Below are 57,671 nucleotides of genomic sequence, written 5' to 3'. Positions count from 1 at the left end.
TAGCCGCCGGAGCCGTTGGGCACCGGCCGGCCCGCGTCGTCGACGACCTCCGCGGAGATCCCGGGCAGCGGCCGCAGCGCGCTGCCGGGTTTGCAGGTGCTCACCCCCGGCAGCGGGCTGATCATCTGCGCGCCGGTCTCGGTCTGCCACCAGGTGTCGACCACCGGGCAGCGGTCACCGCCGATCGCCTGCCGGTACCACACCCACGCCTCGGGGTTGATCGGCTCGCCGACCGACCCGAGCAGCCGCAGCGAGGACAGGTCGAAGCGGGCCGGGATCTCCTCGCCCCACTTCATGAAGGTGCGGATCGCGGTGGGCGCGCAGTACAGGATCGTCACGCCGTACTTCTGCACGATCTCCCACCAGCGGCCCTGGTGCGGGGTGTCCGGGGTCCCCTCGTACAGCACCGAGGTCACGCCGTTGGCGAGCGGGCCGTAGACGATGTACGAGTGGCCGGTGACCCAGCCGATGTCCGCGGCGGTCCAGTAGACGTCCCGCTCGGGCTTGACGTCGAAGACCGCCCAGTGCGTCCAGGCGGCCTGGGTGAGGTAGCCGCCGGTCGTGTGCAGGATGCCCTTGGGGCGGGCCGTGGTGCCGGAGGTGTACATGATGTAGAGCGGGTGCTCGGCGTCGAACGCCTCCGGGGTGTGCTCCGCGGGCTGCGCGTCGACCAGGTCGTGCCACCACACGTCACGGTCCTCGGTCCAGGCCACGTCCTGCCCGGTCCTGCGCACCACCAGCACGTTGCGCACGTCCGGGCACTGCGCCACGGCCTCGTCCACCGCGGGCTTCAGCGCCGACGGCGCGCCCTTGCGGTAGCCGCCGTCGGCGGTGATCACCACGTGGGCGTCGCAGTCGAGGATGCGGCCGCGCAGCGCGTCGGCGGAGAAGCCGCCGAAGACCACGGTGTGCGGGGCGCCGATCCGGGCGCAGGCGAGCATCGCCACGACCGTCTCGGGGATCATCGGCATGTAGATCGCGATCCGGTCGCCGGACTGGACGCCCAGCGCCTCAAGCGCGTTGGCGGCCCGGCAGACCTCATCCTTCAGGTCGGCGTAGGTGAGGGTGCGGGTGTCGCCCGGCTCACCTTCCCAATGGAACGCCACCCGGCCGCCGTTGCCGGCCTCGACGTGCCGATCGACGCAGTTGTGGGCCGCGTTGAGCCGGCCGCCGACGAACCAGCGGGCGAACGGCGGGTCGCTCCAGTCGCGCACCTGCCGCCAGGGCGCGGCCCAGTCCAGCCGGCCGGCCGCCTCGGCCCAGAACGCCTCGCCGTCGGCGGCGGCCCGGTCGTACGCCTCGGCGGTGACGTTGGCCTCAGCGGCGAGGGCCGCCGGCGGGGGGAACCGGCGGTCCTCGGACATGAGGTTGGAGAGGGTCTCGCCACTCATGCGTGCGGCTCCTCGACCGGTCCGCCCCGGCGGCCGAGCGCGGCTCCGGTGAGCGGGCCGAGCGGGATCACCGGGCGCTTCCACGTCGAGTTGGTGACGACGGCGAACGACGCGTACCAGGCGAACACCGCGGTGACCAGGCCGATCCAGCCGCCGACCTTGGTGACGGTGACGCTCGTCGCGAACTCCCCGACGGCCAGCACGATGAAGGTCGCGGACAGCGCCACGAACACCGCGAGCAGCGCCGCGTTGGTGCGCAGCGCGGCGGCCGTCATGTAGACCGTGAACACGGCCCAGACCAGCAGGTACAGGCCGGTGGCCTGGTGCGCGGTGTCCGGCGGCAGCGTGCCGACCACGAACTTCACGTAGGCCGCGTACGACAGCCAGAACGCGCCGTACGACGCGAACGCGGTCGCCCCGAAGGTGTTGCCCTTACGGAACTCCCACATGCCGGCGAGGAGTTGTATCAGGCCGCCGTAGAACAGCGCGAGCGGCAGCACCACGGTGAGCAGGTTCTGGTCGATCAGGTGCGCGTTGAAGGAGCTGAGCACGAACGTGGTGGACGCGAAACCGGCCAGCCCGAGCGGTCCGGGGTCGGCGATCGTGTCCGCGGCGGCGGACGCGGGTGCGGGTGCCGGCGTGGCTTCTGCTGAGGTCGGGGCGGGGATGCTCATCTGCGGGGTTCCTCCTCGTCGAGGAAGGCAGCGGTAGGCGAGGGCGCGCGGCCCTGCGGCCGGGTGCCCAGGGGCCGTTCCCGGCCCCCGCTTCACGCTAGGACGAATCTCGGCCACGTGACCTGCCTCACACCCAGCCGTTCGCCCAGCGGTCCCCTCCACTCGGTGGACGGTCCCCCTCACGCGCCGAACGGTCACGGCGGGCTCTTTCCCGTCACCTCGCAATGAGGCGTTCCTCCGCGGTGTGCTCCTCCAGCGCGGCCCGGAGGAAGGTCATGGATTGGGTGGGCGTGAGGGCGTTGTCGCACGCTGCCGGCCATACGGAATGCCTCTCCACGGTGACGGTCGTGCTGGTGCCATGCCCCCGGGGACCACGGGAATTCCGCGCGGCCGAGGCGCCATGTCCCCTTGTCCGGACGCGAACCGGAGTCATCGGGCCTGCCCGCACACATGAACGGAGAGGGTGCGGTGCCGCCCGGGCCCTTCCTGACCGAGCCACAAGGGGGAGTTCATGACCTGGCCCGCGCACTGGATACGCCTCTTGCTGAACTGGAACGCGCCGCCGAGTACACGCGTGATCGGACAGGTGCGGCTTGGCCCGGACGCGGAATCGCACCGCCCGTGCGCGCTGTCCACCGGCGGACAATGGCCCTTACCGTTGACGGTGACGGTCTGGCGGGTGCGGCCATCGGCGGAGCGGAGGGCACTGAAGTGGACAGACGACGGTTCCTCGGAGTGGTCGCCACGGCTACGGCCGGGTCGGGCACGCTGGCGGAGATCGCCGAAGCGCGTCAGGGCATCGACTCCGCGCTCTCCGGCTCGGACGCCGGTGATCTCGCCTACCTGGAGGGCGCGTTCGAGCGGCACCGCGGCGGCTACCGTGGTCGCGCACCCGCGGTGGTGCTCGGCCAGATGCGCGGCGACCTCGACCTGTTGCGGGCGGTGCTGAATCGTCCGCACACGGCGGCCACCCGTACCCACCTGGCCCGTATCGCGGCCGGGATCGTCGGCCTGGTGGCGATCATCCAGCATGACCGTGGGGACCAACGCGAAGCTCATCGCTGGTTCACCACCGCCGAACGGGCGGCCCAGGAGTCCGGCGACCGCCACATGCTCGCCTGGGCGCTTGCGCGGCACGCGATGGTCCCGCTCAACTACGGTGCCCCTGAAGCCGCCGCCGACCTTGCGCGTCGGGCCGGAGCCGCGGCCGGCCGGGCTCCTTCCGCGTCGGCGGCGCTCGCCGCCGCGGTCACCGCGAGGGCGCTCGCCTCGAACGGCGACCGACAGGGCGCGTTGCGCGAGGTGGCCGCCACGCGCACCATCGCCGAGCAACTGGAGGGGGCGGAGACGGCCGACACCTGGTTCGGCTATCCGATGCAGAAGCACCACGTCCACCTCTCGCAGGCGTTCACCCTGTTGGGGAATACGCAAGAGGCTTACGACGAACAGGATGCCGCCCTCGGGCTGACCCGAGCGCCGTCCGTGATGACCCGCGCCCTGCTGGACATCGACAGGGCGACGTGCATGAGCACCGAGGGCGACCCCGCTCATGCGGCCGAGAAGGCGGCAGGGGTGTGGGAGGCGCTGCCGACGGCGTACCGCGGCGGGCTCGTGCGCGAACGCACCTCGACACTGTGCGACACGATCGCGGACACGGCGCCGACCGTGGCCCAGGAACTGCGCACCGCGCTCGTCTAGTGCGGTGACGTCCGATCCGATCGCTGGAGGCGCGGTGGCCGGGCCTGTCCGTGTACGCGGACCGACCCGACCAGGAGGGACCGAGGCCCACTTCGGTCCGCTGCGCAGTTCACCCCGGCCGGCTCCCACCACCGCAGCCACCCCGCGCGAACCCAGGCACCTCACCGCTACCTGCGCCGGCGCAACAGCAACGCCCGCCACCCCGACGTACTCGCCGCCCCACGCGAGGAACGTGCCCGCCCCCGCGGCGAAAAAGGCATCTGCTGGGGCGGACGCCCCACTCAACACCGCACCCTGACCAACCGCGAACCGCGGCCCCCGTGCACCGAAGGGGGCCGGTTCAGGAGCAGCACAGCGACAGAAGGACGGCTCAGGGGGCGGACGGCTCGATCTCCCCCGCGAAGACGATGACCTGGTCGATGAGACTCCGCCGCAGATGGACGACGTCCGTTCCCGCGAGGCGGGGGCCTCCGTCCGGCATGGTGAAGACCCACTGGTACCGGGCCCACTCGTCAGGCATGTCCACCGCTGAGCAGCGCACCATCGTGCCGGTCCCCGCCGGGTGGCGCCGGATGTCCAGCACGAACCGCTCGACCGCCGCGATTCCTTCGCTGCGGCCCAACGGCCCCCAGAAGACCACGTCTGAGGTCAGGGCCTGGGAGAGCAGGGCGGTCACATAGTTGTCGTCCGAGGCGTTGAACGCCGAGATGAACGTGTCGATCGCGGAGCGAGCGGTCTCTTCCTGCATGCCCCCAGTAATACCAGCCGTTTCGCGTGCGCTCGTCCCGCGAGCCGCCTTCCGATCACGGTGGACCATCCGGTCACGGCACTGGCCAGGGCCGCACGCCAGGTGCGGGTCGGCGCCGGGCCATTACGTCCGCGCCGGGCGGCCTCGGCCGGCCGGGCATCGTACGCGGCGCGGGCCGTGCGCAACGGTCCGCGTGGGCCGTGGACCAGCCGGGGATCGGGGCGGTGAGCACGCCTGCTTCGCGGCCGTGGCAGCCGCTCCCGCCGGCCACGCGGAGCGCACCTCCCTGCTGACGGGTCCGGGACCCGTCGCCCACGCCGACGTGGCGGCCGAGCTGACCCGCGCCCTGGGCCGGGCGATCGCGTACCGCGGGGTGACGCCCGACGGGCACGGCGAAGGAATGATCGAGGCGGGGCTCCCCGAGCAGGTCGCCGGCCTCCAACGCGCCCAGCTCTTCTGGCTGCTCGCCCGAGGGAGACGCCGCTTGGCACTCCGATGACATCGTCGCCCTCACGGGCAGCGGTCCCCCGCGATCTGCGCACCTACGTCACCGACCGCGTGACCGCTTTCCGGTGGACCTAAAGACCTGTAGACCTGCGGTCGGCGCTTCCCGGGAGGAAAGACGGTTCTCCGGCCTACGGTTCACCCGCGCCTGCGGGGCTGGGGCTACCCACCGGCGGCGGCTCAGGGCCGGTGACCTCCTCGGGCAGATGCATGCGCAGCATCACCCGGTCCACGGCGGCGGGCGAGAGGCGGCCGCGGGTGAGGAGCGAGCCCACCACCATCACCGCGAAGGCGACCGGCACCGTCCAGGCGGCCGGTTCCTCCAGGAGCGCGGCGCCCCAACCGTGCCCGGGGCCGCGGACGCTGGTGACCACGACCGCCACCGCGGCCAGCCCTCCCCCGGCGACGAGCCCGGCCAGCGCGCCGCGGTCGGTGAGCCCGCGCCACCAGATCCCGAGCACCAGCAGCGGGCAGAAGGAGGAGGCGGCGACCGCGAACGCGAGCCCGATCGCGTCGGCGACCGGCAGCCCGGACGTCATCGTCGCCATCACCAGCGGGGGCACGCCCGCCACCAGGGACGCCCAGCGGAAGCCGCGCGCCGACCCGCGCAGCAGGTCCTGCGAGACCACCGCGGCCACCGACACCGTCAGCCCCGACGCGGTGGAGACGAACGCGGCGAAGGCCCCCGCCGTGGCCAGCGCGGCCAGCAACCGCCCGGCCTCCCCGCCCTGCACGATCTGCGGCAGCACCAGAACGGCGGTGTCGGTCCGCCCGGTGAGCAGGAGTTGGGGCGCGAACACCCGGCCGAGTGCCCCGTACACCGGAGGCAGCAGGTAGAAGACGCTCAGCAGCACCAGGACCAGCAGCGTCGTACGGCGCGCGGCCTGCCCGTCCGGGTTCGTGTAGAAGCGCACGAGGACGTGCGGCAGGCCCATCGTGCCGAGGAAGGTGGCGAGCAGGATCGAGTACACCGCGTACAGCGGGTGCCCGCGGCCGCCCGCGCCGGACAGCGGCCGGGCCCACTGCGAGCCGGTCGCGGGCGCGAGGCCCACCTGGTGCGGCACGGGCACCCCGGCGGGGAAGGTGAGCCGCGCCCCGGCGGCGGCGGAGTGCTCGCCGACCGCGAGCCGTACGGTCCGGGTACGGCCGCCGGTCCCCAAGTCGCCGCCGCCCGAGGGGTTTCCGGCCTCCTCGGTGCCCGCTCCTGCGTCGCCGCCCGCAGCCACGTCAGCGCCCGAGCCCGCGTCAACGGCCGAACCCGCCTGCGCGCCCTCGGCCTTGTACGTCCTGCCGTCCAGGCCGCCGCTGACCGCGATCGTCACCGGTGCGCGCACGTCGAAGCGCACCGGGTCCTGGATACGCACCACCGTGGTGTGCGGGAAGCGCGGCACGTCGGGCCCGGTCAGCGCGGGCGACCCGGCGGTCCGCCAGGCCATCACCAGGAACAGCGCGGGCACCGCGATCGCGATCAGCTTCAGCCAGAAGTGCAGGCCCTGGACGAGGGTGACGCTGCGCATGCCGCCCGCCGCCGACACGACGACCACCGCGACCGCGACCACGACCGCGCCCGCCCACCGGGGCGCCCCGGTCACCGTCTGCAACGTGAGCCCCGCGCCCTGGAGTTGGGGCGCCAGGTAGAGCCAGGCGATCACCGCGACCAGCACGCTCGCCACCCGGCGCACCGCGGTGGAGCCGAGCCGCTCCTCGGCGAAGTCCGGCAGCGTGTACGCGCCCGAGCGCCGCAGCGGCGCCGCGACCAGCAGCAGGAGGACCAGATAGCCGGCCGCGTAGCCGACCGGGTACGCCAGCATGTCCACGCCGTACGCCATCACCAGGCCCGCGACGCCGAGGAAGGACGCCGCCGACAGGTACTCCCCGCTGATCGCGCTCGCGTTCCACAGCGGCGAGACCTCGCGGGAGGCCACGTAGAAGTCCGAGGTGGCGCGGGACAGCCGCAGCCCGTAGACGCCGACGGCGACGGTCGCCACGAGTACGGCGGCGAGCGCGGCGAGCCCGAGCGCGGGGTTCACCCGGCACCGGGTCGGGAAGCGGACGGGCCGGGCCCCTCGGGGGTGGGGGCGGCGGCCCCGGAAGCGGTGGAGCCTGGAGTGGCGGAGTCTGGAGCCGCAGCCCCGGAAGCGGCGGAGCCTGGAGCGGCCGAGCCCGGAGCCGCAGACCCGGAAGCGGCGGACCCGTGCTCCGTGAAGTGCGGCTCCACTCCGTCCGAACCAGCCTGCCCACCAAGGGAGTTCTGGGCTCCATCCGGCTCCTGCGAAGCCACCGTCGGGTCCGGCCCGCGCAGCAACTCCGTGAAGTCCCGCTCCACCCGTTCCGCGTGCCGGACGTGGAACCAGGCCATCCCGAGCAGCACCGGATACGCCACCACCCCGAGCAGCAGCCAGGCCAGCCGGAAGCCGAAGACCTCGGCGGTGCGCAGCCCGGGCAGCAGCGCGAACGCCGCGGGCACCCCGCCGAGCACGACCGCGAGCACCGTCAACACGCCGAGTGCGAGCCGTAGTTGGTCGCGGACGAGGGAGCGTACGTAGACCTGGCCGAGCCGGGGCTGCGCGTGCAGGTCGGCCGGTCTGGCGCGCGCCGACCAGCCGCCGGGGCGGTGCCGGCGCGGGCCCGACACCGCGGTGCGGCGGGGCGGCGGCGGTTGCGGCTGGTGGCCGCCGATCACGGCCGGCCGCCCGGCCCGGGCCGCGGCGCCCACCGGGTCAGCAGGTCCCGCAGCTCGCGCGAGTGCCGCCTGCTGACCGGGAGTTCGCCGCCGGCCACCCGTACCGTCCAGTGCCCGGCGTCCGAGCGCAGTTCCTCCACGTGTCCGAGCGCCACCAGGAACCGCCGGTGTATGCGCAGGAATCCGTGCGGGCCCCAGCGCTCCTCCAGCACGGCCAGCGGGATACGGAGCAGGGGCGCGCCGCCGCGCGTGTGCAGGCGTACGTAGTCGCCCTGGGCCTCGACGTAGGACACCTCGTCGCGGGAGACGAAGCGGGTGACGCCGCCCACCTCGACGGGTATGCGCTCGTCGGACCGGTCCGGTTGCCGGACGGATCGGTCCGGGGGCGGCGGCCAGCCCGACGGCATGAGCCGGTCCGGGGCCGAACGGTCTTGCCCGGAAAGGGCGTTGGGGTCGGGCGGAGACGCGGGTGCCGGGTCGGATACGGGTGAGCCGGGGGCGCCCGGGGCCGTGCCGCCGCTCTCGATCAGCGCGGCCACCCGCCGTACCGCCTCCGCCAGGCGCTGCGGGCCGACCGGCTTGAGCAGGTAGTCGCAGGCGTTGAGGGCGAACGCCGACACCGCGAAGTCCTCGTAGGCGGTGACGAACACCACCGCCGGCGGGTGTGCGAACCGGCCGAGCACGCGCATCAGGTCCAGGCCGTCCAGCCCGGGCATGCGGATGTCCAGGAAGACCGCGTCGGTGCTGCCGTCCTCCAGCAGCCGCAGCGCCTCCTCGCTGCCGCCCGCCGCCAGCACCCGGCCCACCCGCCGGTCGCCGCGCAGCAGATACGTCAACTCCTCCAGCGCGGGCGGCTCGTCGTCCACCGCGAGGACCTGCAGCGGTCTCACGAAGCGTGCACCCCGTTCCGGTACTTGGGCACCCTGACGTTGATCTTCGTCCCCGCACCCCGTGCGGTCTCCACCACCAACCCGTACTCGTCGCCGAACACCGCGCGCAGCCGTTCGTCCACATTGCCCAGGCCCAGCGAGTCCCCGCCGGCCTTCCCGGCGAGCTGTGCGCGCACCTGCTCAGGGTCCATGCCCACGCCGTCGTCCTCCACACTGATCCGGCACTCCGCACCGGCGTCCTCGGCCCGGATCGTGATCCGGCCCGAACTGGCCTTCGGGCCGAGGCCGTGCCGCACCGCGTTCTCCACCAGCGGCTGCAGGCAGAGGAACGGCACCGCCACCGGCAGCACTTCGGGGGCGATCAGCAGGTCCACCCGCAGCCGCGCGCCGAACCGGGCGCGCTCCAGGCGCAGATAGCGGTCCACCGAGTGCAACTCCTCGGCGAGGGTGCTGAACTCGCCGTGCCGGCGCAGGCTGTACCGGGTCAACTCGGCGAACTCCAGCAGCAGTTCGCGGGCCTGGTCCGGGTCGGTGCGGACGAAGGACGCGATCGCGGTGAGCGAGTTGTAGACGAAGTGCGGGGAGATCTGCGCGCGCAGCGCCTTCAACTCCGCCTCGATCACCCGGGTTCTGGACCGGTCCAGCTCGGCGAGTTCGAGCTGCGAGATCATCCAGTGCGCGACCTCGCCCGCGGCCCGGACCAGCCCCGCCGACACCTGCCGCGCGTACACCGACAGCGCCCCCACCACCAGGCCGTCCACCACCAGCGGCACCACCACGGCGCTGCGCACCGGGCAGTCCAGGTCCTCGCACGCGATCGCCTCCGCGGGCACCACCCACGGACGGCCGGCGTCCATCGCGTCCTTCGCGTGCGCGACCGCCTGAGCCGCGTGCCTGCGCCCCGGGCCCTCCCACGCGAGGAGGGTCTCCTCCCCCACCACTGCCAGCGCCGGCGTGCCCAGCAGTTCCCTCAGATGGCGCGCCGCCCGCTTCGCGGAGTCCGCGTTCAGGCCGTCCCGCAGGGGCGGCGCCGCCAGTGACGCCTGGTGCAACGTCGCGAACGCCGCCCGGTCCGCGGGCGTGCCGAACCCCCTTCGCCCCCGCACCAGCCAGAACAGCGCCGCCGCGGCGCCCGCGATCACCAATGCGACCGACACCACGGTGATCACCGAGCTCATATTTCGCATTATGACCACACCGGCTCACCCGTAACAGAGCCGTGCGCCATCTTCCCGTGCGTCCTCGCGGCAGTCCGTCGTCGGCGGTGCGCGGAAGGAGTCGCCGGGCCCAGGGGCCGCGAGGCGCCGCGCCGTCCTAACGGATCGTGCTCCGGGGGCCGACAGGACGGGAGGGGGTGGAGCCGTCGCTGGCGGCGACGATGCGCGAGGTGGGGGCGGCGGACCCGGGGGTTTCGGGGGCGGGCCCCTGGACCGCGAGTTCGCGCAGCAGCTGGCGCAGGCGGAGCAACGGCCGGGTCACCGCGGGAAGTACGGTCCCGGGTGCGGGCCGAGCCGCGAGCATGGCGGCGTCGGCGGCCCGAAGCGCCCGCTCCACCTCCGCGGCCGGCCGGCTCTGCGGACTCGGCGCGAGCGCGAGCGCGGTCGCGGCGTCGGCGAGCGCCCGCGCGGCGGCGGCGAGGTGCGGCGCCGGCGGCAACCCGGGGGCACGCCGCGGTCCGACCGCGAGCGCCCTGATCTGCCGGGTGACGGCGGCGTAGAGCGTGAGCCGGTGCCGCATCACCCGGGGGTCGTTCCCCCAGACCAGCGGCCTGGTCAACGGCCTTGCCACCAGCGCGAGTTGCTGAAGCCGGTGGTCGACCACCCGTACCTGCGCGTCCAGTCCGGGCGCCTCCGCGGCCGGCTCGCCCGCGAGTTGCGCCGCGCAGGCCCGCAACAGCTCGCCGAGCGCGGTGTAGTAGCCGACCCGTGCGCTGTAGACGGTGTCCCGGGTGCTGGTCGGCAGGACGACCAGCGCGACGCCGATCCCGATCGCCGCCCCTATCGCGGTCTCCTCCAGCCGCAGCATCAGCAACCCGGCGGTGAACTCGTGCAGTTCGCTGTAGAGCTGGGAGACCATGATCGTGACGAAGAAGATCATGGCCGCGTAGGAGATGCTCACCAGGTAGAACCCGCAGGACATGCTGAGGATGATGACCGTGATGATCCAGTAGGTGTGCCCCGCGGTGAGGTGGGCGAGGCCGATGCCCGCGCCGAGCCCGACCAGCGTGCCGACCACGCGGTTGCTCGCCTTGATGAACGTCTCGGAGCGGGTCGCGGTGCCGGTGAAGGCGATGAACGTCGCGATCACCGCCCAGTAGTAGCGGGCCTGCGACAGCTCGCGCCCGACGAGGATCGCGAGGGTGCCCGCGACCGCGACCTGGACCGCCTGCCGGGTGGTGAGCGAGAGCTTGCCGAGCGGGTTCCAGCGGCTGCGCGCGCTGACCGAGAAGGCCACGGCGGCGGACCCGGGCAGCGCCCCCATCGCGAGCGTGACCGCGGGTTCGAAGACCTCCTCGCCGTCGACGGCCGTGTCGGGCACCCCGGCCTGCCCGGTGAGCGTGGTGAACTCCCAGGCGGCGGTGGCCAGATGGTGGGCGAGGCAGTCGACGTCCCGCAGCGCGGACCGGTTCGCCGCCGAGGCCGAGTCCGGGGCCGACGCAGGGGCCGAGGCCGGGAACGGGGCCGGCGCGGGGGCCGGGGCCGGGTCGGTCCGGCCCGCCTCGTCGTACCGGTCGATAAGCCTGCGCGCGGCCCGCCCGGCCGCGTCATAGTCGCTGCCGGCCAGATGATCGGCGATCCTCGCCGCGTCCGCGATGTGCCGCGCGTCGGTCCCGGCCATCGCGTCAGCGGCGGTGGCCAGCGCGTCGATCGCGAGATGGGCGTCGAGCACCCGGCGCCGTACGGTCGCGGCCGAGAAGCCCTGCGGGATCGCGCCCGGCGTGCCCGACCAGCCCTCTATCACCAGCGCGGTCTCGGCCAGCCGGAGCTGCCGCGAGTGCAGCTTGCGGCGCAGCCGGGCCAGCCGGCGCGCGTCCCGCGGGTCGGCCTCCAGCAGGTCGGCGCAGACCCGGGCGACCGAGCGGGCCCGGGCGCCGAACGCCCGCCGGACCCGGGCCAGGGTGCGCTGCGCGTGCGTACGCAGCACCGTCGTCATCAGCAGCAGCACCCAGGCGGCGGCGATGGCGACCGCGATCAGCAGGGAGGGGAGTTGGGCGAAGGTGGCGCCGAGGAAGGACGCGAAGAAGTAGCCCATCCAGATCATGAAGCCGTAGAAGAAGAACGGCATGCCGAATCTGCGGATGAAGACGGCCACGAACATCACGGCGACGAAGACCGCGAGCTTGGTGTCGGTGTGCTTGGCCACGCAGACCCCGACGGTCATGCCGGCGCCGAGCGCGACCGGGAAGAACACGGCGGTGGCGATCTTCCGCCGGGCTCCGGCGGCGTCGCCCAGCGCCATCGAGCCCATCATCGCCATCATGGTGCCGAGCAGCATCACCACGAGGGTGCCCTGCGGTCCGCGGTCGGTGACCCGGCCGTACACGTACTCGATGCCGAGCGTCGTGCTCATCGCGACCGCGGCGGACAGCGCGGAGCGCAGCCGCTGAAGTCCCGGGTCGGAGCCGACCACACGGTCCCACGTCTCGGATATCCAGCCGGTAGCCGCCATACGTGTCCAGTGCCCCTCTCGCCGTGCCCTCGCTGCCGTCGGTGCCCGCACCCACCGCGGGCACCGCACGGGTGCCACGCGGGTTCCGCGGTTCGCGCGGTGCCCGCGGCCGTCGGTCCAGCCGTACTCGCCGGTGGCGCAGGTGATGCAGGTGGCGCAGGCGACGCCCCGGTTCCGGCGTCCGTCCTGCCCTACGCTGCCCTGGTCGGGCCCTGTCACGGCTCCCCGCCGTGCGCTCCCCGGGCCACCGAGAATCATCGGTATAATGCCGATATTAACATGCATCGTACCGGTATTGGAGCGAGACCCGTGAGCGTGGACGGCAGCCTTGAGGCGCTTGACGTGATCGAACGCCAGACCGCGGTGCTGGTGCGCAACTTCGAGATGTTCTACCGCCGCACCGACATCCACGACGATCTGGACCGGGCGGAGTACCTGCTGCTGCGCACGCTCTCCGAGGTCGGGCCGCAGGACATCAACACGCTGGCCGCCTCGCTCGGCCTCGATCCGTCCACCGCGGGACGGCAGGTCTCGGCGCTGTGCCGGCAGGGCCTGGTCGAGCGCGCGGCGGCCGCCACCGACCGCCGGCGCAGCATCATCACGCCGACCGCCGCCGGGCTGCGCCGCATGGACGCGGTCCGCACCGCCCGCGCGGAGAGCCTGGCCGACCTGCTCGGCGGCTGGACCGAGGAGGAACTGCACACGCTGGGCGCGATGTTCGCCAAGTACAACGGTGCGGTGGCTCGCAAGTTCCTCGCGGATGCCCATGCCGATGCCGGTGTCGGTGTCGGTGTCGATGCCAACGCCGACGCCAACGCCGAAAGCGCGCCCGCGCCCGTCAACGCCCGCTGACCGTAAGCCCGTTGGCGGTCGGGCCGCACCGCGCCGCCGTACGGCCGGTGCTCTCCGACCCGCTCTGCCCCTCTCCGCCGTGCGTCCGGGCGGCTCACAGCGCCGACTTCGAGACGTACGACGCGCTCCACGTCGCCTTGCCGCCCTCGTACGCGGTCAACTTCCCGGACACGAAGCGGTAGTCGACGCTGCCCGTCGCGCCGGTCCCGTCGACGGGCACGTCGAAGCCGCCGGTGATCCGCTTCGCCGCGCTGGCGCCCTCGATGGTGCCCGACGGGCCGGGCGGGCGGTCGTTGAAGTAGAAGTCGCCGCCGGAGGTGTGGCAGAAGGCGTACTCCTCCGCCCCGTCCGTGCGCCGGTACACCGCGAGCAGTTCGGTGCCCTCGCGGTACTTCGCCGGAAGCACTTCGAGCAGCACCTCCGGGCAGACGGTGCCGGCCCGGACGGTGGCGGTGGCGGTGGCCTTCGCGGGCTCCCCCGCGGACGTGCTCGCGGCCGTACTCGCGGCCGCGTCGGACGGCACCGGGGAGCCGTACCCCGACCCCGACCCGGACCCGGACCCGGACCCACCGAACATCGCGTCCCAGTGCGAGACCAGCAGCACGATCCCCGTGACCACCGCCGCCACGACCAGCAGCAGGCACCCGCAGCCGATCACCTCGTCCTTGGTGCTCGGCGCGGGCCGTTCCGCCCCCTCGGCGGCGGTGCGCGAGCCGGCGGTACGGGCCGGGGTGCGCGCAGTGGTGCGAGACGGGGTACGGGGTGGCTTGCGGCCCGATCCGGAGCGGGGCGCGCCGGGGCGCGGGCTCAGCGTGGCGGGGCGGCTCGGCTTGGGACGTTCGAGCGCGTCCGCGAGACCGGGGACGCCGGTCACCAGATCGGCCTTCGGGGTGCCGTCCGGGTGGAAGAGGTCGGGCAGCAGCCGGACCATGTCGGGCGTGGCCCGGAGCCCCGGCGGCCAGCCGACCCGGCGCAGCACCTCGTCGGACGGCTCCCCGAGGACGCCGCCCGGGTCGCGGGCGGTCCGCCCGGAACCGCCCGAGCCGCTCTTCTCGGCGGGCCGGGGCCCGGTCCCCTTGCGCTTCGCGGCGCCCTTGGACCCGCCCTTGGGCCCACCCTTCGAACCGGCGGCCGCGCCAGACCCCCGTCCAGTCGCGGCCGCCGGGGCCGCGGGGGCCGCTGGAGCGGCGGGCGCCTCCGTACGCTCGCTGCGTTCGGTGCCGCAGATGTCGCACACGGCCGCGGCGGCGCCGTTGTACGTGTCGCACGCCGCGCACCGCCAGGTCGGCCCGGTCACGCGCGCCTCCGTCCCCCGCGCCACCGGCAGCCCACCGGGAACGATCCGCCCGTACGGCAGCGCGGCCACGGCCCCGACGGCACCCGGCCGGGGGCGGGCCACCGCGGTCCCGGGCACACCGGCGGCCGGCCCGGGACCCGGCCGCACCTCCCGGGCCGGCCGGACCGCCCACCCGACGAACCCGGGATACCCGGCTCACCCGGCTCACCTGGCCCGTCCGGCGGCATCTCACACGTCCGCGTCGGTGAGGCGCCGGGTCACCCAGCACAGCAGCGCCTCGGTGGGCGGGGAGGCGGGGGCGGCCAGCCAGTCCGGGTCGTCCGGCGGTATCCGGGCGGGCCGTTCGGCCACCACCTTGCTGCCGTCGGTCCAGGCGGCGTCCTCGATTCCGTAGACACCCACCAGCGTCTGCACGAACCGCCAGGCGTCCTCGGCGTGTTCGGGTCCGATCACGGCGGAGACCGTGACGTGCCCGTCGTTGGGCCCCGCGTCACCGGGCCGGAAGCGGAACACCAGCCGCAGTCCGCCCTCGCGGCCGAACGGGTGCCCGTAGACCGCGACGCATGCCTCGGGCGCCATCGACAGCTGGTTGCCGCCGGCCCACCGGAACTCCAGCCGCTGCCCCGCGGTGAGCAGCGCGTCCACGCCCTGCAACCTCACAGGCTGTTCGCGATCGTCTCGATGATCTCGTCCATCTCGAACTCCTCCAGCCCCTCGCCCGCTTTCGACGGGAAGTGCAGCGTGAGGTCCCACTCCTCGCCGATGGCCTCCTTCCAGGGCTCCTCCTCCGGCGCGAAGAGCACCAGCCGCTTCGCCGACTGCTCCATCACCGCCATCTGGCTGCGCGCGTAACCCCACTGCTCGAACAGCTCGTCCAGGCTCGCCGGGATGTCGCGCGGATACGTCTGCGTGCCGGCGCCGACGGTGCCCAACGGGTGCGCGGGCGCGTCGGTGAAGACCACGATCACGTGCCGGCGCCGGTCAAGCCCCTTCTCCCAGGGCGAGTTGACCGCGAGCGCGAGGGCTTCGAGGCCGGACTCGGGGTAGTCGCCGCCGCCGGTGGCGCGCAGCCCGCGGACGAACCGCTCGAACTCGGCCGCCTGTTCGGGCAGCCGCAGGAAGCCGGTCTGCTCGATCGCGTCGTCCGGGTTGTCGCCGAAGTCGCGGAACGCCACCACCCGCAGGCGCAGTTGGCTGATCTCCTTGCCCTTGCTCGCCATCATCCCGTGCAGCCGCTGGTGGAAGCGGAGCGAGCTCTCCTTCACGGCGTCCAGCACCGGGTTCATGCTGCCGGTGATGTCGATGCACATCACGATGTCGACGGCGTACTGCAGGTTCCCGCGGTACTTCTCGATCTCCGCGCTCATGGGTCCTTCCTCGGCTCAGGGGTGGTGGGGCGGCGGCCGGCGCGGCCACCGAGGTTGATCCGGACCCGGGACCGGGTGGGTGCGGGGGCGGGGGCGGGCGGCACGGACGGCGGCCCGGTACGGTCGGCGGCAGGCGCGCCCGGTCCCGGGTCCGGGTCCGGGTCCGGGTCCGAAGAAGCGTCGCGAGGAAGACCGGCGGGCGAACCGGCAGACGTATCAGGCGAGTTGCCGGCAGACCTGCCAGCGGGCCCTTCTGCGGGCCGGTCGGATGACCTGTCCGGCAGGTTGACCCGCAGCCGGCTCTCCCGGTGCGGCTCGCCCAGCGCGCACACCCCGGGGTCCCGCAGCGCCGCGAGGAACTCCTCCGCGCTGGGCCGGTCCCCCGGCTCCCGCGCGGCCATCGCCTTGACCAGGCGCCGCATCGGGGTGCTCAGCCGGGGGTCGTACGCCAGCGGCTCACCGGAGTTCACCGCGTCGGCCGGCGAGCCGAACCGCTCGCCGTAGCCGGGGAGTTCGCCGGTCAGCCAGAGGTGGGTGATCAGACCGAGCGCGAACACGTCGACCGCCGTGGTGAGGTCGGCGCCGTCGACCGACGCGGCGCCCTGGACGTAGCGCCGCCACTCCGGGGCACCGTAGAGCGAGTCGCCGGCGATCTCCTCGCGGCCCGGCGGCTCCCCGGCCACGTAGGCGTCGTCGAAGTCGATCAACTTGGCGGTGTGGAAGGCGGTTTCGGCACGCTTCCGGACCAGCACGTTGGCGGGCTTGAGGTCGCCGTGCACCACGCCGATGCCGTGCAGCATGCGCACGCTGGCGCCCAACGTCTTCAGCAGTACGGCCAGTTGGTGCGGATCGAGGGTGTGCGGGTGGTCCAGGGTGCTGGTGTCGATCCGCTCGGTGACCTTGTAGTAGGTGCTGCCCTGGTGGAAGAAGTCGGTGGCGAGCACCAGGTTGCCCGCGCCCGGGGCGTCCGGCCGCAGCAGTTCCATCACGGCCCGGTGCCGCGCCTCGAAGTGCCGGCAGGTCTCCATCCGGATACGGCGGCTCTCCGCGCTCCCGCCGCCGCCCTCCCGGGGCCGCTTGGGCTCCAGGAACCGCTTGAGGAAGTACTGCCCGCCGTCCTTCTCGGCGAACGCCCACACGCACTTGCCGCCGCCCGCGTTGGTCGGGTCGGTGGCGACCAGGTAGCCGCCGACCACGTCGCCTCTCTTCACGCGCCCGCCTCCGGCCCCGCCGGCGGCACCTCGCGCCGCTCCGGCCGCTGTGCGGGCAGTACGGGCGGCAGCGGCGGCATGTACCGCTCGTAGCCGGGCCGGTACGCCCGCCAGGTCTCCTCCTGCCAGTGCCGCAGCGCGTCGAACCCGGCCGTGCCCGCACCGAACCCGCCTCCCCCGTCCGGCACTTCGGCCCCCGCCCGGCCCGCCTCCCGATCCCCGGCGTACCGCTCGGGGAAGGTGGCGACGTATGCCGCGACCACCGCCCGGTACCGTTCGCGGAACGCCTCGCGCAGCGCCCGGAAGTCCGGGAAGCCCAAGGCGGCGAGACCGAGCGACGCGTCGTCGGCGGTGTACGCCTGCACCGCCGTCCGCAGCCGCGCCGCCCAGTCGGCCATGTCCCCGGCCCGGCCGAGCGTGCTCAGCAGCAGGTACTCGAAGAGCGCGGGCGTGTGCACGTAGCCGAAGAAGCCGTCGGTGCCGGAGAGCAGCACGCACGGCAGCGCGAACTCCCGCCTCCCGTACGCAGGTTGGGCGTCGACGGTGAAGTCGCGGTCGGCGCAGACCACGTTCGTCATCGGCGGGTCCTGGCGGAGCTGGTCGAGCGCGTCGTCCTCGGTGGTGTGGTCCCGGGTGAGCGCGTGCAGTCCGCTGCCGGGCAGCAGGGCGTACGACCGGGAGTCGCCGGCCCACAGGGCGCGCCAGCTCACCCGGTCGGGGCCCAGGCGGTAGGCCACGGCGGACAGCGTGGTGGGCAGGGCGCGCCGCATGGAGCCGGTGATCTTGCCGCGGGCGGGGGGCGCCGCGGCGCGCAGGGTGCCGCGCAGGTGCTCGGCGAGCCGGTCCGCGGTGTCGGGTTCGCCGTGCTCGACCAGGCGCTGGAACCAGCGTTCGGTGCCGAGCCTGGCCGCCCGGGCGCCCACCCACGCCCCGGTGTACGTCCGCCCGTCCGCCCCCTGCCAGGCCGGTGCCGCCCCCGAGCCGCCCGACCCGTCGAACACGGCCAACAACCCCGCCCCGCTGGGCACATGGTGCAGCACCAACGGTTCCGCGTCCTCCCCGTGGCCAGGCCGCCGCTCCGTCCACACGCTCAACAGCCGCACCCCGTCCGCCCGCCCGGCCCACGACGACTCCCCCGGCCGCGCCCCCACGGCAAGGTGCTGCGACGCACTCATCCGTCAGCCCCTCCGCCGTCCCGACCGCTCCGCTCCACCCCCTTTACCTACCGCCGCTCCAACGGGACCCCTCCCGCGCCCGCACCCCAGGAGCGCGCGGGGGTAGCGCCCAGGCGTGGCTCCGGGGGGAGAACGGCGCGGCCCCGAACGGGCGCGGGGAACGGCGCGACCAGCCCCCACCGCCAGGTGGTCCCTCAACCGACAGCACCACCCACCCCGGGGGGTCAGGGGCGGACCAACACCTTCAGAGCCTCGCGGTCGTTCATCGCCCGGTACCCGTCGGCGATCTCCTCCAGGCCGACCGTACGGTCGAAGACCCGCCCGGGCGTGATGGAGCCGTCCAGCACGTGCGGCATCAGCTCCTCGATGTACGCCCGCGCGGGCGCCACCCCACCCGTGAGCGTGATGTTGCGCATGAAGTCGGGGAACCCGAAAGGCACTTCGGAGAACTGCGGCGCACCGACCCGGCTGATGGTGCCGCCGGCCCGCACCACCCCGAAACTCTGCACGATCGCGTCCTTGAGCCCGACGCATTCGAGCACCTTGCGGGTGCCCTCCCCCCGGGTCAGCTCCCGCACGCGGGCGACGCCCGCCTCACCCCGCTCGGCCACCACCTCGGTGGCACCGAAGTCGCGCCCGAGGTCGGTGCGGGCCTTGTGCCGCCCCATGAGAATGATCTGCTCGGCGCCCAGCAGCTTCGCGGAGATCACCGCGGCCAGCCCCACCGCGCCGTCGCCGACGACGGTGACGCTGTCACCGCGCCCGACCCCCGCGGTGCGCGCCGCGTGGTATCCGGTGCAAAGGACGTCGGAGAGCGTCAGCAGGTCCGGCAGCAGCTCCGAGTCCTCCGTGACCGGCAGCCTGACCAGGGTCCCGTCGGCGTACGGCACGCGGGCGATCTGCCCCTGACCGCCGTCCACACCGTTCACGCCCCACTGCCCGCCGTGCAGGCAGGAGGTCTGCAACCCCTCCCGGCAGTACACGCAGGTGTTGTCGGCGTAGACGAAGGGCGCCACGACCACGTCGCCGGGCCGCAACCCGCGCACCTCGGAGCCGGTCTCCACCACGACACCGAGGAACTCGTGCCCCATGTGGCGGGGGTTGTCCGTGGGCGGCAGCGACTTGAACGGCCACAGGTCGCTGCCGCAGACGCAGGACAGCACGATCCGTACGACCGCGTCGGTCGGGTTCTTGATCTCGGGGTCGGCGACATCCTCGACGCGTATGTCGTCGGCCGCGTACAGCAGTGTGGCGCGCATGAGCAGGTGTTCCTCACGGTGTCTGGGATGTCCCGGGCGATCCGGGTGATCCGGGTGATCCGGGTGATCCGGTGCGGGGGTCGGCGGGGCGGCCGGCCGGGGTCGGGCGTCAGCGCGGTTCGAGCCCGAGCGTGGCGGTCCGGGCACCCTCGGTCAGGACGTGCTCGACGATGCCCGTGTAGCGGCCGTACTTCGTGCGATACGCGGCGTCCACGTCCGCGTACTCTCCGGGATCGGCGTCGCGGAACGCCACCTGCCGCCGTACGCCTCCGGCCTCGACGAGGCCCTCGTGCCGGGACCGCGTGCCCCGGTACCAGGGGCCGTCCGTGCCCTTCACCGAGCGCACGTAGAGGCGGTCCCCCACACGCACCACCCACATGGTCACCGGTGCCCGCAGGGTGCCGTCGGCGCGTTCGGACCGCAGGTCGAGCTCCCCGGCCGTACCGATCTTCTCCAGGTCCGCGTCGTTCCAGTGCGTCATGCCCTCACTCCCTCAGAACCGTGGCCGCCCCCCTCATCCACGGTCACGCGATCCCGGCGCCCCGGCCAGCCGAACGCCCTCGCCCCCACCCTGCCGCCTCCGCCCGCCCCCAACCAGGCCGGGCCCACCCAGGGAACCCCCAGCGGGGGCACACCAGGACCCCCCACCGCCAGGTGCCCCCGGAACCGACAGAACCAGCCACCCCCGAGGGTCGGGGACGGTCATACTGTCTGCGGCGGATGGGTCATGCGTGACGGGTGAGGGAGGCGCGAGTGCGCCTGGGTGCGAAGGTCGGCGAGCGCTACCGCCTGACGAAAGGCCCGATCCGAGGCGGCTCGGGCGAAGTCTGGCTCGCCCACGACGAGGAACTGGGCCGGGACGTCGTCCTGAAGAGGGTCCTGGGCGTCGAGAGCCCCACCGGCTTCGACCGGCTCCGCGCCGAAGCCCGCGTCCTCGCCCGTTTCAGCCACCCCCACGTGGTGACCCTGCACGACGCCGTCCGCGTCGGCCGGCGCAACCGCGCGACCACCTACCTCGTGATGGAGTACGCCCCCGGCGGCAGCCTGGACCACCGCCCGCCCCTGCCCCCGCACCTCGCCGCCCACCTCGGCGCGCAGATCGCGGACGCGCTGATCGCCCTGCACACGGAGGGCATCGTGCACGGCGACATCAAACCGGGCAACGTCGTGGCCACCGGCCCCCGCACCGTGAAACTCGCCGACTTCGGCGCCGCGTACCGGGTCGGCGGCAAGGAGACGATCACCCCGAACAGCGCGATCGGCTACACCCCCGACTACGCCGCGCCCGAAGTCGTCCGCGGGCAGCCCGAGCCCGCCTCGGACGTCTTCTCGCTCGCCGCGATGGTGTACGCCCTGATCAGCGGAGATCCGCCGCGGCCCCCGGGTGCGCCGGGCGCGGGATCGTACCGGCCGGGCCCGGAATCCCGGCGGAACGTCGAACTGACCGCCGACGTGGGCCCGTTGCGGGAGCCCCTGACCGCGATGCTGCGCCGCGACCCGGGCGCGCGGCCCAGCGCGGCCGAGGCGCTGGAGCTGCTGCGCGCGGCGGCCGGACCGGTCGCCGAACTGCCCGCGCTTCCCGACCCGTTGGAGCCGACGGAGCGCAGCAGCGGTACCGCGGAGGACGGTTCGGAGCCCGCCCGCTTTCCTCCCGGCCTGTTCCGTCCCGGCCTGTTCCGCCCCACCCCCTTGCGTCCCGGCCGATTCCTACGGGACCACCTGCGGTCGGTCGTCGCGGTCTCCGCGGCCGTGGTCGTGCTGGCGGCGGCCGCCGGAGTGTGGGCGGCGAGCGGCGGTTCGGGCGGGGCGTCGGCCGCACCCGGTTCCGCGCCCTCGGGCCGCCCCGCGCCGAAGGCGCCCACGTCCGCCGGCTCCGTCTCCGCGGCCCTCTTCGGCGACCAGCGCACCGCCGACCCCTGCGCGCTCGCGAAGCCCGCCGCGCTGGCGAAGTACGGCGACGCCGAACTCGACCCGGCCTACGGCAACTTCGACCGGTGCGACGTCATCGTGGACACCAGGTCCGGGCCGGAGATCGACATCGAGGTGGAGTTCGTCGACGGCTCGGCGCAGCCCACCGGCACCGTGCACACCGCGGGCCGGGTGCGCGTCGTGGACGAGCCGGCGGACGGCGGCGAGTGCGACCGTACGCTCCTGCTCGACGGCGCCGCGGACACCGGCGGCGGCAACAGCGCCGGCAAAGGCAACAGCGGCAACGGCGGCCACGACCACGGCGGGCGGCACCGTTCCACCAGCGTGCACGCCGTCGTCACCGCGAAGCCGGCCGACGACTCCGACCCCTCCTCCACCGTGCTGTGCGGCATGGCCGACACCGCCACCACCGCCGCGGTCGCCGCCCTCAACGCCGTGCCGACCGGCGGCCGACTCCCGCGCCGCACACCCGCGTTGCCCGCCGAGTCGCTGGTCGACACGGACGCCTGCACGCTGCTGACCGCGACGGCGCTCGAAGTCGTCCCCGGCATCGACGCCAACGACCCGGACGTCTCCTACGGCAACTGGGACTGCTCGTGGCAGAGCACCACCAGCGACATCGACGTCGACCTCGCCTTCGACCGAGGCGAGCCGCCCACCGCCGACGACGGCACCTCCACCCGCCTCGGCGGCCACCGCGCCTTCGTCGCCCCGCCCGACTCCGACGGCGACCACACCGCCGTGGTCGAGGTGGTCTACCGCACCTACACCGACGACCACGGCGACCGGCTCGCCGAGACCTTCGAGTTGGAGGTCAGCGGCTCGGGCGGCGACGCGAGGCTGCGCTCCATGGCGACCCGGCTCGCCGCCGCGGCCGCCGCCCGGCTCCCCACCCGCTGACCCGTCTGCGGAGGGGTCCCGCGCCGGCCGGGCACACTCGGACAAAGAGGTGCGCGACGAGAGTGGAAGGCGCACGGGGGACACCGCGGGGCCGTGCACCGGAGGGGAGCGCGCGGCCCGCCCCCGCCGCCGATGAGGAGGAGACAGTGAACAGCCCGGACAGCCTCGCGCGGGGCGCCGCGCCCGCCAGCCCCGGCACGCTCCACGCCCGCACCGTGACCGGCGGCATCAAGGTGGCACCGCGCGCCGGGCTGGTGGTCAGGTTCGGCCGCGGCGAGCGCCCGGACGACGTGGACCTGCCGGTCGGCGAGGACGACCTGCGGGTCAGCCGCCGGCACGGCGAACTCACCTACCGCAAGCGCCAGTGGTGGCTGCGCAACACCGGCCGGCAGCTCGTCCGCCTGCCGCACGGCCGCCTGATGCACACCACCACCGACCCGATCCCGCTCGTCCCCGGCTACACCCCGGTCTTCGTCAAGGGCTCCGGCTTCCGCGAGCACCTGGTCGAGCTGTACGTCACCGGCCACGACGAGCGCGGCTCCGTACCCCGCCGCCGCGCCGAGACCCTGCCGCCCAAGCTGTGGCCGCTGGACGACGACGAACGCCTGCTGCTGGTCGTCATGGGCCAGCACTACCTGCTCTATGAGGACGGCCCGCGTCCGCTGGCATACCGGCAGACCGCCGAGCAACTCGCGTACCTGCGCCCCGACGACAACTGGAGCGTGCGCCGGATCGAGTACAAACTCGCCTCCGTACGGCGGCGGTTGCACGAGGGCGGCTTCCCGTACCCGCTGATGCACGACGGCGACGCGGGCACCCCGTGGGACAACAACCTCCTGCACAACCTCCTCAAGGGCCTGGTCGAGTCCACCACGCTGGTGCCACCGGACCTGGACCTGATGGAGACCGAGCCGGACGAGGACGGCTTCGGCGACGAGCCCGCGGACGCCCCCGGGTCACGCCCCCGCTGAACCCTCCGCCGACGCACCCGCCGACGCACCCGGCCGCGCCCGCAGCCCGTCGAGCACGAGGCCGAGCAGGTGCCGGGTGCGCGGCTCCCAGTCCGGCCCCTGGTCGCTGCGCCACAGGAAGTCCACCAGGAGCAGCACGTCCGGCGCGTCCACGTCGGCGCGCACGGCGCCGGCGTCCTGCCCGGCCCGCAGCAGCGAGCCGATCGTGTCGATCACCCGGTCGTAGTACTCGTTGGACAGGTCCGCCCGGGTCGCGGCCTCCACGGCCTGCGCGACGCCGTGCTTGATCCGGCCGTACGCCGCCAGCCGGTCCAGCCACAGCCGCAGGGCGTCCAGCGGCCGCTGCTCGTGCGCGCGCAGCAACTCGGGTGCGGCGCACAGCAGTTCCTCGATGTCCTGCCGGTAGACGGCCAGCAGCAGCGCCTCTCGGGTGGCGAAGTGCCGGTAGAGCGTGCCCTGGCCGACCCCCGCGCGCTTCGCGATCGAGTTCAGCGTCGCGTCGGCCGACTCGGTCAGCGCGACCCGGGCCACGTCCACGATCCGGGCCCGGTTCTGCTCCGCGTCGGCCCGCCGAGGTGCTCGCTCGGTCACGAGGCGCCCTTCCTTCCCTCCGGTCCGGCCGCGCCGCCGCACCGCGCCGCGCCGTGGCAGGGCGCGGCAGGGCGGGACCGGGCCGGGTCCTTTGCTAAGCGGACACCTGTCCGCTACGTTGGAATGGAAGCGGACGCGTGTCCGCTTCCCCTTCCGACGATACCGCGAACCCCCGGCAAGGAGCAGTCCATGTCCACCGCAGCACCCGCGACCCCCGCCTCCGCCGCATCTCCTTCCTCCCCCACGCCCCCGCTGCACGGCAAGGTCGTCGCCCTCACCGGCGCGAGCAGCGGCATCGGCGAGGCCACCGCGCTGCTGCTCGCCGCGCGCGGCGCCCGGCTGGTGCTCGGCGCGCGCCGCACCGACCGGCTGGACGCGCTCGCCGCGCGGATCACCGCGGCCGGCGGCGAGGCCGTCACCGCCAGGACCGACGTGCGCCGCAGCGAGGACCTGGCGGCGCTCGTCGCCCTCGCCGGTCAGCGCTTCGGCCGGCTCGACGTCCTGGTGGGCAACGCCGGCATCGGCCCGGTCTCCCCGCTCGACGACCTGCGGGTCGAGGACTGGGCGGACATGGTCGACATCAACGTGAAGGGCCTGCTGCACGGCATCGCCGCGGCCCTGCCGGTCTTCCGCGCCCAGGGCTCGGGGCACTTCGTCACGACCCTGTCCACCGCGGGCCTGCGGATCGTCCCCGGCCAGGTGGTCTACGCGGCGACCAAGAACGCCGCCCGCACCATCTGCGAGGGCCTGCGCCAGGAGGCCGGCCCGCACATCCGCGTCACCTCCGTCTCCCCCGGTTTCGTGCACACCGACTTCGCGGCGGGCGCGGCCGACCCGCGGGTGCGCGCCGAGCTCCTCGCCAAGCGCGACGAGATCGCCATCCCGCCGGACGCGATCGCCCGGGCCATCGGCTACGCCATCGAGCAGCCGGCGGACGTGGACGTCAACGAGATCGTGATCCGCCCGACCGCCCAGAGCTGAACTCTCCCGAGCACAGCCACACTTCACCCCGCGAACCCGAACCCGGCCACGCGCCCCCGTACGGACCTGCGCCGCGTACGAACCTGCGCCGCGTACGGGCATCCGCTGCGTACGGACCTGCGCCGCGTACCGCCGCCGTCGCTTCACGGCCGGTTCACGCGGCGGCCAACCCGCCGTGAAGATGCGGCGGGACCCTGGCGGTTGGCCATTACCGGCTGGTAATACGGAGCTGAGCGCGCGCCGGGCACGTCTCCGGCACGGGCCGAGCGACGCCCGACACGCCGGCCGGCGAACGGCCGGAGCAGCAGCCGCACGAGCGCCAACCCCGCCCACCGTCAGGAGACTTGTCCATGCGCGCAGCCAGCAGACGCCAGTTCCTCTCCGGTGCCTCCGCCGCGGCGGCGGCCGCCGCCCTGACCCTCGTGGACAGCCCGTTCGCGTCGGCCGCGGCCCACGACCGCGCGGTCGCCGCGACCGCCGCGCGCGCCGTCGTGGTCGAGGGCACCACGCTCGCCCAGGCCGCGACGGCGACCGGCACCGGCACGTACAAGAGGCTTGCGGCCGGGCCCGGTTGGCCACTGGTGGTACGCGGCGAGCTGGCCGCGGCCGGCTCCGGGCGGGACACCACGCGGACCGGGCTCGCCTCCTTCGTGCAGTTCACCGACCTGCACCTGGCCGACACCGAGTCGCCCGTGCGCTTCGAGTACCTGGCGCAGTACATCGACTCCGCCTACCGCCCGCACGAGGCGCTGACCGTGCGCGGCGCGGCCTCGCTGGTGGACCGGGTCAACTCCCTTTCCGGCGGCCCCTACACGGGCCTGCCGTTCTCGCTGGTGATGGCGACCGGCGACAACACCGACAACCACGAGCAGGTCGAACTCGACTGGTACCTCACGGTGATGAGCGGCGGCGCGATCACCCCGAACACCGGGGACACCTCGCGGTACGAGGGCGTGCAGAACTCCGGTTCCGCGCTGTACTGGAACCCCGAGTCGTCCTACCAGGACCACTACAAGGCGGCCGGCTTCCCGCAGGTGCCGGGCTTCCTGGCCGCGGCCGGGAAGCCGTTCACCGCGGCCGGGCTGCGCACCCCCTGGTACACCACGGTCGGCAACCACGACGACAGCATCGAGGGCACCCTGCCCGACCTGGGCCTGCTGGGCTCGCTCTACACCGGCGGCGGCAAGATCGAGGGCGTGGACGACGCGACCGCGGCCAAGCTCGCCGACGCGATCCAGCACGACCCGGCGACCGCGGTCGCCCTCCTGCTCGGCCTGCTCGAAGGCGGCGGCCCGGTCCGCTCGGTCACCCCCGACGCCCGCCGCGCCCCCTTCACCCCGAAGCAGTTCGCCCAGGCGCACCTCGACACCGCCCGCACCGGCCCCGGCCCGTACGGCCACGGCTTCACCGCGGCGGCGGCCGACAGCGGCAAGCTCTACTACACCTTCCCGATCTCCGACGGCGTCCTCGGCGTCAGCCTCGACACCACCAACCGCGCCGGTTGGGCGGACGGCTCCATCGGCTCCACCCAGCTCAAGTGGCTGGAGTCGGTGCTCCAGTCGTACAGCACCCACTGGTACGACACCGACGGCAACGTGGTCCGGCGCGGCTCCCAGGACCAGCTCGTCGTCCTGTTCAGCCACCACACCAGCACCACCATGGGCAACACGCTGCCCGACCCGTACAACCTCCTCGACGGCCGGCACACCGGCACCGAACTCGTCACCCTGCTGCAGCGCTACCCCAACGTGGTGGCCTGGGTGAACGGCCACACGCACGCCAACCTCATCACCCCGCACGGCCACGCCGTCCCCGAGCGGGCGTTCTGGGAGATCAACACCGCCTCCCACGTCGACTTCCCGCAGCACGCCCGGCTGATCGAGATCGCCGACAACCACGACGGCACCCTGTCGCTCTTCACCACCCTCGTCGAGTCCGCCGCCCCCTACGCGACCGACTTCGGCACCACCACCGAGCCCAACCTCGCCGCCCTCTACCGCGAGCTCTCCTTCAACGACCCCTACGCCACCCCCGCCGCCAAGCTCGGTACCTCCGCCGACCACAACACCGAACTCCTCCTGGCCAAGCCGAGCACCTGACCGCCCGCGCGGCGGATCAGCGGTGCGAGATCGACAGGTCCGCGGTGCCCCCGTGCACCGACCCGACCCGTACCGAGATGCCGTTCAGCGCGGCGGTGCCGCCGGGGCTGACCCCGGACTCCAGGTGGGTCCCGGCGCCGTTCGCCTCGATGGTGACGCCGTCGGGGCCGATGTGGGTGACCTTGAACGCGGAGAAGCCGAACCGGCCGTCCACCGGGATGGTGACCGGCCGGGAGACGGTGATCTCGCAGGTGCCGTCGTAGCAGGCGTGGAGATCGGTGGTGGCGGTGCCGGCGCTCGGGGACGCGGTGGCGGGAGTGGTCGCGGTGGTGGGAATGCTCGCGGTGGCGGGCGGGACCGGGGGGCGGCGCGGGCGCCGGCGCGGTGGAGGTCGCGGCCGCGGTGGTCGCCGGTGTGCGCCCGGCCCCCTGGGCGGTCCCGCTCCCGTGCCCGTCGCCGTGCCCGCCCGACCCGCACCCCGCCAGTACCGCGGCCGCCAGCACCGCGCCCGCGACGTACCCGCACCGCATGTGTCCGGCCATCGCTCGACTCCCCGCTCGCGCCCCTGGTCCACCCGGGTCCGCCCCTTCCGGCGGCTCCCCCAGGTCTACCCGGTGCGCCCCGGGACCCGTCCCGAGCCGGCCGTACCGACCCCGTACGGGTGACGCGCGGCGCCGGGCCTGACGTCAGTCCGGGATCGGTACGGCCGCGCCGCGCACGCTGATGCCCTCGGCGGGGTCCGCGGGGACGCCGACGGTCAGCACGCTCGGCCGGCCCATGTCGTCGCCCTGGTGGATGGTGAGCTCGGCCGGCAGCGCGACCAGGCCCAGCTCCCGCAGGTAGCCGCCGAACGCGCCGGCCGCCGCTCCCGTGGCCGGGTCCTCGACCACACCGCCGGGCGGGAAGGGGTTGCGGGCGTGGAAGACGGTCTCCGACTCCCGCCAGACCAGGTCGACCGTCGTCCAGTCGCGGCGGCGCATGAGGTCGCCGAGCGCGGCCATGTCGTAGTCGAGCGCGGCCAGCCGCTGCCGGGTCGAGGCGGCGATCACCGGGTGCCAGGCGCCGGCGTAGGCGATCCGCGGCGGCAGCGCCGGGTCCAGTTCGTCCGCGGACCAGCGCAGCGCGGCGAGCAACTCCGGCAGGTCGTCCGGGGCCGGCGGCACCGACCTGGGCGGCACGCTCACCAACTCGGCGGTGATCACGCCGTCGGCCCCCACCGAGGTCCCGACCCTGACGAGCCCGGCCCGGGTGTGGAAGTCCCGTGCGCCGGGGCCGTGCTCACGCGCGTGGGCGACCGCGGTGGCGATGGTCGCGTGCCCGCAGAACGACACCTCGGCCAGCGGGCTGAAGTAGCGGACGTCCAGGCCGCCGTCGGGGCGGGGCACGGCGAACGCCGTCTCCGAGTAGCCGACTTCGGCGGCGACGGCCAGCATCGCGGCCTCGTCGGCGCCGCTCGCGTCCAGCACCACGCCCGCCGGGTTCCCCCCGGAGGCGTCGGTGGCGAAAGCCACGTACCTCAGCACGTCCATGGCCGCACGCTACCCAGCGCGTCATGACACCGTCAAAGCTCTTTCCCAAGCCGTACCTGCGCCCGCGCGGACCTCGTGCGTACGGGACCCCGCCCCGATTCTGCTACGCTGATCCAGCGACATCAGCCCGTCGAAATGTCCGAACGGTCACAGGAAATCCCCAGGGGTTTCCGGGGGCCCGGAAGGCATGGCGCGGGCGTCGCGGAAAACTGGTGCGAGAGCGGGGCACATCATGTGTCACACTTGTGCCGCACCAAGCAAGGTCCTGTGGAGCAGTTTGGAGTGCTCGCCACCCTGTCAAGGTGGAGGCCGCGGGTTCAAATCCCGTCAGGACCGCTGCGGCTGGGTAGCTCAGTTGGTACGAGCGACCGCCTGAAAAGCGGTAGGTCGCCGGTTCGACCCCGGCCCCAGCCACCGCACGACACAGGGCCCGTTTCCATCGGAGACGGGCCCTGCGTCGTTGGCGCGGGCGCCCCGGCAGGCACCCCGACGGGCACCCGGTAAGCAGCCGGCAGGCACCCGCGGGCACCCCGTGGACCGCGCCCCCGTCCGGACGCCCCGAAAACCCCGCCGAAATGGGTTCGCCCGTCCTCCCCGGCAGGTGCGATGCTGGATCGCGTATGTCTACGCAACCCTCCTCCTCCGCCGAGTTCTCCGGACTCGCCGCGCGGCTGCCCGCGCTCTCCTCGCGCGACGAGCAGCGGCTCGGCCGCCGGCTCGACGGCGCCCGCCGCATCCGCAAGCCGGAGGCGCGCACCGCGGTGCTCACCGAGATCGACACGGAGATCGGGAGGGCCGAGGCCCGGATAGCCGCCCGCCAGGCTGCTGTGCCGCGGATCACGTACCCCGAGTCGCTGCCGGTCAGCCAGAAGAAGGACGACATCCTCGCGGCGATCCGCGACCACCAGGTGGTGATCGTCGCCGGTGAGACCGGCTCAGGCAAGACCACCCAGATCCCGAAGATCTGCCTGGAGCTGGGCCGGGGCGTGCGCGGCCTGATCGGCCACACCCAGCCGCGCCGGATCGCGGCCAGGACGGTCGCCGAGCGCGTCGCGGAGGAGCTGCGCACCCCGCTGGGCGAGGCGGTCGGCTGGAAGGTCCGCTTCACCGACCAGGTGGGCGACTCCACCCTGGTCAAGCTGATGACCGACGGCATCATGCTCGCCGAGATCCAGACCGACCGCGAGCTGCGCGCCTACGACACGATCATCATCGACGAGGCCCACGAGCGCAGCCTCAACATCGACTTCATCCTCGGCTACCTCGCCCAGCTGCTGCCGCGCCGCCCCGACCTCAAGGTCGTGATCACCTCCGCCACGATCGACCCGCAGCGCTTCTCCCGGCACTTCGGCGACGCCCCGGTGGTGGAGGTCAGCGGGCGCACGTATCCGGTCGAGGTGCGCTACCGGCCGCTCCTCGAAGAGGGTTCCGCGGAGGCCGACCGGGACCAGATCACCGCGATCAGCGACGCGGTGGACGAACTGCAGGCCGAGGGCCCGGGCGACATCCTGGTCTTCCTCTCCGGCGAGCGGGAGATCCGCGACACCGCCGACGCCCTCACCAAGCGGCAGTTGCGCGGCACCGAGGTGCTGCCGCTGTACGCGCGGCTGTCGTCGGCGGAGCAGCACCGCGTCTTCCAGCAGCACACCGGCCGCCGCATCGTGCTGGCCACCAACGTGGCGGAGACCTCGCTGACCGTCCCGGGCATCCGCTACGTGATCGACCCCGGCACCGCCCGCATCTCCCGCTACAGCCACCGCACCAAGGTGCAGCGGCTGCCGATCGAGCCGATCAGCCAGGCCAGCGCCAACCAGCGCAAGGGCCGCTGCGGCCGCACCTCCGACGGCATCTGCATCCGGCTCTACGACGAGGACGACTTCCTGTCCCGTCCCGAGTTCACCGACGCGGAGATCCTGCGCACCAACCTCGCCTCGGTGATCCTGCAGATGACGGCGGCCGGGCTCGGCGACATCGCGAAGTTCCCGTTCATCGACCCGCCGGACAGCCGCAACATCAAGGATGGCGTCCAGCTCCTCGAAGAGCTCGGCGCGCTCGACCCACAGCAGAAGGACCCGCGCAAGCGGCTCACCCAGACCGGCCGCAAGCTCGCCCAGCTCCCGGTCGACCCGCGGCTGGCCCGCATGGTGCTGGAGGCGGACCGCAACGGCTGCGTGCGCGAGGTGATGGTGATCGCGGCCGCGCTGTCCATCCAGGACCCGCGCGAGCGCCCCGCCGACAAGCAGGCGCAGGCCGACCAGCAGCACGCCCGGTTCAAGGACGAGAGCAGCGACTTCCTCTCCTTCCTGCACCTGTGGGCGTACCTGCGCGACAAGCAGAAGGAGCTGTCCTCCTCCGCCTTCCGCCGGATGTGCCGTTCCGAGTTCCTCAACTACCTGCGCATCCGCGAGTGGCAGGACATCTACAGCCAGCTCCGCTCGGTCGCCCGGACCCTCGGCATCACCATCGAGCCCGAACCCACCGGCGACCAGGACGCGGCGGACCCGCAGCGGGTCCATGTGTCGTTGCTCGCGGGGCTGTTGTCGCATCTGGGCCTCAAGGACACCGACAAGAACGAGTACCTGGGTGCCCGTAGCGCGAAGTTCGCGGTCTTCCCCGGCTCCGCGCTGTTCAAGAAACCGCCGCGCTGGATCATGTCGGCCGAGCTGGTGGAGACCTCCCGGCTGTGGGCGCGGGTCAACGCGAAGATCGAGCCGGAGTGGGTCGAGCCGCTCGCCGAGCACCTGGTCAAGCGCAGCTACAGCGAGCCGCACTGGGAGAAGGACCAGGCCGCGGTGATGGCGTACGAGAAGGTGACGCTCTACGGCGTCCCGCTGGTCGCCCAGCGCAAGGTGAACTACGGGCGGATCGACCCGGAGACCTCGCGCGAGCTGTTCATCCGCAACGCCCTGGTCGAGGGCGACTGGCGCACCCACCACCAGTTCTTCCACGACAACCGCAAACTCCTCGGCGAGGTCGAGGAGTTGGAGCACCGCGCCCGCCGCCGCGACATCCTCGTCGACGACGAGACGCTCTTCGACTTCTACGACGGCAAGCTGCCCGAACACGTCGTGTCCGGAGCCCACTTCGACTCCTGGTGGAAGCACAAGCGGCGCGAGGAACCGGAGTTGCTCAACTTCGAGCATTCCATGCTGATCAACGAGAACGCGGAGGCGGTCACCAAGGCCGACTACCCCGACTCCTGGCGGCAGGGCGCGCTGAAGTTCCGGGTGACCTACCAGTTCGAGCCGGGCGGGGACGCCGACGGTGTGACCGTGCACATCCCGCTCCAGGTGCTCAACCAGGTGGTGCCCGACGGCTTCGACTGGCAGATCCCCGGCCTGCGCGAGCAGGTCGTCACCGAGCTGATCCGCTCGCTGCCCAAGCCGATCCGCCGCCACTACGTCCCGGCGCCGAACTACGCGCAGGCGTTCCTCGACCGGGTCGCGGCCGGCCCCGACCCGCTGCCCGTGGTGCTGGCGCGGGAACTCCAGCGGATGGTCGGGGTACGGGTCTCGGCGGAGGACTTCGACCTGTCGAAGGTGCCCGACCACCTCAAGATCACCTTCCGGGTGGTGGACGAGCGGCGCCGCAAGGTCGCCGGCCACGCGGAGGACAAGGACCTCGACGCGCTCAAGCAGCGGCTGCGGCCGAAGACGCGGGAGGCGATCACCAAGGCGTTCGAGCGGGCCTCGGACCCGGCGCTGGCCACCATGGAGCAGCGCACCGGCCTCACCGACTGGACGGTGGGCGCCCTCCCGCGCACCTTCGAGACCAGGCGGGCCGGGCAGCCGGTCAAGGCGTACCCCGCGCTGGTCGACGAGGGCGCCACGGTCGCGGTGCGGCTGTTCGACACCGAGCCGGAGCAGGCCGAGGCGATGTGGCGCGGCACCCGCCGGCTGATCCTGCTGAACGTCCCGGTCAACCCGGCGAAGTTCGCCGCCGACAAGCTCTCCAACCAGCAGAAGCTCGCGCTGTCCCGCAACCCGCACGGCAGCGTGCAGGGCCTCTTCGAGGACTGCGCCACCGCGGCCGCGGACCGGCTGATCGCCGAGCACGGTGGGCCCGCCTGGGACGAGGAGAGCTACCGCAAGCTGTTCGACGCGGTACGGGCCGACCTGGTCGAGCTGACCGGGCGCTCCATCCAGCAGGTCCAGCAGGTGCTCGCGGCCTGGCACTCCTGCGAGCGCCGGCTGAAGGACACCGCGAGCCTCGTCCTGGTCGCGAACGTCCAGGACGTCAAGGAGCAGCTCGCCGGGCTGGTGTACCCCGGTTTCGTCACCGGGGCGGGCCTGAAGCGCCTCCCGGACCTGCTGCGCTACCTGGTGGCCGCCGACCGCCGCCTCCAGCAGATGCCGACGGGCGTCCAGCGCGACACCACCCGTATGGAGAAGGTCCGCGAGATCCAGGCGGAGTACGCCGAGCTGCTGGCCGCCCAGCCGGCCGGACGCCCGGTCCCCGCCGCCGTCCGCGACATCCGCTGGATGATCGAGGAGCTGCGGGTCAGCTACTTCGCGCACGCCCTGGGCACCGCGTTCCCGGTCTCCGACAAGCGCGTCTTCAAGGCCCTCGACGCCGCCTGGTCCTGAGTTCGACCGCACCCCCTGACCTGCTGTACAGTCTGACTCGCAACAAGGTCCTGTGGAGCAGTTTGGAGTGCTCGCCACCCTGTCAAGGTGGAGGCCGCGGGTTCAAATCCCGTCAGGACCGCAGCAGATGGCAAAGCCCGTCCCCCGAACCCCGGGAGACGGGCTTTCCGCCGTCCCCTGCGAGGCTGGCCCAGGCCGCGCCCCGCGGCGCCAGCCGCGAATCAGACCCAGCAAATCCCGTCAGGACCCCACCAGACACGAACGCCCGTCACCCGAACCCCGGGAGGCGGGCTTTCCGCCGTCCCCCCCAGGCTCGGGCGAGCGTTCGGCCGTCCCCAACCAGGTCGCGGCCCCACACCGCCAACCACACCCCCGTACGCGGGCTTTCCGCCGCCCCCTGGGACCCGCCGGCACGCGGGGGCGCGCTCCGCGGCCCCAGGCGCGCGCGTGCGGGCCGTTCCGCGCGCCGGGGCGACCGGCCACGCGCCCGGCAAGTCCCGTCGGCCTGCGAGGAGTTGAGGGCTTCCGTCCCGCCGGGCCGGCGACCGGGGCAGCCGCGGAGGCACGACGGCACCGAAGACCCTAACGGGCCAAGCCGGTTCATTACCGCATCGCAGGCAACAACCTCAAGTGCCGCACATGTGACGGGAGTCACGCGAACTTGTGGGACACATAAGGAACTGGAGGCCCTGCGCAAGGCTCTCGATTTAATATGTGCAATGGTACCCACCTGCATCACGTGTGACCGGGCACACAAAAAAGAGGATCGCATCGGACCCGGCGGAGTCCGATGCGATCCTCTTACGGTCATACGGTGTTGCGTCCTGCTGTTCGCCCTCCCCTCGGGCCTCCTGATGGGGGCAGGTGGCCTTCGGACGGCGACGTATGGGGTAGGGGCCCCACAAGCCGCCCAAAAGGGCTGTCAGGCCTCGCTGCGCTGCTGCGGAATGCCCGCAAGCAGCGCACGGACCTCCGCCTCGCGGTAACGGCGGTGCCCGCCGAGCGTGCGGATCGACGTGAGCTTGCCTGCCTTGGCCCAGCGCGTGACCGTCTTCGGGTCGACGCGGAACATGGTGGCGACCTCAGCGGGTGTTAGCAACGGCTCGGCATCAGGGGTGCGAGCGGTCATGAGCGGCCTCCTCGAGAGAACCGAACCAACGCGGTTCTTTCCTCTTAAATTCTGCACCTTGACCCGCGTTGCCCGATATGGGCGAACGCGGGCCGAGTCGGTAATAGGACGAACGGCTTGTCCTCGGCACTACAACTACACCATCCGTCCAGCCGCGTCGGCCAAACCGATGGATTTGCCCTCTCAGGTGTTCAAGCTCGACGGAAGCCGATGGACCGGGCCATAGCGGACAGTCACACCAACGTGACGATCAGTCACAGCGCGATCATCCGCCACATCCCCACCTTCGATGCGAGCCCGAGGCGGACCCGATGTCCCATTTTGGCATGACAGATGGTGATGCAGGCAAGAGTCCGGTTACGTGCTCTGCGTCACGCTTGGGCCAATAGCACCATCACCAGGGGCAGAAGCACGTCGCGGGCCGGACCGGAGACAACACCCGGCCCACCCGGAGACAACAACCCGTCAGATCCCGACCGCCCCGCCGTGCGCCACGGCCCGGCTCAGTTCGCGAACTGGAGCTCGCGCACCGCCCGCCACCGATCGGTCAGCCGCTCGTACGCCGTGCCGGCCGCCGCCGAGTCGCCCTCGCGCAGCGCCGCCAGCCCCTCGGCCGCGTCCGCCGCCGAGCGGTCGGCCGCCAGCGCCTCCGGGCCGATCACGTGCACCAGCCCGCCGTAGTCCAGTTCGACCAGCGAGCGCGGGTGGAACTCCTCCAGCCAGCGCCCCACGTCGATCAGCCCGTCGACCAACGGGCTCTCGTCCAGCGCCTCCTTGAGCACCCGCAGGCCGCGCGCCACCCGGCGCCGCGCCTGCACCATCGGGGTGCGGTAGCGCATCATCGGCTGCTTCGACCCGCCCGTGGCGTCCTCCGCGCCGACCGGTTCGTACTCCCGCTCGTCGTCGCCGACGAGGATGAACCAGCGCACCGGCACGTGCCAGGTCGCCGAGCGAATCCAGGGCCGCGCGTCGGGGTTCCGCTCGCGCCACGCCTCGTGGTCGGCCGCGGCCTGCCGCCTGACCACCGGCGGCACCATCGCGTCGAGCACCGGGGCCGGCAGCTGTCCCTCCAGCTGCTCCAGCGCCATCCAGCCGCGCAGCCGGGTCCGCCACGGGCAGACGTGCGTGACCCCGCCCACCTCGGCGATGAACGCCTCCCGGCTCTCGTGCACCGGCACCGCGATCGGCGGCACCGGCACCAGCCCGGCCAGCGACTGCCTCAGCTCGTCCTGTGCGCCGCGCTCACGGCCCGCGGCCGCATACCGGTACCAGTGGGTGCGTTCGGGCTCGGGAAAGGCCGCCAGCGGCTCGTACACCCGCAGATACGACGTGTACGGGACCAGTACCGCCGAACCGCCCACGCCCGCTCCTCCAACGCCGTACCCGCCGTGCCGACGCCTCCGATCGTCCCACGGGACCGCCTCCGCCGGAGGTGATCCCGGCCACTGGGTGCAGGGCCTACCCTGAGGCCATCGAACCCTCCGCCACCCGTACGGGGGGCGAGACACCCGAACCCAATGGGACCGCGAGCACCACCGGACTATGGGAGTCACCACCGTGACCGACGTACGTCAGACCGACGGCGGCAACGGCGCCGCCGTCATCGCCAAGCTGTTCCGATCGGAACAGGGCGGACACGAGCAGGTCGTCCTGTGCCAGGACCGCCCGACCGGCCTGCGGGCCGTGATCGCACTCCACTCCACCGCCCTGGGCCCGGCCCTCGGCGGCACCCGCTTCCACGCCTACTCCTCCGACGAGCAGGCCCTGGACGACGCCCTCAACCTCTCCCGCGGCATGTCGTACAAGAACGCCCTGGCCGGCCTCGACCACGGCGGCGGCAAGGCCGTCATCATCGGCGACCCGGACACCCTCAAGACCGAGGAGCTGCTGCTCGCCTACGGCCGCTTCGTGGCCTCGCTCGGCGGCCGCTACGTCACCGCGTGCGACGTCGGCACCTACGTCGCCGACATGGACGTGGTCGCCCGCGAGAACCGCTGGACCACCGGCCGCTCCCCCGAGAACGGCGGCGCCGGCGACTCCTCGGTGCTCACCGCCTTCGGTGTCTTCCAGGGCATGCGCGCGGCCGCCAAGGCCCAGTGGGGCGAGCCGACGCTGCGCGGCCGCCGGGTCGGCGTCGCGGGCGTCGGCAAGGTCGGCCACCACCTGGTGGAGCACCTCGTCGACGACGGCGCCGAGGTCGTGGTCACCGACGTGCGCGCCGACGCGGTCGCGCGGATCACCGCCCGCCACCCGGGCGTGACCGCCGTCGCCGACGCCGACGCGCTGGTGCGCACCCCGCTGGACGTCTACGCCCCCTGCGCGCTGGGCGGCGCGCTCGACGATCCGACCGTCGCCGCGCTGACCGCCACCGTGGTCTGCGGCGCGGCCAACAACCAGCTCGCCCACCCCGGCGTCGAGAAGGACCTCGCCGACCGCGGCATCCTCTACGCCCCCGACTACGTGGTGAACGCCGGCGGCGTCATCCAGGTCGCCGACGAGCTGCGCGGGTTCGACTTCGAACGGGCCAAGGCGAAGGCCGCGAAGATCCACGACACCACGCTGGCCATATTCGAACGCGCCAAGGTCGACGGAGTGCCGCCCGCGGTGGCCGCCGACCGGCTCGCCGAGCAGCGGATCGCCGAGCGCACCCTGGCCGCCGACTGGCTGCGGCCGAGCCTGGGTTGAGCCTGGGTTGCGCCTGGGTTGAGCCGTCGTCGAGGTCCCCGGACGGGGGCGGAACGGGCCCGTCCGGGGGCCTCGGCGTGACCGATAGCACGGCCCGATAGCAAGTTCGCGCTAGAAGAAGGTAAAATCGGGTCTGACCAGGAACGACAGGGCCGCAAATATCCCCTGTTCCGACGCGCGTCGTGCGGGCGACGTACCGTGCGGCGTCGGAAGCAGGTACCGTTGAGGCCCTACGGACCGGTCTCTCTCCAAGGAGGCCGTCCGGATCATGAACGCGTGTCAAGACTCGGGGCCGTCGAGCCCCGCCGTTAAGGGGGTCGAGCCATGGGGCGCGGCCGGGCCAAGGCCAAGCAGACGAAGGTCGCCCGCCAGCTGAAGTACAACAGCGGCGGCACGGATCTCTCACGTCTGGCCGACGAGCTGGGCGCATCGCCGTCGAGGCCGGTTAATCCGGAGCCAGTCGAGGACGATGACGACGAGTTGGACGACGACCCGTACGCTCAGTACGCGGATCTGTACAACGACGACGACGAGGACGATGACCAGGACGAACAGTCCGAGCCGTCACCGTCGTCTCAGCGCCGTCGCGCTTGACGCCGCCAACGCTTGAGGCCCGGCCCGGGGTCCGCCCCGGGCCGGGTTTCGTCGTCGGCATGTTTCCTCACCGCGGGTAACCGTCCGGGTCAGGCGTCGTCGCCGTAGTCGCCGACCAGCTCCACGGCCGACGCGCCGCTTTCGCGTGCCCGGATCTCGCCGGCCACCCAGGCGTCCACGTCACGGTCCGCGAGCACCGCGAGCGCCACGTCGACCGACTCCTGCGGCACCACGGCCATCATGCCGACGCCCATGTTGAGCGTCTTCTCCAGCTCCTCGCGCCGCACCCCGCCCAGCTCGCCGACCACTCCGAAGACCGGTCCCGGCGTCCAGGTGGGGCGCTCCACGGTGGCGTGCAGGTGGTCCGGGATCACCCGGGCCAGGTTGGCGGCCAGACCGCCGCCGGTGATGTGCGAGAAGGCGTGCACCTCGGTGGTGCGGGCCAGCGCCAGGCAGTCCAGCGAGTAGATCCTGGTCGGCTCCAGCAGTTCCTCGCCCAGCGTGCGGCCGAACTCGGGCACCTCGCGGTCCAGCGCCCAGCCGGCCCGGTCGAAGAGCACGTGCCGGACCAGGCTGTACCCGTTCGAGTGAAGTCCGGAGGACTCGATCGCGATCACCGCGTCGCCCGGCCGGACCCGGTCCGCGCCCAGCAGCCCGTCGGCCTCGACCACGCCGGTGCCCGCGCCCGCCACGTCGAAGTCGTCGGCGCCCAGCAGCCCGGGGTGTTCGGCGGTCTCGCCGCCGACCAGCGCGCAGCCGGCCAGCACGCAGCCCTCCGCGATGCCCTTGACGATGGCCGCGACCCGCTCCGGGTAGACCTTGCCGACGCAGATGTAGTCGGTCATGAACAGCGGCTCGGCGCCGCACACCACCAGGTCGTCCACGACCATGCCGACCAGGTCGTGGCCGATCGTGTCGTAGACGCCCATCCGGCGGGCGATGTCCACCTTGGTGCCGACGCCGTCGGTGGCCGACGCGAGCAGCGGGCGCTCGTAGCGCTTGAGGGCCGAGGCGTCGAAGAGCCCGGCGAAGCCGCCGAGGCCACCGACCACCTCGGGGCGGGACGCCTTGCGCACCCACTCCTTCATCAGGGTGACGGCGCGGTCGCCCGCCTCGATGTCGACGCCCGCGGCTGCGTAGCTGGCACCGGTTGTCTCAGACATGGCTGGGGAAACCTTCGTGTCGGTCGTACGGGTCGTACGGTCGCGGCGCCCGGCCCGGGCCGGGGTGGCCGGGGCGGGGGCACGGGTGGGGGCTGCGGCGCGGGCCGGCGGCCCGCGGGGCAGGTCGGTACGGGCTCACGGCCGGCGCAGTGCGTCGGCGGCGTCCGCGCCACCGGCCAGCTCGACCTCGAGCAGCTGCTTGCCGAGCAGCTCCGGGTCGGGCAGGTCCATCGGGTACTCGCCGTCGAAGCAGGCCCGGCACAGGTTGGGCTTGGCGATCGTGGTCGCCTCGACCATCGCGTCGATCGAGATGTACGACAGCGAGTCCGCGCCCAGCGACTTGCCGATCTCCTCCACGCTCATGCCGTTGGCGATCAGCTCGGCGCGGGTGGCGAAGTCGATGCCGAAGAAGCACGGCCACTTCACCGGCGGCGAGGAGATCCGGATGTGCACCTCGGCCGCGCCGGCCTCGCGGAGCATCCGCACCAGCGCGCGCTGCGTGTTGCCGCGAACGATGGAGTCGTCCACCACCACCAGCCGCTTGCCGCGGATGACTTCCTTGAGCGGGTTGAGCTTGAGCCGGATGCCGAGCTGCCGGATGGTCTGCGAGGGCTGGATGAAGGTCCGGCCGACGTAGGAGTTCTTCACCAGGCCCGAGCCGTACGGGATGCCGCTGGCCTCGGCGTAGCCGACCGCGGCCGGCGTGCCGGACTCCGGTGTCGGTATCACCAGGTCGGCCTCGACCGGGGCCTCCTTGGCCAGCCGGCGGCCCATCTCCACCCGGGACAGGTAGACGTTGCGGCCCGCGATGTCGGTGTCGGGGCGGGCGAGGTAGACGTACTCGAAGACGCAGCCCTTGGGGCGGGCCTCGGCGAAGCGGGAGGAGCGCAGGCCCTGCTCGTCGACGGCGATCAGCTCGCCGGGCTCGATCTCCCGGACGAAGCTGGCGCCGCAGATGTCCAGGGCGGCGGACTCGGAGGCCACCACCCAGCCGCGCTCCAGCCGGCCCAGCACCAGCGGGCGGATGCCCTGCGGGTCACGGGCGGCGTAGAGGGTGTGCTCGTCCATGTAGACGAGGCTGAAAGCGCCCTTGATCTTCGGCAGCACCTGTGGTGCGGCTTCCTCGACCGACAGCGGGGTGCCGTCCGGCCCGACCTGGCCGGCCAGCAGCGCCGTGATCAGGTCCGTGTCATTGGTGGCCGCGACCTTCGTGGCCCGTCCGGGGCCCTGCGGCAGCGCGGCGACCATCTCGGCGAGCTCGGCGGTGTTCACCAGGTTGCCGTTGTGGCCCAGCGCGATGGAGCCGTGGGCGGTGGCCCTGAAGGTGGGTTGCGCGTTCTCCCACACGGACGCGCCGGTGGTCGAGTAGCGGGCGTGGCCGACGGCGATGTGGCCGGTCAGCGAGCCGAGGGAGGTCTCGTCGAAGACCTGGGAAACCAGGCCCATGTCCTTGAAGACCAGGATCTGGGAGCCGTTGCTCACTGCGATGCCCGCGGACTCCTGTCCGCGGTGCTGCAGGGCGTACAGCCCGAAGTAGGTGAGTTTGGCGACCTCTTCCCCTGGGGCCCAGACACCGAAGACACCGCAGGCGTCTTGGGGGCCCTTCTCACCGGGGAGCAGGTCGTGGCTGAGTCGTCCGTCACCACGAGGCACGTTGTCGAGTCTAGGGCAGGAATGCCTCTCATCCGAACGGGCGAACCTTCAATTCCCTGGGTCTACGCGCGTCATGCCTTACGTGGCAAGCGGTGTGATGTTCGCCTTACGGAGTCGGGCGCGCCCGGGCGCAGGGTCGTTTTCCGGCCAATCACGTCGGGGAGCCCTCATGGCCGCCACCTGGCCCACCCCCGTCCGGCGCTCCCGGAACCGACAGAACGGGCGGCCGGAGGAATCAGAACCGGACTCCGGTTTTTGGAAGACGCCTGGGGGAAGCGGCCGAGCCACTTCGCAGGAGCTGTCCCAGGACCGGGCAGGAGCTACCCCAGGACCGGGAGGTACGCCGCGAGGTCGGCGCGCTCGCCGGACGCGGAGACGCGGGCGGCGTCGACCTCGTCCGCGAACGAGGTGCGCCCGGTGGACAGGCGCAGCCAGGTGACGGGGTCGGTCTCGACGACGTTCGGCGGGGTGCCGCGGGTGTGCCGCGGCCCTTCCACGCACTGCACGGCGGCATACGGCGGCACCCGCACCTCCACGGAGTTCCCGGGCGCCTTCGCGGCGAGCGCGTCCGCGAGGACCCGTACCGCCCCGGCGACCGCGTGCCGGTCGAAGCCGACCTCGATGCCGGTGGCGCGGGCGAGGTCGTCGCTGTGGACGACCAGCTCGACCAGCCGCGTCACCAGGAAGTCGCTCGCCCGCATCGGGCCGAACGGGCTCGGCACCAGCCGGTCGGCCCTGGTCGCCTCGGCCTCCAGCGCGTCGAGCTGCTCCGCGGCGGCTTCGAGGGCCACGAGCGGATCGGCGGTCCGCGCCTCCTCCGCCCGGGTCGCGGCGTCCAGCTTCTCCGCGATTCCCGCGGTGGACAGCGCCCAGGTGTCGAGCCCGACCGTCTTCGCCCCGGCCGCCGGCGGCTCCGCCGCCAGCATCGTCCCCATCGCCTCGACCTGCCGGACGATGTGCACGACCAGCAGCCGCACGTCCCAACCCGGCAGCCCCGAGGGCCACTTCCACTGCTCCCCGGTCAACCCCCGTGCGGCCACCCGCACATGCCCCACCTGCGCGCGCAACGCTCCCCACGTCCGCGTGGGCTCATACGTACGGACACGGCGGCGGCTCTCCCCAGGGGTCGGCATACCCCCGAGCTTAGCTTTCGGGTGCCGCGGCCCCTTCGGTCCACTTGTCCTGTATGAAGATCCCACTGCGGCTGCTGCTGCATGCACTGCCGCAGCAGCCACATCGTGATCGCCGTGTGAACCGCGTCCGGCACCGTCTTGGCCCCCAACCTTCCGCCGACGAATGCAAGGCGGAGACCCTCGACATCGCGGGCCGCGTCGGCGGCGAGGACTTCGCACTCCTCCGGAAGGAGTCCCCCTCCGGAAGGAGTCCCCCTCGCTCCCACGCCTGCGGCCGGCCGTCCACGGCGGCCACCCCACACCTCCCCGTGCCCGGATCGTCACGCTCGGCTTCTGATCGTGCAGACGGTCGGCGACCGAAAGTGACCACGCGGCCACGCTCACCGATGCCTGTGCACTCAGGCAACTCGGACAACGAGCGCAGCCGCGCGGACCTCCTCCCGCCGGGCGCTCAGCCCTGGCGGGGGCGTTCGAAGGTGATGAGCAGGCCGTCGACCGCGCCGGGGCCTATCCGGCCCTTCACCTCGCCGGACGTGATGTCCTTCAGCGCCCAGCCGTCCTCGGCGTGCTTGTTGAGCACCTTCTCCAACTTGTCGCTGTCGAGCGCGTCCCCGATCAGCGCTTCGCGGAAGGTGACGACCTTGTACTCGTACATGTCCGACCTTTCTCGGTGGTTTCCCGGTACTGCGTAAGTGCCACGTCGTACCTGCTGACGCACTCGGGCGGCCCGGAGGTTGCGGCACTACTCCGGCTGCCGCTGTCGCAGGAGGGCGCCCTCCAGGTTGCCGGGCTCGAACACGGCCAGCGCCACGCGGAGTTCGGGGGCGAGGACGTCCCAGATCTCGGCGGCAAGCTCGGCCGGGGTGTTCGCCCGGGTCGCGGTGTCGACGTAGGGCTCGGCGGTGGCGACCGTACGGCCGTCGGAACGGTAGGTGGTCATCAGCACCGCGTCGCCCGGGGCGAGCGCGCCGACCGCCAGCGTGAGCACGTCGGCCGCTTCCCGGCCACCCGCACCACGCCGGGCCGCGCCGAGCCAGGCCCGCCCGGTCGAACCGTGGGCGACCACCGTGATCCGGGGGGTGTGGATCGGCGGATCGGGCTCGTACGCCAGCCCCGACAGCGCGCGGAGCGGCTCCGCGCCCTCGTCCAGCCGCCCGGCGACCTCCGCGACCTGCTCCCCGTTGCCGTACACCAGCCACTCCCCGCGCTCCCGCGCGCCCACGTAGTGCCGCAGCGGGTCACCGCCTGGGCCCTCTGTCGCCGCGACCACCAACTCGCCGTCGCCGCGTCGCAGTTCGCGCGCCTGCGAGGCACGGGTGCGGCCCGTGAGGAAGTACGCCCCGCAGCAACGCCCGTCCCCGGTCCGCGCCCACACCACCCCGCGCCCCGGATACGGATTCCCCGCCAGCACCTGACCCAGCGCCTCCACGCCCACCGCCTCCTCATCCGCCGCCACCCGCGCGGCACGTCCGAGGGGGCAACGTACTACCCGCAGTCACCGCACTCCGGCGGCGCGAACCCGGCGCGCGCTTCGCGCCGTCACGCTCCCACTCGCCCCGGGGCGCCTCCCCCCGTTCCGCCGAGCGCACTACGCAGCGCCCACCGCGTAGTTACGCTCAACGGTGACACGGTCTCCACTCCTCTTGAGCTCCAACTCGCGAGGAACGGTGGTCCGATGACCCAGCCGAAGAACCTCAGTCCCTACGAATCCCCGCAGAGCTTCTACGGTTCCGAGCTGCGCCGCCTGCGCGAGGCGGCCGGCCTGACCCAAGACCAGCTCGGCGAGTGAGTCTTCTGCTCCGCCGCCTACATCGGTCAGCTCGAAACCGCCATCCGCAGGCCCCAGTTGGACCTGTCCCAACACCAGCGGGCATACGATTACGCGCGGGCCGTCGCGCTGTCGCCGGAGGCGTCCCTCAACCTCATCTCGTCGGTGGCGGAGGAGTACAGCAGACCATGACCACTGCTCGTGACCTGGGCCCCGGCGTCGAGTGGCGCAAGTCGTCGTACAGCAACGGCAGTGGCGGCAACTGCGTCGAGGTCGGCGACGGCAACCCGGCGGTGCTGCCCGTCCGCGACTCGAAGGACCCCGAGGGCCCTGTCCTCACGTTCACCCCCGCCGCCTGGACCTCGTTCGTCCGCGCGCTCAAGTCCGGTGATCTGCCGATCGGTTGACGGTACGGCCTGCCCCGGTCGTGAACCGTCGCGCCGCCGCTACTCCGCGGGCGCCGCGGGCCAGCCGTGTTCGGAGAGCAGGGGGCCGCGCCCGAGGTAGGCACGCAGGGCGCGGGCCGTGCTGGGGACGAACCGCTCCGGGACCGCGTCGACGTCGCACCAGCGGACCTCGCGGTGCTTGCCGGGCTCGCGGTTCTCGGCGGTGCCGGTCCAGCGGTGGGCCGCGAACACCACGGTGAGATAGCCGTTCGGCGACTGCACGCCGTGGGCGCCGTGGACGAGGTGCGCGACCGCCAGGTCCTCGGGCGCCACCCGCACCCCGGTCTCCTCGTACAGCTCGCGCACCGCCGTGCGCGTGATCGGCTCCCCCGGGTCGCTCTTGCCCACCGGCAGGTCCCACAGCCCGTCGCCGTAGCGCGCCCCCGGCCCCCGCCGCAGGAGCAGCACCCGCCCCTTCTTCCGGTCGTGCACGACCACCGCGGCCGCCAGCAGCGTCATCGCCCCGTACGCCACCGGCCCCGCGTCCTGCGGCTCGGCGTCCCTCTCCCCCACGGGCCCCGACCTCCCTCGTTCACACGGCGACCACCGCGCCACCCGACCGACGGCCGACCGTAACAGCCGCCTCCGACAAGCTCCGTCGCTCGTGCGGCGACGTACCGGCCCGCTACGGGGCGGCGACGGCGAGGTGTTCGGTGAGGATGTGCAGGGACTGCCATGCCTCGGCATCGGTGCCGTCGCCGAGCGGGTAGTGCAGGGCGGGGGCCACGGAGGAGCCCAGTTGGAGCGGTTCGATCTCCAGTGGAGGCCGGCGGGCGCGGGTGAGGGTGACGTCGGCGACGCCGGCCGCGCCGAGGGTGAAGGACACCGGTACCGGCGGGGCCTCGAAGACCGCGGGCACCGTCAGGTCGCGCGTGGCCGGGCGGACGGCGGCGAGCATGGTGACCAGTCCGTGCTCGGCCACGAGGGTGCCGGCCAGGGACGCGATGCGGTCCAGCGGGAGGGCGTCGCCGGGACCGTAGCCGAGGACGAGCGTCACATCCTGCTCGACACCGCCTCCGACCCGGGTCACCCGGACCGACGCGACCGCCGGGCGCTCGGGCCGCCCGACCACGGCGAGGAAGGTGGGCCTGGGCGCTCGGCCGCGGGCCAGATCGGTCAACTGGCGCCGCGACCATGGCAGGTTGACCGGTTCCGCGGTGCCCCATCCGGTCGGCGGCGCGCCGGTCAGCGCCTGCCAGGCGGCTTCCACGGCGCCGCCGAGCAGCAGGTCCTCCTCGGGCGGGTGGACGGTGTGGAAGGACAGGCTCAGCTGCCGGTCGGCGGTCGGCCCGGCGGGACGGAACGCGTCCGCGAGCCGCCCGGTGCCCTCCGGGGTGGGGATGGCGGCGAAGGTGCCGTCCTTCCAGTGCAGCTCGGCGCCGGACAGGCCGTCGTAGTAGCCCGAGGAGTCGCCCACCACCCAGCGGTTGGGCGCGCCGGTGAGCGCGAACCGGGTGAGCATGCTCATCCGGGTGCCCGGCGGGGTCACGATCTGCAGGGCGCGGTCGGTCTCGGCGCAGGCCCGCAGGACGTCGGACAGCCACGCCGACAAGGAGACCAGCGGCCGGTCCCCGATGACGACGGCGGTGGTGGCGGTGGCCACGTCCACCGCGGGCAGCGCGCCCGGTGGCGCGGCCGCCGCGGACACCTCCGCGCCGACGTCAGCGGCGTCGCCGGCGCTCCCACCGACCGTGGCCGCGCCGCCGCCCTCGCCCTCGCCCCCGCCCTCGCCCTCGCCCTCGCCCTCGCCGGGACCGTCGCCGGGACCGACCCGCGCCGGTGGCCGCGAGCCGACCCGCACCACGCCCAACGACCGTACGGCCCCGGCCGGATGGCACACCCCGTCCAGCAGCAGCGCCAGCCGGCCCGCGACGGAGCCGGCCAGGGCCGCCGCGTCCGGCACGGCGGTGGACGCACGCACCTCGGTCCACCACACCGGCCGGCCCCGGTGCGCACCGGTCAGCCCGGCCCGGCGAGCCGCCTTCGCCCCGAGCAGCCGCTCGACCTCTCCGGCCACCTGCACCAGTACCGGCGCCTCCACGGAGACCAGCGGCCGGCCGTCGGGCCCGGTCAGCTGGATCACGGCTCCCTCGGCGTCACCGGTCATGTACTGGTCGGGGCCGCCCGCGTACAGGCTCGCCAGCAGCCGCAAGGCGTCCGGCATCTTCGGGGTCAGGACGACGATGTCCTTGGTCACGGTGCCTCCTGCTCGGCCAGGGCGGTCTGGACGAGCTGCGGGGCGCGTCCGCGGCGCACCAGCAGGCCGCGGCCGGGCGGCTGCGCGGAGGCGTACACGCCCGGGAAGAGCTGGCCCTCCGCACGGTCGCCGGCCATCACCAGCGCGGTCGCGCCGGTCTCCCGCAGCGCGGTCAGGAACGGGTCGTACAGCGCGCGGGAGGCGCCCGCGACCCGGCGGGTGAGCACCACGTGCAGGCCGATGTCCTGTGCGATCGGCAGGTACGGCAGGAACGGCGCCAGCGGCTGCTGGCCGGCGGCGGTGAGGATGTCGTAGTCGTCGATGAGCAGCACGATGCGCGGACCGTCGAAGCCGGGCCCGTCGCCGAGCGGGTGCAGCGCGTCCTGAGCGGCCTCGTCGGGCAGCCGCTTGTCGAGTTCGGTCGCGATGCCGGCCGCCAGGCCCGTCGAGAGGCGGACGTTGTACGCGTAGCCGCCCCGGTACGGCTCGGGAACCGCGGTGCGCAGGCCGCGGCGCGGGTCGAACACCGCGAAGACCAGCTCGTCGTCGGAGTACCGCGAGATCAACTGGGCGGCGACCAGGGCCAGCAGGTTGGTCTTGCCGCATTCGTCGTCGCCGAGGACGACCAGGTGCTGGTCGCGCTCGAACAGGCCGAGCAGCACCGGGGCGAGGGCGTCCTGATCGACGCCGAGGGGGATCGCCGCGGGTTCTGAGGCGGCCGAGGGCAGCTTCGCGGCGGGCAGCCTGGCGGGCAACACCCTTACCGCGGGCGCCGGTTCACCGTGCCAGGTGGCGCGGATGGTGGCGGTGGCGTCGCCGAGTGCGGCGGCCAGGGCCTCCGCGGTGGCGCGCCCGTCGATGCGCGGGAGCGCCACCTGCGCGAACAGCCGGCCGTCGGTCAGGGCCCGGCCGGCGTCACCGGCGCCGAGGGTCTGCGCGAGCCGCCGGTCGATCGCGGAATCCGTGGCGTCGCCCAGCCGTAGCTCCACCCGGCTGCCGAAGAGCGACTGGTTGGCGATCCGCACGTCGTTCCAGCGGAGCATGCCGGCCACCACGTGGATGCCGTAGCCGCCGCCGCGCTTCAGCAGGTCGGCCACCCCGTCGTCCAGGGCGTCGAACTCCTCGCGCAGGGTGCCGTATCCGTCGATCACCAACACCACCTCGGTGCTGGGGAGTTCGGGCAGCCCGCCGGCCGAGCGCAGGTGGCGCAGCTGGTCCACGGAGTCGATGCCCTGCCGGCGGAAGAGCTGCTCGCGGGCGGCGAGCATGCCGCGGACCTCGGCGACCGTGCGGGCGCAGCGCTCGGGGTCCGACCGGCCGGCCACCCCGCCGACGTGCGGCAGGCCGGTCAGCGCCGACAGGCCGCCGCCGGCCAGGTCGAGGCAGTAGACGGCCACGTCGCGGGGGGTGTGGGTGAGCGCCAGGGAGAGCACCAGGGTGCGCAGCAGCGTGGTCTTGCCGGACTGCGGGCCGCCCACCACCGCGGTGTGCCCGCCGGCGACGGTCAGGTCGTGCACCCAGGGCCCGCGCCGCTGCCGGGCCGGATCGTCCAGCAGGCCCAGCGGCACCCGCATCGCTCCGGCCGGCCGGGTCAGCCGCATCCCGTCCCCGGTCACCTCCACCGGGCCGGCGACGGCGTCCAGGGCGACCGCCGCGGGCAGCGGCGGCAGCCAGATGCGCCGCCCGGGGGTGCCGGCCTCCCGCAACTGGTCCACCATCACCGACAGTACGGTCGGGCCGCTGTCCAGCGCGGTCGCGGCCGCACGGTCCTGCTCCTGGTCCGCTGCCCCTTCCGCGTCGTCGCCGCGCAGCGGGCCGCCCAGTGCCGCGGAGACGTTGTACGTCGGGTAGCGGTACGCCAGCGGCTGCTCCTCGGCCGCGTCGGCGACGGCCGTACGGCGGTGCGCGCCGGAGACGTAACCCGCCTTGAACCGGCGGTAGGTGGAGGTGTCCACCTTGAGGTAGCCGAAGCCGGGCAGCGACGGCAGCAGGAAGGCGTCCGGGGTGTCCAGCACGGTGCGCGACTCGTCCGCGGAGAACGTCCGCAGCCCCAGCCGGTAGGACAGGTAGGTCTCCAGCCCGCGCAGCTTGCCGCCCTCGATGCGCTGGCTGGACAGCAGCAGGTGCACCCCGATGGACCGGCCGATCCGGCCGATCGACAGGAACAGGTCGATGAAGTCGGGCTTCTCGGTGAGGAGTTCGCCGAACTCGTCGATGACCACGAACAGGTGGGGCAGCGGTTCGAGTTCCAGCTCGGGGCGTTCGGCGCGCAGCGCGGCGTAGCGGCCGATGTCCGCCACGTTGCCGGCGTCCTTCAGCACCTGCTGGCGGCGTTTGACCTCGCCGGCCAGGCTGGTGTGGACCCGCTCGACCAGGCCGGCCTGGTTCTCCAGGTTGGTGATCACCCCTGCGACGTGCGGGAGTTCGGCGAACGGCGCGAAGGTGGCGCCTCCCTTGTAGTCCACCAGGACCAGGGCCAGGTCCTGCGGCGGATGGTTGGCGGCGAGCGCCAGGACCAGGGTGCGCAGCAGCTCGCTCTTCCCGGAGCCGGTCGCGCCGACGCACAACCCGTGCGGTCCCATGCCGAGTTGGGAGGACTCCTTCAGGTCCAGCAGCACCGGACGATGCCGGTCGTCCAGGCCGATCGGCACCCGCAGGAAGTCCCGTTCACCGCGTGGCGCCCACATCCGCGCCAGGTCGAGGGCGGCCGGGTCGGCCACGCCGAGCAGTGCGGGGAAGTCCACCGCTCCGGAGATCGGCGTGCCGTCGTCGACGGACTCCTCCGACAGCCGCAGCGGTGCGAGCAGCCTGGCGATGCCTTCGGCGCCGGCGACGGTCACCGGGTCGGCCGTCCCTTCGACCGCGCCGCCGGCCTCCTCCGCGCGCCCGCCGGCCGATCCACCCGCGCCGGCCGATCCACCCGCGCCGCCCGTACCGCCCGCGTTCCCCGTACCCGGCACGGCCGCCGAGGCCCCGCTCTCCGCCCCCGGCCCGTCGCCGCCCGGCGCGCGCAGGTCCCGTACGGACAGGTGGTCACCGTCCACGGTGATCCGTACGGTCACCTCGTCCGGCTCGTGCAGGTGCTCGGCCAGCAGGTGCACCACGGTGACGCCCATGTCCCGCAGCGCCACCGCCATGTCGGGGCGCGGCAGTTCGACCGCCGGACCGCCGTACTCGTCGCTGAACACCAGCAGCCGGGCGGTGCGCCGCAGCGCGTCCTGGTCGGACAGGCCGCGGCGCAGCTCGGCGGTGTAGGAGGCGCGCCGGACCAGGTCGCGCCGGAGCACCTTGGCGAGCTGTTCGGGAGAGGGCGCGATCCGGCGGGCGGGCACCGGGCCGTCCTCCTCGTCCGGTTCCAGGACGTGCGGCAGCCATTTCGCCCACTCCCACTCCGGCAGCCGGCCGCCGGGCACCGACAGCGCGATCCCCACGTCGTCGGGCGCGTGCAGCGCCGCCGTCTGGACCAGCAGGGCCCGCGCCACCCGCAGCACGTCCTCGCGGTCCCCGACGATGCTGACGTTCCCGGCCCGGTCCAGCGGCACCGTCAGCGGGAAGTCGGCCACCCGGGAGAACCGGGCGAGCAGCGCCCCGGCCTCGTTGAGCATGAACCGGTCGGGCGGCGTCAGCACGCCCGAGCCGCCCTTGCCGAGCACCAGCTCCCGTACCGGCACGTTGCCGGTGCCGATCCGCACCTGGAGGAAGTCCCGGTCCAGCCGGCGGCGTTCCCAGGCGCGCGCCGGGTCGCGCACGATGTCGTACAGCGCGTCCGGCGGCGGGTCGAGCACCCGCGCCCGGTCCCGTACCCGTCGTTCCGCCGCGCCCAACTCCTCGCGCAGCTCCTCCAGATACTCCAGGTACCGCTCGCGCTGGGTGCGCCGGGTGCGCTGCGCCTTGCCGCGCTGGGACAGGAACAGCGCCAGCGCGCCGCACACGGCGAGCACCAGGACGATGGCACCGATCGCCGCGAACTGGCTGTTGCGGATGACGGTCATCATCACCACCGAGCTGACCACGCCGGCCAGCGGCAGCAGCGCGGTGGCGGGGCTGCCAGCCTTGCCCTCGGGCAGGTTCGGCGGCGCCTCCACGACCCGGGGGACGTCACGCAGGAGGGGGCTCGACGTGCGTGCGGGCCGGTGCACGATCCGCTGCGTCACGGCCGGCGGTCCTCGGTCCGGGCCTGCCCGCGCTGCTCCACCGGTGTCCGGCGGCCCGCCGGTTCGCCGCCGGCGCCCCGGCCCACCGCGCGGTCGAGCGCGATCCCGGCCAGCCGGGTGGCGGCGACCTGGGTCTCCGCGCCGAGCAGGGGCGCGGAGATCACGCCCCCCGCGGCGAGGTGCCGGTCGTACGGGATCACCACCACCTCCACGCCCGCCTCGCGCAACTCCCGCTCCGCGCGCCGGACATCGAGCACCTGGTCGGGTGCCGAGCAGGTGAGCGCGACCACGGTGCCGCGCAGTACCTGCTTGGGCAGCGACGACATCCAGGCCAGCACCGTGGCGGTCGACGCGACGCCCTCCACCGTGGCCGGCGCGACCAGTACGCACGCGTGCGCGGTGACCAGGGCCGTACGCGCCACCTCGCCGGGCAGCGTCTCGCAGTCCACCACCGTCACCGCGAAGAAGCGGCGCAGCGCCATCACCACGGTGCGGTAGGTGGGGATGTCCACGGGGGCGCCGATGTCGCCGCGGCTGCCGGGCAGCAGCCAGCCGCGGTCGTCCAGGGCGACCAGGTAGCCGGTGATGTCGGTCAGCCGCATGGATGGGGTGACCAGACCCGCCACGTCGGCGCAGGTCCAGCGCACCGAGGTGGCGCCGAGCCGGGTCGGGAGGGTGCCGAGGGCCGAGTCGGCCTCCATGGCGAGCACCGGGTCGTGCCGGTAGTGCACGAAGGTACGGCTGAGCAGCGCGGCCACGGTGGTCTTGCCGGCGCCGCCGCGGATGCTGGTGACGACGATCTGGCGGCCGGTGGTCACCGGCTGCTGGACCTGCTCGGCGGTCGCGGTGGCGTCGGCGACCCCGCGGGCCGCCGACGAGCCGAGCACGGTCCGAAGGGTGCGCAGGACCCTGCGCAGCGGCGGGTCGCCGTGCAGGGGCCGGCGGGCCGGGCGGGTGGCGGCGCCGGGGACCGGTGTGGGCTCGGGGGCAGGGGAGGGCGGGGTGGGTGCGGTGGGTGCGGTGGGGCCGGGCGGGCGCGAGGCGGCCGGCGCGGGTGCCCGGGCGGACGACGGGCCGGGGGCGGGGGCGCGCGGGGCGGGCGGTGCGGAGGGTGGCGCGGACGGGGTCGGGGGTCCTGCGGGTGCCACGGCTCCTGCCGGTGCCACGGCTCCAGCGGGTCCTGCCGGTGGCGCGGGTGAGGCGGGCGCGGGTGAGCTAGGTGCGGCGGAGCCAGGGGGACCGCCCCGCCCGTCGGGCACCCCCTGTGCGACCAGGTCGTTGAGCACGCCTGCCTGCCAGTCGTCCTGCGACGCCACCGAACTACCTCCTCCGTGAACCGCGCGAAGACCTACGCGAACGTGTCCAGCAGGTGCCCGTACACCCCGAACACCCCGACCAGCAGGGGGAACAGCGCGATGACACCGGCCGCCTCCGCGGTGTCCGCCAGCCGCCTGAAGCGGACCCGGACGTGCTCGGGCGGCTCCACCGCCAGCAGCACCAGCGGGAAGGCCCCGAGTACCGCGCACCCCGCGAGCGCGCCCGCGGCGCCGGACCGGTCCGACCACAGCACCGCGCCGCGCACGGCGACGGCCGCGGCGGCCAGCAGCAGCAGGACCACCTCGGTCACCAGGGGATAGGCCCGCGAGCGCAGCGCCAGCACCAGCGCGGTGATCACCGCCAGCGGCACCGTCCAGACCGTGGGCGTCCGCAGCGCGAGTACGGCCGCGACCGCCGCGCCGCCACCGACCACCGCCGTGGCCAGCACCAGCCCGCGATGGGCGGCGTCGAGCGCCGACGCCACCCGGTGCCGGCTGACCGAGGCACCGTCGGCCCGCTCGTCGTCCAGCGCGGTCAGACCGGCCGAGGACAGCGCCAGCCGCGGCAGCACACCGAGCAGCACCACGCAGACCACCGCGAGCACGGCGCCGGTGTGCGCCTGCCGCGGTGCGGTGCCCGCGCCGTGCTGTGCGGCAGCGGCGGCCTCCGCCACGGCGGCGACCACCCCGACCATCACCGCGCCGAGCACTCCCGCGCGGCCGAGCGGGGTGAACGCGCCGAGCAGCAGCAGCGCGGCGAAGACCATGACCGCGACCCCGGCGAAGCTGCCGGCCGCGCTCCAGCCCTCCGCGTCGCCCAGCGTCCACGCGCCGAGCGCCGCCAGCGGTCCGGCCGCGGTGATCAACGCCGTGGCCGCCCCGCGCCGCCCCGCGCGCCCGGCCACCGCGCCCGCCACGGCCAGTACGGCGCCGAGGGCCAGCAGGGTGGCGGCCACGGCGGACGGCGCGTAGGACACCCGGGCCAGCAGACCGCCGACCAGCAGCCAGCCGACGAGGGCGGCCCCGGCCGTGATCCGGCGCGCCTGCGGGCTCCACCGCCAGGCGCGTACGTCGAGGTCCTCGGCGACCTCGTCCGTCACGTCGTGCACCACCGGCGCCGAGGGCACGTCCTGCACCCGGACCAGCCGCAGCACCGTGCCGTCCAGCACCCCGGCGTCGCGCAGGGTGCCGTCGTGTGGCACCACCGAGCCGTCGGAGGTCACGAGTTGACGGAGCATCGGTTGCGTGGCGACCCGGTCGTCCAGCATCTCGATGATGTCCGGCAGCAGCCGGCCCACCGGTTCGTCGGACGGCAGCACCAGGTCCATCCGGCGCCGGGCTCCCACCAGGCTGACCCGGCTCAGCCTGCCGCCCCGCGGACCCGGGCCGGCGGCCTTCCGCACGGATATCCCGGCGCCGTCGGCACCGTCAGCGGTCATTGCGTGTCCCGTCGGCATCGGTCTGCTCGCAACTCTCCTGGCTCGGGGGGCAGTTGTGGCTCGGACGGACATCCGTCACGGCGACGGCACCGTGGCGGACGGGGTGCCGGACGGGGTGTCGGACGCGCTCGGCACCGCCGGCGTCGTCGAGGTCGGCGCCGGCGTGGTGGTCCCGAGGTGGCCGATCAGACGGTGCGAGACGAACGACCAGCCGACGCAGCCCGCACACAGCACGGCGGCGATCACGAGCCCCGCGACCGCCTTCCCCACCCGCTCGTCCGCCGTCCGCCGCGCCCGCAGCACCCCGAACAGCAGCGCGTCCCGCATCCGCCTCCGCCGCACGGAGACCGATTCGAGCAACTGACTGTCATAGTCCTGCGCGGCCATCCTCTTCCGTCCAACGCCTCGAAGTCACCCGATTACAGCAAGTCTGATCGATGGCCGACCCACCCGTCGAGGGCATCCGCGGGATCGGTCCCGCCCGCGTCCGTCTCGCCTACACGGTCGGGAACTCCCCCACCCAGGCGCGGTCGAGGAGCTTGATGGGGAGGTAGTCGGACCTCACGCGGATCGGGATCTCGCCGTCGTAGGCGAGGCACGCGACGGCGAGGACACCGATCGGCACGGTTCCAGATGCCTTGTCGGCGCGGTCCTCATCAGCGGTCCAGTAGGACTTGTGCGCCTCCAACGCGTCCACCAGCGCGTCGTTGAAGCCGTCCACGTCGTGCTTGACGAACCGGTAGAACAGGTTGATCGGCTGGTAGAGAAGCTTGTTGAGCGCCTCAGGGTCCGCGATGGTCGCGACATCCGGATGCGACAACTCGACGGTCTCGGTCAGGGCTTCCACGAAGCCGGGCCGACGCAGCCAGTAGCGCTGGAGCGCGTCCACCCAGTGGTAGGCGTACTCGTCGATCTCGAAGCCGCCCAGCCGTTCCGACTCCCGCAGCAGTTCGATGGGGACCTCGCACAGGCGGGTCATCCGCTCCTGCTCACGGCAGATGACCGCGTACCAGAACGCGCTCACCCACCGGGCGGCGTTGGAGACGCTGAACGGTCCGACGGCCGGGATGCGATGCATTTTCTCGCCGATCCGACACTCGACGCTCTCCCCGGAGGCGGTCGCGGACGCAAAGACGGCCGAGTGCACCTGCATTGCGGCCACCACCGCGTCCCACGTCTCGAAAGACCCTCCCACCGGATCGATGATGCACTGGGCCTGCACACGAAGATCGGCACTGTTCAGAGCGTCGTTGAAATACTCCGGCGACTCTCCCAGGTAGCCCAGATCCTCCTTCGCAACCTCGGTCATGAATTCCGCATAGTCAGCACCGTCGGGATCTGGCGAAAAATGCCGCGCTACCTCGATCACTTCTTTATCCCCTTGGGGCGAATATCGAACTTCCGGACATCATACCCCCCATGTGCGGCTTGGACCACACCATCGACATTTATCTCCACCGGATACCCCTTGACGACGATGTAGTCCAATTTCCCCTCCTTCAACGCCTTCCGCAACTCCCGCGCCAGCATACGGTCGGCAGCTCCGCCCTTCTTACGATTGAGCATTTCATTGACAATGTCATCGAAGTACTCTCTCGTGCCCTGCGAGACCCGTACACCATTGGGCAGCCTACGACTACCCAAGTCGGTCGTCAGGCTACTTTTCGCCTCGACGACCACGTACCCGCCGTCGGGGCGGCGCCAGACCTGGTCGAACTGGTCGTTCCCGTTCTTCGGTCCGCCCAGCTCCAACCGCTCGCTGCCGGGGTAGAGCTCCGGTACCGCATGCTCGGCCGCCACCGTCTCGCCGTATGCCTCGCTGGCCTTGGTCATTTCCGTGTGCAACGGGGCGTGCACCGCACTGGCGTCCTCGAACCTCTGGACGTCGGCGGCCACGTGCGGGCCCTTGATGATCTGCTTGAGTTTCTCCAGCGGACCGTGCGCGGGTGTATCCGCCTTGATCGCAACGTCGCGTCGCCGCACGACGTGATCGAGGACATGATGAGCCCTCTCGTGAACGGAACTCGGCCGGTAATTCGCACCCTGTGGAACGTGGCCGTTCTCGTCGGGCAACCGGTAGCGCGTGGGGCCGTCATCGAGGTAGTCCGGCTTCATGGGTCGAGGAGCGGTTTTCTCCGCCATCCAGTCGCCGTTCACATGCCCCTTGACAAGGTGAGGCGGGACAAATCCCGATTCATCCACACTGTATACGCTCTTGCGAATTCCGTCTGTCCTGTAGTACTTCCTGAAGTATTCCGGGTCCGTGTTGGCGCGCCGCACCTGTTCCGCGACGATCTTCGGGTCGGTGGATTCGCTCGGCTGGTGCGAGGGTTCACCGTCGTGGTCCCTGACCGGCTCTGGCTCGGCGCCGGGGTCGCGTGGGAGGTCGTCGTGGCCGGGTGTCGCCAGGTCGGACGGGTCGTGCGGTCCACCCGGCGGCTCGTGGGGCAGCTCGTGCGCCGGGCCGTGCGGCACCCCGACGCCCGGCTCATGTCCCGCCAGCCCGGCCGGAGTTCGCTCGGCGGCGGTGGCCGGCATGTCCCGTCCCGGCCCGCCGGTTTCGGGGCCATCGAGGCCCGGGTGCCCGGCGCCCGGTGCGTGCGCGGTGGGCGTGGTCCCGCCTGACGGGTCGTGGGCTGCCTGGGTCGATGGGTCGTGGGGGAGGGGGCCGTCGCCCGGGAGGTGGGGCTCCGGCGGGGGCGGGGTGCCGTCGGGGAGATGGGGGGCGGGGGCGTCGCTGGTGAGGCGGACCGGGGGCGGCTCGGGGGCGTGCGCGGCGGCCTCGGCCGCGGGGTGGGCGCCGGCGCCCACGAGGACGGGCGGCCGGTCCGGGCCACTCGCGCCGTGCGGCACCCCGGACGCGAGGGGCTCGTCCGGCGGCTCCACGGAGTGCCCCGCCGCCCGTTCGGCGGCACTGGGCTCGTGCGGCGGAGGAACCTGACTCCCGTCGGGCCGGGTGAGTTCACCGTCCGGGTGGAGGTGCACGGCCGGGTTCGTCGGATCGGCTATCGCGTGCTCGGGCGTACCCGCAACCGGCGCGTGCGCCCCCTCGGGAACGTGCACCCCGTCCGGCACGTGCACCCCGTCGGCGAGCCCTTCCGGGCTGACCGGGATCGCCACGGTCCCGTCCGGCAGTTCGACCACGTCCGGCGGCAGCGTGATCTTGTCCAGGTCGCCGACACCCTTGAACAGGTCGCTGACCTTGACGACCGCGTAGGTGCCCGCCTTGCCGATGTACGTCATCGGGTCGACGATCCGCCCGGCCTTCGCCGCCACCGACAGCGTCTTGGCCGCGGCGCCGGTCTTCGCCGCGCTGCCCGCGCCGTCGGAGGCGATGACGGTGAGCACGTTGAAGGTGACCGCACCGGCCGCGCGGGCCGGGTTCTTCTTCCACTCGTCCCACGCGACCAGCGCCTTGCCGGTGTTCTTCACCGCGTCGCGCGACTCGCGCACCCACTTGGGCATGTACTTGCCGGGGGTGGCGAGGAAGATCGGGGCGAGCGCGGGCGAGAAGGACATGATGGTCAGCCCGGTGGCCAGCTTCGCCAGGTTCGTCCACGCCTCGGCCATCGAGTGCCAGCCGCCGGTGCCCACCAGCGTGCCGAGGCCCTTGATCGTGCCCCACACACCGTCGACCATGAAGCCGTCCCAGACGAACGACTTCACCCAGTGGCCGTACTTCTTGGGGTTGTACCAGCGGTACGTGCGGTCCACGTGGTCGCCCCACGGCAGTTCCGAGGCGTGGTCCAGGTCGTTGGCCCCGATGCCGTACATGTTCTGCGCGTGGCTGCCGTCGTCCTGGATGTAGTGGGTGCCGCCGAACAGCGCGGTGATCTTGTTGGCGCAGGCCACTTCGGCCGCCCAGAACGCGGCCACGGTCACGTCCACGTCGTGCCGCAGGTCGTTGTTGTGGGAGACCTTCTTGCTGTCGTTGGTCCAGTGGTGGTCGCCGGCGACGCTCGCCGCGAACTCCGTTGCCTGGTGCTTGAGTTGGGCCAACTTGACCGTGAGCGGGCCGATTTCCGTGGAGTACGCGTCCAGCGCCGAGGTCACCGACTCCAACTGGGTGGCGAAGTCATCGGACTTCGCGGCCACCGGCGCGGTGGTGGCGAACAACTGGTCCGCCTCGGGCGCCTTGTAGAACGCGGACAGCCCCTGGAACTGGGTGTCCACGTCGGAGCCCGAGGACCGCCATAACCCGGCGTTGGTCTTGAGGTCCTCGATCTCCACTTCGAGTTGGACGAGGCTGCCGGTGAACTGCGGTATCTCCGCCGGGTTGATGGGTGCCGCCGTCACTTCGCGTCCCCCTTGCCCCCGCCGTCGCCCGGCATGTGGATCACCGGCTCCTTGAGCGCCTCCTGCTGCGCCTTCGCGGCCATCGCCAGGTCGCCCTTGACGTACTCGTTGGTCGCGTCGCGCGCGCCGGTGAGGGAGTTGGTGGTGCGCTGGGCGATGTAGGCGAGCTGCTTCTCGTGGGCCTGGATGAACTGGCCGAGCGCCGCGGCCACCAGGCCCTCCGCGCCCGGCATCGGCGGCCCGTACTGGCCCGGCTTGAGAACGGCGTACCCGTTCTCGTAGTCACCCGCCTTGATGGTCCCGGCAGCCGCGGCGGCGCCGGTGATACCGCTCTCCAGGCCGGTCGAGGCGTCGTTCAGCCCGTCCGCGGCCTTGATCACCTTGTTCAGCACGCTCTGGACGCCCGAAGGCGTGATGTCCCACTTCGCCATCAGTTCCCCCCTGTGCCTCCGGACGCCGCCGCACGGCACGCCCGGCTCGCGGACCGGCCCCGACTGCCGCCCCGAGCCGGCGCTCCTGCCTCCGGCCCCGTCAGCAGGCCCCGTCCGCCGACCCGATCAACTGCCCTGGCCAGCCCGCGCCGCCTACCGCCGCCGGCAACCGAACCCGCCAACCGAACCCGTCAACCGATCCCGCCTACCGCCGCCGTCAACCGACCCCGGCAACCAGTCCCGTCAACCGATCCCGTCCACCG

General features: G+C 73.1%; 47 protein-coding genes, 3 tRNA genes and 1 pseudogene (2 of these 51 running past the window's edge). 16 read left to right on the top strand and 35 right to left on the bottom strand.

Annotation, left to right across the window (positions count from 1 at the left end):
* Together acs and AB0399_RS14945 are read right to left on the bottom strand one after the other, a co-directional pair.
* Positions 1-1,391 carry the 5' portion of an acetate--CoA ligase gene (gene acs / locus AB0399_RS14950; protein WP_366411534.1) on the bottom strand. 595 nt of this gene lie to the left of the window's left edge, so the window shows 1,391 of its 1,986 coding nt (coding positions 1-1,391); it begins with the start codon at positions 1,389-1,391; its stop codon lies off the left edge, out of view.
* Positions 1,388-2,065: an acetate uptake transporter gene (locus AB0399_RS14945; protein ID WP_329367771.1), complete on the bottom strand. Its 678-nt coding sequence runs from the start codon at positions 2,063-2,065 to the stop codon at positions 1,388-1,390. The genes acs and AB0399_RS14945 overlap by 4 nt, the downstream gene beginning before the upstream one ends.
* Before the next feature lie 711 nt (positions 2,066-2,776).
* Here AB0399_RS14945 and AB0399_RS14940 point away from each other — a divergent pair.
* Positions 2,777-3,763, top strand: a complete 987-nt coding sequence (locus tag AB0399_RS14940) for a transcriptional regulator (RefSeq protein WP_366411533.1) — start codon at positions 2,777-2,779, stop codon at positions 3,761-3,763.
* An 84-nt stretch (positions 3,764-3,847) separates the two neighbouring features.
* A pseudogene (locus AB0399_RS14935) lies at positions 3,848-4,039 on the top strand (IS630 family transposase); the annotation flags it as partial.
* Positions 4,040-4,133: 94 nt separating this feature from the next.
* Here AB0399_RS14935 and AB0399_RS14930 read toward each other — a convergent pair.
* On the bottom strand, positions 4,134-4,511 hold the full coding sequence (locus tag AB0399_RS14930; protein ID WP_329367765.1) for a nuclear transport factor 2 family protein: 378 nt from the start codon (positions 4,509-4,511) through the stop codon (positions 4,134-4,136).
* Positions 4,512-4,758: 247 nt separating this feature from the next.
* Between AB0399_RS14930 and AB0399_RS14925 the strand changes: the two genes are divergently transcribed.
* Positions 4,759-5,010 carry a hypothetical protein gene (locus AB0399_RS14925; protein WP_366411532.1) on the top strand — a complete coding sequence of 84 codons (252 nt, stop codon included), beginning with the start codon at positions 4,759-4,761 and terminating at the stop codon, positions 5,008-5,010.
* A gap of 136 nt (positions 5,011-5,146) precedes the next feature.
* Here AB0399_RS14925 and AB0399_RS14920 read toward each other — a convergent pair whose 3' ends face one another.
* From AB0399_RS14920 to AB0399_RS14900, 5 genes are all read right to left on the bottom strand, one after another.
* A complete protein-coding gene (locus AB0399_RS14920) occupies positions 5,147-7,045 on the bottom strand; it encodes a cation acetate symporter (RefSeq protein WP_366411531.1) in 1,899 nt (632 codons plus the stop codon).
* Positions 7,042-7,731: a hypothetical protein gene (locus tag AB0399_RS14915; protein ID WP_366411530.1), complete on the bottom strand. Its 690-nt coding sequence runs from the start codon at positions 7,729-7,731 to the stop codon at positions 7,042-7,044. Before AB0399_RS14915 ends, AB0399_RS14920 begins: the two co-directional genes overlap by 4 nt.
* Positions 7,695-8,588, bottom strand: a complete 894-nt coding sequence (locus AB0399_RS14910) for a LytTR family DNA-binding domain-containing protein (RefSeq protein ID WP_366411529.1) — start codon at positions 8,586-8,588, stop codon at positions 7,695-7,697. The genes AB0399_RS14915 and AB0399_RS14910 overlap by 37 nt, the downstream gene beginning before the upstream one ends.
* Entirely contained in the window at positions 8,585-9,766 is a 1,182-nt protein-coding gene (locus AB0399_RS14905) for a histidine kinase (protein ID WP_328465689.1), read from the bottom strand. The genes AB0399_RS14910 and AB0399_RS14905 overlap by 4 nt, the downstream gene beginning before the upstream one ends.
* Before the next feature lie 136 nt (positions 9,767-9,902).
* The gene (locus AB0399_RS14900) at positions 9,903-12,257 is read right to left on the bottom strand and encodes an FUSC family protein (protein WP_366411528.1); all 2,355 of its coding nucleotides are present in this window, start codon (positions 12,255-12,257) and stop codon (positions 9,903-9,905) included.
* Positions 12,258-12,566: 309 nt separating this feature from the next.
* Between AB0399_RS14900 and AB0399_RS14895 the strand changes: the two genes are divergently transcribed.
* Positions 12,567-13,109: a MarR family winged helix-turn-helix transcriptional regulator gene (locus AB0399_RS14895; protein WP_366411527.1), complete on the top strand. Its 543-nt coding sequence runs from the start codon at positions 12,567-12,569 to the stop codon at positions 13,107-13,109.
* 94 nt (positions 13,110-13,203) lie between these two features.
* On the opposite strand, the gene AB0399_RS14890 is transcribed toward AB0399_RS14895, so the two are convergent.
* From AB0399_RS14890 to AB0399_RS14860, 7 genes are all read right to left on the bottom strand, one after another.
* Positions 13,204-14,406 (bottom strand): hypothetical protein, encoded by a 1,203-nt coding sequence (locus AB0399_RS14890; RefSeq protein ID WP_366411526.1) that lies wholly within the window; start codon positions 14,404-14,406, stop codon positions 13,204-13,206.
* Positions 14,407-14,634: 228 nt separating this feature from the next.
* Complete coding sequence (locus AB0399_RS14885) at positions 14,635-15,060, bottom strand: hypothetical protein (protein ID WP_366411525.1); 426 nt, start codon at positions 15,058-15,060, stop codon at positions 14,635-14,637.
* 2 nt (positions 15,061-15,062) lie between these two features.
* Entirely contained in the window at positions 15,063-15,773 is a 711-nt protein-coding gene (locus tag AB0399_RS14880; RefSeq protein WP_366411524.1) for a vWA domain-containing protein, read from the bottom strand.
* Positions 15,770-16,984, bottom strand: a complete 1,215-nt coding sequence (locus AB0399_RS14875) for a lipopolysaccharide kinase InaA family protein (RefSeq protein ID WP_366411523.1) — start codon at positions 16,982-16,984, stop codon at positions 15,770-15,772. The genes AB0399_RS14880 and AB0399_RS14875 overlap by 4 nt, the downstream gene beginning before the upstream one ends.
* Positions 16,981-18,159 carry a serine/threonine protein phosphatase gene (locus tag AB0399_RS14870; protein ID WP_366411522.1) on the bottom strand — a complete coding sequence of 393 codons (1,179 nt, stop codon included), beginning with the start codon at positions 18,157-18,159 and terminating at the stop codon, positions 16,981-16,983. The genes AB0399_RS14875 and AB0399_RS14870 overlap by 4 nt, the downstream gene beginning before the upstream one ends.
* Before the next feature lie 224 nt (positions 18,160-18,383).
* Complete coding sequence (locus AB0399_RS14865; protein WP_366411521.1) at positions 18,384-19,418, bottom strand: alcohol dehydrogenase catalytic domain-containing protein; 1,035 nt, start codon at positions 19,416-19,418, stop codon at positions 18,384-18,386.
* A 109-nt stretch (positions 19,419-19,527) separates the two neighbouring features.
* Positions 19,528-19,899 (bottom strand): DUF2255 family protein, encoded by a 372-nt coding sequence (locus tag AB0399_RS14860; protein ID WP_329367740.1) that lies wholly within the window; start codon positions 19,897-19,899, stop codon positions 19,528-19,530.
* 272 nt (positions 19,900-20,171) lie between these two features.
* On the opposite strand from AB0399_RS14860, the gene AB0399_RS14855 reads away from it, so the two are divergent.
* Both AB0399_RS14855 and AB0399_RS14850 read left to right on the top strand, forming a co-directional pair.
* Entirely contained in the window at positions 20,172-22,247 is a 2,076-nt protein-coding gene (locus AB0399_RS14855) for a serine/threonine-protein kinase (protein ID WP_366411520.1), read from the top strand.
* A 146-nt stretch (positions 22,248-22,393) separates the two neighbouring features.
* Positions 22,394-23,218 (top strand): FHA domain-containing protein, encoded by an 825-nt coding sequence (locus AB0399_RS14850; RefSeq protein ID WP_366411519.1) that lies wholly within the window; start codon positions 22,394-22,396, stop codon positions 23,216-23,218.
* Here AB0399_RS14850 and AB0399_RS14845 read toward each other — a convergent pair.
* Positions 23,204-23,809: a TetR/AcrR family transcriptional regulator gene (locus AB0399_RS14845; protein ID WP_366411518.1), complete on the bottom strand. Its 606-nt coding sequence runs from the start codon at positions 23,807-23,809 to the stop codon at positions 23,204-23,206. The two genes, AB0399_RS14850 and AB0399_RS14845, sit on opposite strands and share 15 nt — an antisense overlap.
* A 189-nt stretch (positions 23,810-23,998) precedes the next feature.
* Here AB0399_RS14845 and AB0399_RS14840 point away from each other — a divergent pair, with 189 nt between their 5' ends.
* Positions 23,999-24,790 (top strand): SDR family oxidoreductase, encoded by a 792-nt coding sequence (locus tag AB0399_RS14840; protein WP_366411517.1) that lies wholly within the window; start codon positions 23,999-24,001, stop codon positions 24,788-24,790.
* A gap of 350 nt (positions 24,791-25,140) precedes the next feature.
* Positions 25,141-26,889, top strand: coding sequence for a TIGR03767 family metallophosphoesterase (locus tag AB0399_RS14835; RefSeq protein ID WP_366411516.1), 1,749 nt, complete (start codon positions 25,141-25,143; stop codon positions 26,887-26,889).
* A 16-nt stretch (positions 26,890-26,905) separates the two neighbouring features.
* Here the strand turns inward: AB0399_RS14835 and AB0399_RS14830 are convergent, their stop codons facing one another.
* The gene (locus AB0399_RS14830; RefSeq protein ID WP_366411515.1) at positions 26,906-27,103 is read right to left on the bottom strand and encodes a hypothetical protein; all 198 of its coding nucleotides are present in this window, start codon (positions 27,101-27,103) and stop codon (positions 26,906-26,908) included.
* Between the two features lie 472 nt (positions 27,104-27,575).
* A complete protein-coding gene (locus AB0399_RS14825) occupies positions 27,576-28,418 on the bottom strand; it encodes a PhzF family phenazine biosynthesis isomerase (RefSeq protein ID WP_329367728.1) in 843 nt (280 codons plus the stop codon).
* Between the two features lie 261 nt (positions 28,419-28,679).
* Between AB0399_RS14825 and AB0399_RS14820 the strand changes: the two genes are divergently transcribed.
* The 4 genes from AB0399_RS14820 (at position 28,680) to AB0399_RS14805 (ending at position 33,125) form a co-directional block, all read left to right on the top strand.
* Positions 28,680-28,754 (top strand) — tRNA-Asp (locus AB0399_RS14820).
* A 4-nt stretch (positions 28,755-28,758) separates the two neighbouring features.
* Positions 28,759-28,832: transfer RNA gene (locus AB0399_RS14815), tRNA-Phe, on the top strand.
* 206 nt (positions 28,833-29,038) lie between these two features.
* Entirely contained in the window at positions 29,039-33,004 is a 3,966-nt protein-coding gene (hrpA, locus tag AB0399_RS14810) for an ATP-dependent RNA helicase HrpA (RefSeq protein WP_366411514.1), read from the top strand.
* Positions 33,005-33,050: 46 nt separating this feature from the next.
* A tRNA-Asp gene (locus AB0399_RS14805) sits at positions 33,051-33,125 on the top strand.
* A gap of 801 nt (positions 33,126-33,926) precedes the next feature.
* Here the strand turns inward: AB0399_RS14805 and bldC are convergent.
* Together bldC and AB0399_RS14795 are read right to left on the bottom strand one after the other, a co-directional pair.
* Positions 33,927-34,133 carry a developmental transcriptional regulator BldC gene (bldC, locus tag AB0399_RS14800; protein ID WP_003949541.1) on the bottom strand — a complete coding sequence of 69 codons (207 nt, stop codon included), beginning with the start codon at positions 34,131-34,133 and terminating at the stop codon, positions 33,927-33,929.
* A 503-nt stretch (positions 34,134-34,636) separates the two neighbouring features.
* Positions 34,637-35,494: a hypothetical protein gene (locus AB0399_RS14795; RefSeq protein ID WP_328465717.1), complete on the bottom strand. Its 858-nt coding sequence runs from the start codon at positions 35,492-35,494 to the stop codon at positions 34,637-34,639.
* A gap of 181 nt (positions 35,495-35,675) precedes the next feature.
* On the opposite strand from AB0399_RS14795, the gene AB0399_RS14790 reads away from it, so the two are divergent.
* Complete coding sequence (locus AB0399_RS14790) at positions 35,676-36,818, top strand: Glu/Leu/Phe/Val dehydrogenase dimerization domain-containing protein (protein WP_366411513.1); 1,143 nt, start codon at positions 35,676-35,678, stop codon at positions 36,816-36,818.
* A gap of 324 nt (positions 36,819-37,142) precedes the next feature.
* A complete protein-coding gene (locus tag AB0399_RS14785; RefSeq protein WP_328465721.1) occupies positions 37,143-37,412 on the top strand; it encodes a DUF3073 domain-containing protein in 270 nt (89 codons plus the stop codon).
* Between the two features lie 89 nt (positions 37,413-37,501).
* Here the strand turns inward: AB0399_RS14785 and purM are convergent, their stop codons facing one another.
* The 5 genes from purM to AB0399_RS14760 form a co-directional block, all read right to left on the bottom strand.
* Positions 37,502-38,575, bottom strand: a complete 1,074-nt coding sequence (gene purM, locus AB0399_RS14780) for a phosphoribosylformylglycinamidine cyclo-ligase (protein ID WP_329367721.1) — start codon at positions 38,573-38,575, stop codon at positions 37,502-37,504.
* A gap of 135 nt (positions 38,576-38,710) precedes the next feature.
* Complete coding sequence (gene purF, locus AB0399_RS14775; RefSeq protein WP_328465725.1) at positions 38,711-40,228, bottom strand: amidophosphoribosyltransferase; 1,518 nt, start codon at positions 40,226-40,228, stop codon at positions 38,711-38,713.
* 320 nt (positions 40,229-40,548) lie between these two features.
* Complete coding sequence (locus AB0399_RS14770) at positions 40,549-41,361, bottom strand: sterol carrier family protein (protein WP_366411512.1); 813 nt, start codon at positions 41,359-41,361, stop codon at positions 40,549-40,551.
* A gap of 451 nt (positions 41,362-41,812) precedes the next feature.
* Entirely contained in the window at positions 41,813-42,016 is a 204-nt protein-coding gene (locus AB0399_RS14765) for a DUF4177 domain-containing protein (protein WP_329367717.1), read from the bottom strand.
* Between the two features lie 87 nt (positions 42,017-42,103).
* Positions 42,104-42,790 carry an IMP cyclohydrolase gene (locus tag AB0399_RS14760; RefSeq protein ID WP_366411511.1) on the bottom strand — a complete coding sequence of 229 codons (687 nt, stop codon included), beginning with the start codon at positions 42,788-42,790 and terminating at the stop codon, positions 42,104-42,106.
* 246 nt (positions 42,791-43,036) lie between these two features.
* On the opposite strand from AB0399_RS14760, the gene AB0399_RS14755 reads away from it, so the two are divergent.
* Together AB0399_RS14755 and AB0399_RS14750 are read left to right on the top strand one after the other, a co-directional pair.
* A complete protein-coding gene (locus tag AB0399_RS14755) occupies positions 43,037-43,150 on the top strand; it encodes a helix-turn-helix transcriptional regulator (RefSeq protein ID WP_366411510.1) in 114 nt (37 codons plus the stop codon).
* Positions 43,151-43,317: 167 nt separating this feature from the next.
* Positions 43,318-43,536, top strand: a complete 219-nt coding sequence (locus AB0399_RS14750) for a DUF397 domain-containing protein (protein ID WP_366411509.1) — start codon at positions 43,318-43,320, stop codon at positions 43,534-43,536.
* A gap of 39 nt (positions 43,537-43,575) precedes the next feature.
* Here the strand turns inward: AB0399_RS14750 and AB0399_RS14745 are convergent, their stop codons facing one another.
* The 10 genes from AB0399_RS14745 to AB0399_RS14700 form a co-directional block, all read right to left on the bottom strand.
* A complete protein-coding gene (locus tag AB0399_RS14745; RefSeq protein ID WP_366411538.1) occupies positions 43,576-44,034 on the bottom strand; it encodes an NUDIX domain-containing protein in 459 nt (152 codons plus the stop codon).
* 166 nt (positions 44,035-44,200) lie between these two features.
* Positions 44,201-45,772, bottom strand: coding sequence for a DUF6177 family protein (locus AB0399_RS14740; protein ID WP_366411508.1), 1,572 nt, complete (start codon positions 45,770-45,772; stop codon positions 44,201-44,203).
* Positions 45,769-49,926, bottom strand: a complete 4,158-nt coding sequence (gene eccCb, locus AB0399_RS14735) for a type VII secretion protein EccCb (RefSeq protein WP_366411507.1) — start codon at positions 49,924-49,926, stop codon at positions 45,769-45,771. The genes AB0399_RS14740 and eccCb overlap by 4 nt, the downstream gene beginning before the upstream one ends.
* A complete protein-coding gene (locus AB0399_RS14730) occupies positions 49,923-51,074 on the bottom strand; it encodes a hypothetical protein (RefSeq protein WP_366411506.1) in 1,152 nt (383 codons plus the stop codon). Before AB0399_RS14730 ends, eccCb begins: the two co-directional genes overlap by 4 nt.
* Before the next feature lie 200 nt (positions 51,075-51,274).
* Positions 51,275-52,681 carry a type VII secretion integral membrane protein EccD gene (eccD, locus tag AB0399_RS14725; RefSeq protein WP_366411505.1) on the bottom strand — a complete coding sequence of 469 codons (1,407 nt, stop codon included), beginning with the start codon at positions 52,679-52,681 and terminating at the stop codon, positions 51,275-51,277.
* Positions 52,682-52,756: 75 nt separating this feature from the next.
* A complete protein-coding gene (locus AB0399_RS14720; protein WP_366411504.1) occupies positions 52,757-53,068 on the bottom strand; it encodes a hypothetical protein in 312 nt (103 codons plus the stop codon).
* A gap of 109 nt (positions 53,069-53,177) precedes the next feature.
* Entirely contained in the window at positions 53,178-54,050 is an 873-nt protein-coding gene (locus tag AB0399_RS14715; RefSeq protein WP_366411503.1) for an immunity 49 family protein, read from the bottom strand.
* Positions 54,047-56,977, bottom strand: coding sequence for a hypothetical protein (locus AB0399_RS14710; protein WP_366411502.1), 2,931 nt, complete (start codon positions 56,975-56,977; stop codon positions 54,047-54,049). Before AB0399_RS14710 ends, AB0399_RS14715 begins: the two co-directional genes overlap by 4 nt.
* Positions 56,974-57,408, bottom strand: a complete 435-nt coding sequence (locus AB0399_RS14705; protein WP_329367692.1) for a DUF6507 family protein — start codon at positions 57,406-57,408, stop codon at positions 56,974-56,976. The genes AB0399_RS14710 and AB0399_RS14705 overlap by 4 nt, the downstream gene beginning before the upstream one ends.
* Positions 57,409-57,651: 243 nt before the next feature.
* Positions 57,652-57,671 carry the 3' end of a pore-forming ESAT-6 family protein gene (locus AB0399_RS14700; RefSeq protein ID WP_328465760.1) on the bottom strand. It continues 292 nt past the right edge of the window, so the window shows 20 of its 312 coding nt (coding positions 293-312); its start codon lies beyond the right edge, outside the window — the gene reads right to left on this strand; it ends in the stop codon at positions 57,652-57,654.

This window comes from Streptomyces sp. NPDC088194, from assembly GCF_040702025.1.
Taxonomy (GTDB): domain Bacteria; phylum Actinomycetota; class Actinomycetes; order Streptomycetales; family Streptomycetaceae; genus Actinacidiphila.
This window is presented reverse-complemented; position numbering and strand designations above follow the sequence as displayed.

Excerpts from the sequence above, each read along its gene's own strand:
- AB0399_RS14945 (WP_329367771.1), bottom strand. The coding sequence starts at position 2,065 with ATGAGCATCCCCGCCCCGACCTCAGCAGAAGCCACGCCGGCACCCGCA.
- AB0399_RS14930 (WP_329367765.1), bottom strand. The coding sequence starts at position 4,511 with ATGCAGGAAGAGACCGCTCGCTCCGCGATCGACACGTTCATCTCGGCG.
- AB0399_RS14905 (WP_328465689.1), bottom strand. The coding sequence starts at position 9,766 with ATGAGCTCGGTGATCACCGTGGTGTCGGTCGCATTGGTGATCGCGGGC.
- AB0399_RS14900 (WP_366411528.1), bottom strand. The coding sequence starts at position 12,257 with ATGGCGGCTACCGGCTGGATATCCGAGACGTGGGACCGTGTGGTCGGC.
- AB0399_RS14880 (WP_366411524.1), bottom strand. The coding sequence starts at position 15,773 with ATGAGCGCGGAGATCGAGAAGTACCGCGGGAACCTGCAGTACGCCGTC.
- AB0399_RS14870 (WP_366411522.1), bottom strand. The coding sequence starts at position 18,159 with ATGAGTGCGTCGCAGCACCTTGCCGTGGGGGCGCGGCCGGGGGAGTCG.
- AB0399_RS14865 (WP_366411521.1), bottom strand. The coding sequence starts at position 19,418 with ATGCGCGCCACACTGCTGTACGCGGCCGACGACATACGCGTCGAGGAT.
- AB0399_RS14860 (WP_329367740.1), bottom strand. The coding sequence starts at position 19,899 with ATGACGCACTGGAACGACGCGGACCTGGAGAAGATCGGTACGGCCGGG.
- AB0399_RS14840 (WP_366411517.1), top strand. The coding sequence starts at position 23,999 with ATGTCCACCGCAGCACCCGCGACCCCCGCCTCCGCCGCATCTCCTTCC.
- AB0399_RS14835 (WP_366411516.1), top strand. The coding sequence starts at position 25,141 with ATGCGCGCAGCCAGCAGACGCCAGTTCCTCTCCGGTGCCTCCGCCGCG.
- AB0399_RS14825 (WP_329367728.1), bottom strand. The coding sequence starts at position 28,418 with ATGGACGTGCTGAGGTACGTGGCTTTCGCCACCGACGCCTCCGGGGGG.
- hrpA (WP_366411514.1), top strand. The coding sequence starts at position 29,039 with ATGTCTACGCAACCCTCCTCCTCCGCCGAGTTCTCCGGACTCGCCGCG.
- bldC (WP_003949541.1), bottom strand. The coding sequence starts at position 34,133 with ATGACCGCTCGCACCCCTGATGCCGAGCCGTTGCTAACACCCGCTGAG.
- AB0399_RS14790 (WP_366411513.1), top strand. The coding sequence starts at position 35,676 with ATGGGAGTCACCACCGTGACCGACGTACGTCAGACCGACGGCGGCAAC.
- AB0399_RS14785 (WP_328465721.1), top strand. The coding sequence starts at position 37,143 with ATGGGGCGCGGCCGGGCCAAGGCCAAGCAGACGAAGGTCGCCCGCCAG.
- purM (WP_329367721.1), bottom strand. The coding sequence starts at position 38,575 with ATGTCTGAGACAACCGGTGCCAGCTACGCAGCCGCGGGCGTCGACATC.
- AB0399_RS14770 (WP_366411512.1), bottom strand. The coding sequence starts at position 41,361 with ATGCCGACCCCTGGGGAGAGCCGCCGCCGTGTCCGTACGTATGAGCCC.
- AB0399_RS14765 (WP_329367717.1), bottom strand. The coding sequence starts at position 42,016 with ATGTACGAGTACAAGGTCGTCACCTTCCGCGAAGCGCTGATCGGGGAC.
- AB0399_RS14755 (WP_366411510.1), top strand. The coding sequence starts at position 43,037 with ATGACCCAGCCGAAGAACCTCAGTCCCTACGAATCCCCGCAGAGCTTC.
- AB0399_RS14750 (WP_366411509.1), top strand. The coding sequence starts at position 43,318 with ATGACCACTGCTCGTGACCTGGGCCCCGGCGTCGAGTGGCGCAAGTCG.
- AB0399_RS14745 (WP_366411538.1), bottom strand. The coding sequence starts at position 44,034 with ATGACGCTGCTGGCGGCCGCGGTGGTCGTGCACGACCGGAAGAAGGGG.
- eccD (WP_366411505.1), bottom strand. The coding sequence starts at position 52,681 with ATGACCGCTGACGGTGCCGACGGCGCCGGGATATCCGTGCGGAAGGCC.
- AB0399_RS14720 (WP_366411504.1), bottom strand. The coding sequence starts at position 53,068 with ATGGCCGCGCAGGACTATGACAGTCAGTTGCTCGAATCGGTCTCCGTG.
- AB0399_RS14705 (WP_329367692.1), bottom strand. The coding sequence starts at position 57,408 with ATGGCGAAGTGGGACATCACGCCTTCGGGCGTCCAGAGCGTGCTGAAC.